Here is a 42252-nt window from a genome sequence, read left to right on the forward strand (position 1 = left end):
ATCGGCAATTCGGGCTGGACCGGGTCCTCGCCGACGTCGGAGCCGCCTCGGCGAGAATCTCGATCCCCAACGCCTGGATCGAAGATCAGAGTGGGGTCGAGGCGGGCATGATGGGTGCCGATGACGATGACGCGCGGATTGCGTTCGTGGACGCGGGCGCGCACGGCTTCGACTGTGCTGTCGCGGTCGGCCGCCGGCACCTGGTCGAGCTTGTTGACCAGCACCAACGTCGTCGCGGCAAACCGCAGAGGCGGCAGACTCGAGGTATCGACGGTGTCGAAGTACATGGTGGCGTCGGCGACGTCGATGACCCCGCCGAGGTGGAATCGGTGGTGGCCCATGCGGGTGATCATGCGAGCCAAGGTCAGGGGTTCGGCGAATCCGCTGGCTTCGACGATGATCGCGTCGAGGCGCAGCTGGGGATTCGTCATCGCCACAAGCGCGTCCTCGAGCTCGGAGTCATCGGTCAGGCAGCACACGCAGCCGCCCGAGATCGACAGCGGTTCGTCGACCTGGCCGACGACGAGTCCGGCGTCGATGTTGAGGTCGCCGAAATCGTTGACGATGACGCCGATGCGGGCGTCGGGGTGGCGCAGGAGGTGGTTGAGCAGGCTCGTCTTTCCGGCGCCGAGGTAGCCCGTGAGGAGAATGACCGGGATCGCCGGTCTGCGTTGGGGTCCGCTCATAGCGCCTCCTCGGTGTTCGTGCCCGGTGTTCGTGCCCGACGGTCCGACTGTGCAGGTCCCGCTGTGAGTGCGGGCCCGTTCTCAGCTCGGGGTCCATCGTCGGTGTGGTTGAACCGCCCGTTAATGGTAACGTGTTTCATTATTTCTCTCGCATATGCACGTTCACGCATATGCCCCTGTGGCGTCGACGATGAGTTCGACAGAGACGATAAGGGAGGACCCACCATGGCAGCTCCGCAGAAGAAGACGCGCAGCACCGCGCAGAAGGCGCTCATCGGCTCTGCTCTGGAATCCGAGACCCGCTTCGTCTCCGCCAAGCAGCTCCACCGCCGCCTCGAGGACGACGGGGCCAGCGTGGGCCTGGCCACCGTCTACAGGCAGCTCAATGCGCTTGCGCGCAGCGGCGACGCCGATACGATCACCATCGCCGAGACCCAGCTCTTCCGCGCCTGCGCGCAGACCGAGCATCACCACCATCTCGTCTGCGAACGCTGCGGCACCGCCGTCGAGATCGATCCGCCGAGTGAGGACTGGATGCGCCAGATCGCGGCATCGAACGGCTTCGAGATCACGCATCACGTCTTCGAGATCTTCGGCCTGTGCGCCGACTGCCGGGCGGGCGACTGAGCGCAGCCGGAGCACCGCCTCGGCTGTCAGCCTGGTGAACCCGCATCAGCTTGGCGCAGGGGCCGAGCTGCGGCTGGTTCACCAAGCCGGCATTCGCGCCGAGCTGTTGAGGCCTCAGCCTCGACGCGCGGAGTCCCACGCGGGGAACTCGTCGTGAAACTCCAGCCAGGCCATCGGACCTGCCAGCAGCTCGGCATCGGTGAGGACGGCCCGGTCGAGCGCCTCGCACAGCCCCGCCTCGTCGAGGTCGAAGCCGATGAATGCGAGATCCTGACCGAGCGCCAGCAGCTCCGCACCCCCGCCGGGAAGCGGATCGACGGACAGCGGTGAGAGCATGAGCAGAGTGCCCGTCTGGTCCCAGTGCGCGGTCACATAGGGCCGGGAGGCGAGCTTCGCGAAACCGGCAGAGCGGACGATGCGACCCCAGCAGCCTTCGCCGAGCGCCGCACTCAGCACCGCCTGCAGGCGCTGCGGGTGAAAGGGCCGCACCTGTTCGAAGCGGCAGGCGCGGACACCTCCCGATCGGGCCGGGGGCCGAAACTCCGAGTTGAGTATCGCCGTCCACCCCGCGGCAGGAGGCCGGTGCCCGAACTGCCAGCACACGGGCTCGTGCACCGCGCCGTCGCGCAGCAGGAAGCGTCTGGCCTCGGGCGCCAGATGCGCGATCAGCCCGCTCGCTGCCTCGACCACATCCGAATCGGAAGGCTCGGGCGCCAGCAGCGCCAGAGTCGAGGCGAACTCGATATGCGCAACGAGGGCTCCTGCGCGAACTTCCGAATCGAGATCGCTGTGCAGGCAGGCAAGGTCGAGCACGCAGACGAGGTCGGTGAGCACGGCTCGCGTTTCGGGGGCGCTCAGGGCTCCGATGATCTCCGCGCAGTCCGCATCGTCCCCATATTCGAGGACGAACCCGTGCACCCCGGAGGTCATGCCGACCAGTTCGACGAGGCGGTCGATCGCCTCGATGCCCTGCTCCGACTGCTCCGCAGGCACGAAGACATAGCCGCGATCCCTGGCCAGAGTCATCGCATAGTGCCTGCGCTCGGCCGCGCAGAGTCCGACGACGGCGATCGCTTCGATTCCGTCGACAATAGGCCTCCGATCGCCTTCGGCTGATCCCCGCATTCGCTTCCCTTCGATCGAGAACATAGTATTGAGTCTAATGATACTCATTCTCACTAAGGAGTCACGCTCATGAAGGTTCGCCGTTCTCTGCGATCACTGAAGTCCCAGCCCGGCTCGCAGGTGGTCCGCCGCCGCGGCCGCGTCTACGTCATCAACAAAAAGAATCCTCGGTTCAAGGCCCGCCAGGGCTGAGTCGGGCGCGAATCGCTTCGAGCTCGGCTGCCGTATCGAAATCACGCACCGCCTCAGGGTCGACGACGACCACAGCCGGTTCGAGTCCCCTGAACAGCAGCTTCACCGCACCATCGGTGGGGTCACCGAGTTCGGCCAGACGAGTACGCAGCAGCCGAGTCGGCCAGGCCGCGCAGAGGAACTGCGTCTTCCCCCGATCATCGGTGCCCGTGGCCGGACGTCCGGTGGCCCGGCACGTGGAGATGAGCTCACCGAGGTGGCCCGCCGTGACCATCGGCATGTCCCCGGCCAGGACGAGGGTGACATCGGCCGTCTCGGCCGGGAAATCCGTCTCAGGCGGCATCGCCTCCGCTGCGGCCGCGATCCCGGCCAATGGGCCCGCGAACTCGGGTTCTTCCCGAACCACGCGGACGCCTTTCTGCTCCGCCTCCGAGAGTCCGTCTGCGGGTCCGGCCACCCACACCTCGGCGTCGGCTGCCGCACCGCGGATGCTCTCCAGGATTCGGGAAATCGTCGACCGTCCTGCCACCTCGACGCCGGGTTTGTGCTCACCTCCGAAACGTCGCGAACGACCGCCGGTGAGAATGATCGCGTTGACCGTCATACCTCGATCGTACCCACCGCGAACTCCACGTTCAGCACCCCGCGGACGACGAAATCCGCAGCCCATCAGTCTCGAATCGGCGCTACTCTGGGCAGGAACACACCCACATCGCGCACGCACCGTCGAGTGCCCGGAGGAAGATCATGTCGAAGTTCGATGTCGTCGAAGCGTCCATCGCCGATCTGCGAGCCGCCCTCGCCGGCGGCCGCACCACCTCGGTGGAGCTCGTCGAGGCCTATCAGGACCGGATCGCCGCATTCGACGGCCTCGACACCGACACGAAGCTCAACTCCGTGATCGTCAAGAACCCGCAAGCCCTCGCCGAGGCGGCCGCCTCCGACGAACGGCGCGCAGCCGGTCAGACGCTCGGTCCCCTCGACGGGATTCCGTACACCGCGAAGGACAGCTATATGGTCGCGGGCCTCACCGTGGCCTCCGGGTCACCGGCCTTCGCCGACCTCGTGGCGCAGAAAGATGCGTTCACGATCGAACGGCTGCGCGCCGGCGGTGCCATCTGCCATGGCCTGACGAACATGCCGCCGATGGCCAACGGCGGCATGCAGCGCGGACTCTACGGCCGTGCCGAAAGCCCGTACAACGCCGACTGGCTGACCAGTGCCTTCGCCTCGGGGTCCTCGAACGGCTCCGGAACGGCCACGACGGCGAGCTTCGCAGCGTTCGGCCTCGGCGAGGAGACCTGGTCCTCGGGTCGTGCACCGGCGTCGCACAATGCGCTCGTCGCCTACACACCCTCGCGCGGGGTCATCAGCGTGCGCGGAAACTGGCCGCTCGTGCCGACCATGGACGTCGTCGTCCCCCACACGCGCACGATGGCCGACCTCGCGGAGGTTCTCGACGTCATCGTCGCCGACGACGAGCAGACTCGCGGGGACTTCTGGCGCGTCCAGCCCTGGGTGGACATCCCGAAGGCGAGCGCGGTGCGCCCTGACTCCTATGCTGCGCTGCTGCCGGAATCGCTCGCGGCGGCACAGACGGTGTTGGCCGGCAAACGCCTCGGCGTTCCGCGGATGTACATCAACGCCGATGACGAGGCCGGAACGAACCCGGACGGCGGTATCGGCGGGCCCACGGGAGACCGAGTCGAGACTCGCGCCTCGGTGATGGAGGCCTGGCAGGCTGCGCGAGCCGATCTCGAATCCGCAGGCGCCGAGGTGGTCGAAACCGACTTCCCGGTCGTGAGCAATTACGAGGGTGACCGGCCCGGTGCCCCGACGATCGCGACGCGCGGGTTCGTCACCACCGACTACCTCGATCGGGAGATCAACGACCTCTCGTCGTGGGGGTGGGACGATTTCCTCGCCGCGAACGGCGACCCGAACCTTTCCACCCTCGCCGAGGTGGACGGAGCCATGATCTTCCCCCACCCACCCGGTGCGCTTCCCGATCGATACGTCGGCTTCGACGATGACATCGCTACCTACCCGAAGCAGGTGCGCACGAATCGTTATGCCTCGGTCACGGAGATCCCCGAGCTCGCATCCGGTGTGCGCGGGCTCGAGGAGACCCGCCGGGTCGACCTCGAGGAGTGGATGGATGAGCATGGCTTCGATGCGGTGGTCTTCCCGGCGATGGCCGATGTGGGACCGGCGGACATGGACGTCAACGAAGCGTCCGCGGACCTGGGATGGCGCAACGGCACCTGGGTGGCCAACGGCAACCTCGTGCCCCGCCACCTCGGTATCCCGTCGGTGACGGTGCCGATGGGAGCAATGGCCGACACCGGTATCCCCGTGGGACTGACGATCGCCGGTCGCGGCTGGGACGATTCCGCACTCATCGAGATCGCCGCTGCGTTCGAGGCGACAGGTGAGCGCCGGCAGGCGCCGCCGCGGACTCCGCGGCTGTAGACACGCGGCAGCTGCGCCGGCTCACTCGCTCGCCGACTTCACGGTCCGGAGGCCAGCTCGCGTTTTCGCCTGGAGGCGTCGCGCAGCTGCATCCATCCGGCGAGGATGAACCAGATGAGCAACGGGTAGGACGCGGCTCGCTCGACGATGCCGTCGGGCAGGTCCCAGCTGTCCGGAGCAGCCAAGAACAAGGTACCGGTGAGTCCGAATACGCCCAGTCCGAGTGTGAGCCCGCCGAAGTCGACGGGACCGATCCGGCGTTTCTCGGGCCATCGGACCATGGCGATGCCGGCGGCAAGCAAGCCGAGGTTCTGGATCACGGATCCGCCGATTCCGAAGACGGCGTGCAGTCTCGGATCGATGTCTGCCGGGACCATCCCGGTTCCGGCCAGCAGCATTCCGCCGGCGGCGAGCATAAAGGACCCGCACCGGCCCCAGCGAGTCGGGGCGATCCAGTCGTGCCAGATGAAGGCGATGATCGCGAGCATCGATCCGGCGATGATGGAGACGCCGTTGACGAAGGGATGGGCCGGTGAGCAGACCTCGATCGGGGTTTCCGCGTCTCCCCATTCGCCGCATCCGGTCATCCCCAGATGGCTGATGGGCTGCCGTGCGAATGAGTAGCCGCCTTCGGACATCAGTGCCGCGGGAATCTCGATGAGGATCGTGGCCATGCCGACAAGCACGGCGAGAAGCGCCCACACCCGCTCGGGTTTGGGCGAAACGCGGATGGTGCCCGAACCGGCCACCTCTGCTCCTCCGTACGGCGACATCGGATGGTGGTCACGCTATCACCGCGCCTGCCTGAAACCTTCTGGTGAACCGGTCCGACCCCTGGCGTGTCGAGGCACAACAGTGGAAAAGTATTGACCATGGTCGATTACACGGTTCTCGCCGAACGCGCTTTCACCCTGTTGCAGGGACATCACCAGGACGAACCCCTCGTGCTGCCGACCGTCTGGGATGCCTGGTCGGCTCGTGCGATGGTCGACGTCGGTTTCAACGCACTGAGCATCGGATCCCATCCGCTCGCCGATTCGCTCGGCCACGGCGACGGTGAGCAGATGACGCTTGAGCAGGCGCTCGAGGGGATCTCCAGGATCACCTCGGCGGTGGATGTTCCTGTCACCGCGGATCTCGAATCCGGGTACGACACCCCCGCTCCCGAGCTCATCGCCGGTCTCCTCGATGCCGGAGCGGTCGGTGTGAATATCGAGGACACGGTCCACAGCCGGGGCAGCATGCGCAGCCCCGAGGAGCACGCCGAATACATCTGGAGCCTGCGCCAAGCCGCCGAAGCGCAGCGGGTCCACGTCGTCATCAACGCCCGCACCGATGTGTTCAAGTATCCGGGCGATTTCGACGATCCGACCGCCGAGGTGGTCCGACGTCTGCGTCTGTGCACCGAAGCCGGAGCGGACTCCGTCTACCCCGTCCGTCTGCCCGATGTGGGCACACTCAAATCGATCCTCGCGCAGATCACGCTGCCGCTCAATGTCACCGCGCACCCGATCAAGGGCGCGGTGCCCGACGAACTCGACCTCTCTCAGCTCGCTGAACTCGGGGTCGGGCGCGTGACCTTCGGTCCACTTCTGCAGGCGGCGCTGACCGACTGCTTCGCGGATTTCACGCGCGCTTGGCAGTAGGGTCATCCCCCTGCCGTCGGCATCATCCACGGCAACTCACCTCCACCCCACCACAAGAGGAGACGCAATGCCTGCCAATCCCCGCGAAGGCCAGCCGATCTGGATCGACTATGTCTGCCAGGACTGCGAGGCCGCCCAGAACTTCTACACTCAGCTCTTCGGCTGGGAGTTCGCCGACCTGGGTGAGGACTTCGGCCATTACAACATGATCACGAAGGACGGAGGCAACGTCGGCGGCGCCATGCGAGCCATGAACATGGACGGCACCCCGAGCCCGGAAATGCCCACAGCCTGGTCGACCTACCTGCACACTGGCGACATCGCCGGAACCTATCAGGCTGCGCTGGGCGCCGGAGCCGCCGAAGTCGTCGGCCCCATGCCCGTCGGCCCGCTCGGTCAGATGGCCGTCGTCGTCGACCCGACGGGATCACCCATCGGCATGTGGCAGCCCGGTGGGTCTTCTCATTCGACATCACCCCGATGGAGGGGTTCCCGTACTCGACGCACGGCGACGGTGACGAGGCTGTGGCCGGAATCTGTGATGCCAGTCAGTGGGCACAGAACTCCTACTGGCGCACCTACATCAACGTCGAAGACGCCGATGCCGCGGCAGCAAAGGTGACAGAGCTCGGCGGCACAGTGCTCGCCGGTCCGGAAGACTCCCCGTACGGTCGCATCGTCACGGTCACCGACCCGGAGGGAGCGACGTTCCAGCTGCAGCAGAATCTGTGACCGTCACGGAGGCGCCCAGACACTGGTTCGGTCGGCTGCTCTGTGGCAGTCACTGATCCGGCCGTGACTGACACCGATCGATTTGAACCGCTGCGGCGGCGATTCCTCAGCCTTGGGCTCGGAGAGATCGTCGCCGCAGCGGTCTTCGCACTCGTCCCGACACAACTCCCCTTCATCGCCGCCGACGGCGCCGAGGCCGCTCTGTGGTCAGCGCTGTTGCCGCTGCTCTTCATCCTCGTCCAGGCTGGGATCTACTGGCTGCTCGCGCGGCATCATCTGCCTGGCCCGATCCCTCGCACGACCGCCGGCGTTTATCGGAGCTTGCGAATCATCAACCCACTCGTCCTTCTCGCATCCGGTATCGGCATCGTCGTCACGTGGCCCGGAACTTCACTCAGCGCGGTTCTCATCATCGCCGTGTGGTTGTTCGCGGTCGCCGAGTGCGTCAACTACTTCCATTTTCGGCTCTCCTACCCCTGGTCGATGTGGGCCGGGCAGGTCGGACGCTGGTCAACGCCGAGGTTGGTCCGCGACCTCCGCAGAGCGTGAGAACTGCTCAGGCCCGCAGCGCAAGCGCGAACGGCAGCACCGAGGTGGCTCCTGCCCTGCGCAGCAATCGTGCACAGACCGTCATCGTCCACCGCGAGACGACCTCGTCGTCGACGAGCAGCACTGATTTCCCGGCCACCGCCTCCTCGACGTCGGGAGGAACAACGAAGGCTTCATAGAGGTCCTTGACGCGGAAGGCACTGTTGACATCAGGTGTGCCGTGGTCGCCGACCTGCAGCAGCTCACCACCGTCGACGAGACGACCGGCAGAAGCGAGATTCGCGGCCAGGGACCGCACCGTCACGGGACGGCGATTGCTCGGGATCGATACGACCAACTCGGGCCGTGTTTTCCAATCCCATTGCGCCAGCACGTCGAGGCACCATTTGCCGATCCGACCGGGCACCTCCGCATCGGGAGCATCGGGGGCGAGGAACGACCGGAGGGTCTGCCCCTGCCCGAGGTCGGACAGACGCGCGATCGCACGCCCCTCCTCGGCGAGCTCTTCGGCCGGGATCCGGCCCTTGAGCGGGACACCGATATTGGCCAGCCCGCTGGGCCAGGTGCTGCGCGGCTCGATGGGCAGACCGATCTTGTGCAGGTTCCCCGCCGCGGCCTGGCGCTGTTCGTCGGAGATCTCGGCAGAGAACCACACTCCGGCGCAGTTGTCGCAGCGACCGCACGGGTGCGGGTCGGGATCGTCGAGCTGACGGATGAGGAACTCCATCCGGCACTGCCCGGTCGCCTCATAATCGAGCATAGCCTTGGCCTCTTCGGCTCGGACGGCTGCGACCTTCTCATAGCGATCCCGGTCATAGGTCCACCCCAGCCCGGTCGAGGCGTACCCACCTTTGACCTTCGTCACGGCGTCTTCGACCTCGAGGGTCTTGAGCAGCAGATTCAGGCGGGAGCGCTTGGTTCCGACCAAGGTCTCCAAGCGGGCCACGGACAGGGGGCCGTCCGCCTCGGCGAGGGCCGCGAGCACAGCATTCGCGTCGCCCTGGTTCGGCATCGACGCGGTCGCGAAGTACTCCCAGATCTGTTCGTCCTCTGCACCGGGCAGCAGGAGGACGTCGGCGGAGTCCGTGGCGCGGCCGGCGCGGCCGACCTGCTGGTAGTAGGCCACGGCCGAGGAGGGCGCGCCGATGTGGATGACGAATCCGAGGTCGGGTTTGTCGAATCCCATGCCCAGCGCCGAGGTGGCCACCAGCGCCTTCAGCCGGTTGTCCTTGAGCTGCTGTTCGAGTTCGGCGCGTTCTTCGGCATCGGTCCGGCCCGTATAGGCGCTGACCTCGTGGCCCTGTTCGCGCAGCATTCGGGTGATGTCCTCGGCGGCGGAGACGGTGAGCGTGTAGACGATTCCGGACCCGGTGAAGTCGTTCAAGTGCGAGGCCAGCCAGGCGATGCGGGCACTGGCGTCGAGCCCGCCGAGGACTCCGAGACGCAGGGAATCGCGGGCGAGTTCGCCGCGGACGACGGTGGTGTCATCGCCGAGCTGTTCGGCGACATCGGCGACGACGCGGGAGTTCGCGGTTGCCGTCGTCGCGAGCACCGGAGTGTCGCGCGGCAGTTCGGACAGTATCCGGCCGATGCGGCGGTAGTCGGGGCGGAAATCGTGGCCCCAGTCGGAGATGCAGTGGGCTTCGTCGACGACGATGAGGCCGAGGAAGGCCAGCAGCTGCGGCAGCACTTCGTCGCGGAACTGCGGATTGTTCAGCCGCTCCGGGGAGACGAGGAGGACGTCGAGGCTGCCGGCCCTGAGGTCCTCGAGCACGGAGTCCCATTCGGTGACGTTCGAGGAGTTGAGGCTGGCGGCGCGGACTCCGGCGCGTTCGGCTGCGGCGATCTGGTCGCGCATGAGCGCCAGCAGCGGGGAGATGATGAGGCTCGGCCCGGTGCCCGAGGCCCGGAGCATACGGGTGGCGACGAAGTACACGGCCGACTTGCCCCACCCGGTGCGCTGGACGACGAGGACGCGCTTCTTGCCCTGCACGAGGTCGCGGATGGACTCGAGCTGGCCGTCGCGGAACTGCGCGGTCGGGTTCGCGGTGAGCTCGGCGAGGATGCGCTGCGCCTCGATCGCGAAGTCGTCAGGCGTGCCGGGTGAGTCGGCAGCGGGTGGGGATGTCGGGGTGGATTCCGTCATGGGGCCAGTCTAGGTGGAGGCACTGACACCGCGGGCCGCTCCCTGCGCCGCATCACAATGTGGTCAGCACATCGATACGAGGCTCGGTCAGAGCCACCTCGGCTCAGCGCAGGGCGTACTCGACGCCCAGGGTGGCGAGCACACCGAAGAGGATGCCCCAGAGGATGATCGAGATGATCTGCCAGACAGCCACGACATTGCGATTCGCACCGAATCCGACCATTGCCGATGAGGTGATCTGCGAGGGCAGCAGTGTCTGGCCCAGCAACGAGACTCCCGGCACGCCGAATCTGTCGAACATGCGCTTGAGCCGCTGCCGCTTCGGTTTCTCCTCGACCTCTTTGTTCTTCGTCGCTTTGTCCCTGATCGCGCCGGCTCCGTAGACGAAGGCGAGCATCGAGACGACGTTGCCGATGACGGCCACCAGTATTGCGACAACGGGATGCAAGCCGATTGCCACGCCGATCACGGAGCCGAAGTACGACTCGACGAAGGGGATAGCGGAGACGAGCAGAACGCCCGCCCACTGCAGCCAGTCGGGGAAACTTCCGGCGAATTCCTGCAGACTGTCGATCATGAGGGCTCTCTCTTCTTCCGTTGGGGTCCTCTGGTCGGGTCAGCACACTGTTCCTGCCGCGTCGCTTCAACGCTTTAGTACACCGTACTAGTACAATGTACTATACACTGAAGCAATGCACCGATGTCAATGACGCAAGGAGCTCGGTTGTCGAAGCGAGACGACATCATCACCGCGGCCATCCGGCTGGCGGAACGGTCGGGACCCGGCGAGGCCAATCTCAGCGTGCGCGCCGTGGCCAAGGAAGCAGGGGTCGGACCGTCGACGCTGCGCCACTACTTCCCCACCCAGGCAGACCTCCACGAGGCGGTCGCGCTGCGTTCCATCGACACCGTCGTCAAGGATTTCTCCATCGCCGATGCGGCCCTCGCCCCGGCCGACCGGCTCTATGAGTGCTGTGCCCAGTTTCTGCCGACCCATGAGCATCGGGATGTGCAGCTCGAAACCTGGTTCTCCATGCACCTGCACGCTCTCGGCGCCGAGAAGCGGGCAGTGTCCCGGCGTCTCCTCGAACACGGCCACCGAGTCACCTATGACAGTCTGCATCGCTGGCTGAATCTGCTCGCCGAGGAGGGGCACATCGACCCCACCGAGGTGGCTCCGACCGCCACAGCGCTCTTCACCACCGTCGACGGCATCGCCCTGCACTCGATCATCTCGCCCGAGACCATGACCGTCGACGCCGCACATAAACAGGTCAAGTGGACGATCGACAAGCTCCTCAGCTCCTGATCTGCCCAGTATAGAATCACCGCAATCCGGCCTCGCCCGCTCACCGCATGAAGGCGGCAACGCGGCGCAGCGCGCCGGTCAGGCGAGAGAGCTTGTCCGAGGCCAGAGTCCAGTGGTGCCAGTACAACGGGACGTCGATATGCGGCTCGGGACCGATCTCAACGAGGTCGGATTCGAAACCGTCGAGCTGCATGACCGGCACCATCCCCCAACCGAGGCCCGCCCCCACTGCGGCCGCGAACTCCGCCGACCCCGGCACGACCGACATCGGCGGCCGCCCGTCGACTCCGCAGCGGCGGAGGAACTCGAACTGCAGGTCGTCATCCTGGCCGAAGTTCACCATCGGCAACCTGGTCAGATCCGCCTCGGTGCCGGTGGAATGCCGATCGATCAGGGAGCGTTCGGCCACGGCGGTGTAGCGCATCGCCCCGAGCTCGGCGACCGTCGTCCCGTACCCGCCGGTCGCCGTCGAGGTGATCGTGCCGAGCACCTCACCCGATGCCAAGAGCGGCAGCGCTTTGTCCTGGTCGACCATCTCGATGCGGAGGACGACATCGTCCCAGGCGGCCGCCTCGGCGAAGATCGGGCGGAACCACGTCGCCATCGAATCGGCATTCACCCCCACCCGAAGCACGGTGGGCTCACGACCCCGGTCGCCGGATCCGCCCTCCCCGAGGGAGTCGGCGTCGATGCCGTGCAGCCGAGCGAGCGCCTCGGACTCCAGCAGCTCGACCTGCCGGGCGTAGCGGAGGATGGCCCGCCCCGCCTCGGTGACGGTGATCGGATTCGTTCGTCGGATGAGCACCTGCCCGAGGCGGTGATGCCGAGGACGAAGGCCGCCCCTTCGACGGTGCCTTCGTCGACAGCGGCAGCGAGCGCTTTGACGTGATCGATGTTCATGAAGCAATTGTGCATCAGATGCACATTCTGTTGTTTTTCTTCTTCTCAGCCGGTCTCTACTGTTGAGTCCGTGCTCACTCATCTCGTCACCGGACTCCTCACCGGCTGGTCGCTCATCATCGCCGTCGGCCCGCAGAACGCGCTCCTGCTGCGGCAGGGGATCCGGCGCGAGCACCTCGGCGTCGTCGTCACCATCTGCATCGTCGCCGACGTCCTGCTCATCGCGGCGGGCACGGTGGGGATCGGGGCGATCGTGCTGCTGGCACCATGGGTGCTCGAAGTCCTGCGCTGGCTGGGTGTGGCGTACCTGCTGTGGTTCGCGTGGACGAGCCTGAAATCGGCGCGCGAAGCCACCGGGCTGAAGGCCGATACCCACCAGCGGACCCTCAAGTCCATCATCCTCACCACTTTGGCGCTGACATTCCTCAATCCCGGCGTCTACATCGACACCGTCGTCATGCTCGGCAACCTCGCCAACCAGCAGGGCCCCGACGGGGTGTGGCCGTTCACTCTCGGGGCGATGCTCGGCTCGATCAGCTGGTTCCTCACCATCGGCTACGGGGCCCGCGGGCTCTCCCGTTACTTGGGACGGCCGCGGGTCTGGCAGGTCCTCGACGTCGTCATCGCCGTCGTGCTCGTGGCGCTGGCCGTGCGGCTGGCACTCGGGTAAGCGCTGCGCCGAGGCGACCGACTCCGTGTTCGATGTCAGTGCCCGTTGGTACCGTCGCAGACATGGATACCCGAGTCGATCTGCCGCTGCGTTCAGTGGCCGAGCACGCCCATGCACCACCGAGGCTGAGCCCTTGGCTGCGTGATCTGCCCGCCGTCCGTGACGCTCTGGCCGGCTTCGAATTCGATCGCACGACCGTCTTCGTCGGCGAGAACGGCTCCGGCAAGTCGACCATCATCGAGGCCATCGCCACGGCTCTCGACCTCCCGCACGGCGGCGGCTCCGGTTGGGAGGTGCGCGATCACGCCGAGGCTCCTCCTGAACTGAGTGAACACCTGCAGATCGTGCGCGGAGCGACGACGAACCGCAGCGGGTTCTTCCTCCGCGCTGAAACGATGCACGAGAACATGGCTTATCTCATGGACGTCGGTTCGATGCGTGGCCATCACTATGCGCAGCGATCGCACGGTGAGATGTTCGTCGACATGCTCACGGGCCGTTTCATGGAGCTGGGCTTGTGGATCCTCGACGAGCCGGAGAGCGCGCTGTCGTTCACTGCCTCGCTGACTCTTCTTCAGCTCATCCGCGAACGCCAGCGGAAGGGCCTGCAGACCATCATGGCCACCCACTCCCCCATCCTCGCTCGGGCCGACAATGCGAAGATCGTCGAGGTCGGCGACTGGGGACTGCGCGAATCCCGATGGGCAGACCTCGACATGGTCGATCACTGGCGCCGCTTCCTCCACGACCCGCAGCGGTACCTGCGCTACCTCGACGACTGAGCCGCCGCCTGCGGCCACAACGCCAGAGGCGACCCACGCCTTGCGCCCGCCCCCGGCCTACAGCTGCAGGCTCGGGTGGAGCTGAGTGAGCGTGACCATGCGCTTGCGGCTGCAGACCACGGTTGTGGCGACCAGGCAGATTGCAGTCATCAGCAGCAGGACCACTGCCGCCTGCGCGGCGATGAACATGTCGCCGCCAGCGACCAGGGTCCGCAGGCCCTTGACCGCGTGCGTCATCGGCAGGAACGGCGAGATGATCTGGAATATCTTCGGCGCCGTCTCCACCGGATAGGTTCCGCCTGCCGATGCGATCTGCAGCATCAGCAGAACCAGGGCAATCAGCCTGCCGACACCGCCCAAGGCCGCGACACACAACTGGTGCACGGAGTGGAAACAGGCCGCCGCGAGCATCGAGAACAGCAGCGTCCACAGCCACGCTCCGGCCGAGAAGTCCAAGGTGAAGGCGAGGATCGCGTAGAGGACTGCGACTTGAGCGATACCGAAGAGGAGCCCGGGAACGTAGCCGGCCCAGGCGATGCGCGACGAAGTCGCCGATGAGAACAGCGCCCGATATGGAATGGCGTTGATGACCATATAGGTGATCATTCCGCCGATCCACAGAGCCAAGGAGACGAAGAACGCGGACAGTCCTTCGCCGTAGGTGTCGACCGCGTTGTCCTTGACCTTGTCGGCGTCGACGGGAACCGCCACGACATCCGAACGGTTCTCCCGGTCCTTCTTGTCATAGGTCGGGATCTGCTCGAGTCCCTTCTGCAGCCCGTCAGCGAGTTCGCCGGAGCCGTCATCGAGTTTATCCGCGCCCTTGTCGAGTTCGGTCGACCCGTCGACGAGCTGTTCCGATCCGTCCTTGAGATCACCGGCTCCGTCCTTAGCCTTCGCCGTGCCGTCCTTGAGCTGGACGGCCCCGTCATGGAGGTCACCGGCTCCCTTGGCGAGCTTGCCCGCTCCGGCGTCGAGCTTGATCAGCCCGGAGTGGAGGTCGTCGGCACCGGTCGCGACCTTCTGCGCTCCGTCGTCGAGCTGACCGATCTTCTTATCCGCCGTACGGATCTTGTCCATCACCCCGTCGACAGCGTCGGTCAGCTTGTCCTCGAGGCTCTTGGCTTCATCCTTGGCATCCGAGGCGCGCTTGTGCGCGGAATCGAGGTCCTCGCCGAGGCTGTCGGCATCCTCGGCGAGTTTCTGCACGTTCGGGTCGTCCGGATAGTCCTCCTGCAGCTGCTTGATCCGCTCGTCCATGTCCCCGCGCACGGTGGTTCGGGCATCGTCGAAGTCCCCTTCGGCGCGCTCGAGCTTGGGGCGGGCACCATCGACGACGTCATCGGCCTTGCGTTTGACGTCCTCGGCCTTCCTCGTGGCCTCGTCGGCGGTATCACGCAGCTCCGAGGTGCCGTCGGCGACCTGCCCTGCGCCGTCGGCGAGTTTCTTCGAACCGTTCTTCGCCTCGGTGGTGGATTTGGCCAGGGTATCGGCACCGTCGGCAAGGTCGCCGCTGCCTTTCTTCAGTTCACCTGCACCCTTATCGAGGTCGATGAGCCCGGTCTGCAGGGTTCCGATGCCCTTGTCGAGCTTCGTCGTCCCACCGACGAGTTCGCCGGTACCGTCGTGGAGTTGGCCTGCTCCGTCGTGCAGTTCGGCCGCACCGTCTGCAGCCTTCTCCGTCTCGGAGTGGATATCGTTGAATCCGAGATACACCTGTTTGACGTACTCGGCGGTCGTCGTCTGACTCAGTCCGTCCTTGATCTCGGAGAGGATGGTCCCGGCCATCTGCCCGACGATGAAGTTGTGGGCGTCGTCGGTGCGCAGCCGCAGCCCTGCCTGCTCCGGATCGTCACCGCCGGTCGACACGAGCTTCTCGGAGAAGTCCGAGGGGATCTCGAGGACCGCGAAGTACTTCCCTTCGGCCAGCCCCTCGTCGGCTTCTTCCTGGCTGGTCTCCTCCCAGTCGAATCCGCCTTCGCCCTTCGGCGTGATCTCGTCGACGAGTTCCTGACCGGCGTCGAGCTTCTCTCCGTCCGAGTCGGGCTTCTCGGCGCCGGTATCCTCGTTCACGACCGCTGCCTGCAGCTTGTCGAGGTGCCCGGTCGGGTCCCAGTTCGAGGCCAGGTACAGCCCGCCGTAGATCGACGGGATGACGATGATGACGATCATCGCCAAGCGCGTGATCGTGTGACGTTTGAATCGTGAGAGTTCTAACCAGGGCAGGAAGAACATTCGGCAATCTCCTCGGATTCGTGTACGTGGGGCAGGAAGTTCAGTGTTTGGACCCGCGATGAGCGGGAGGGTGGGGCGGCAGTTCGAGTTCGACAATCGTCGGCTCCGCGCGGGAGCCGAGCGACCTGGTGGCGATGTCGAGTTCGCTCGAGTCCTCGCAGGAGACGATGACCGTGAGCAGGTCCTCGGGATCCCGTGATCTGCGCAGCTGCTGGTAGATGAGGATCCCGGCCCAAGCACGGGCTCGGTCGGCGGATTCGCGCAGGTAGTCGATGTTGTCGATGACGACGACAGGTGGGCGGCTGAGGCTTGCCAGCCCGAATTCGAGGAAGAATTTCTGCAGCTCGCTCAGCTCGGAGACGAATACCTCTCCGTCATCGTCGATGAGGAAGTCCGCGCGCTGGGCGTCCTGCTTCGAGAACGTCCCCGGCGGGAGTTCGTCGATCATCTCACCGGCCGTGGTGAAAGTGTCCCGGATGAGGCCGATGACCTCGCGCAATGTCGATTTCGACGCCCACGGCTTATACCAGGGCTGCAGCATGATCTGTCGTTCGGCGACGTGCTGAGCGACCGTGAAATCGTCCTCAAGGTCCGTCAGCCCAGCGATATGTCCGACCGCGACCTGCCCGCGCACGGCGCGGGCCTGCTTGCGGATATCGATATCGCCGAGGCGGCCCTCCCCGTCCGAGACCCGCATCCTCGCAGCCAAGGACAGCAGGAAGGAGGTCTTCCCGCTGCCGGCGGGACCGCGGACGACGGCGATGGCGCCGGTCGGCACCTCGAGGTCGATATCGGTGAACACATCGCCTTGTTTTCCGGACAGGGACCAACCGCGCAGCGAGACCGCTGGCGCGTCGATGTCGGCGTCCTCGGCGAGAGTGTCCGTTGTGCTCTCCATAGCCATCGCTCCCAATCGTCTGTGCCCTTGTCGATCCGGTCAGTGCCGGAGATCTCTGCACCGCGCAGGTGACTGCAGAATACGCCACTACCGGCACGTGGGGTTGTGAAGCGGGCGACTCCACATGAAGTTACCGGTTGGTAACGCAAGTGAATTCTCTCATGGAAATGATGGGAGAGTGACTTGGGAAGACCCAGATGTCACGAATTGCACATCGATTCTCTGTACAGAGGCTATCGGGCGGTCTTTCGATGGGACCGCGGCACCCTCTAGACAGCCGGGGCTGCAACGCGGTTTCAGGGGTCGGGTTGCCTCGGCGAGGGGATTGCAGTCGCGCATCGGGCACCGCCGAGTTCCATTCCCACCACACGTCGCACCTCGCCCCGGTCCTCGCAATGCGCCCTCCCGGCAGCACAACGCCCCGCCGGCGGCATCGTGCACCGTTGCAAAGGTGCGAGATGACACTGACGGGGCATGATGGTTGCGCAGCTGTGTTACGTGTCAGCAACTAGACGTGATGCTCCGTCCGAGCACAGGCGCCGCAGTCAGACCTCGAAATCAGACGTCGAAGCGCTGACCCTCGGGCTTAGGCGGCATGATCTCCATGACGAGCACAACGATTCCGCCGATAGAGGTCAGGTTGAGCAGGTAGAAGAGGCCGGAGAAGCCTGCATCATGGAGGCGGCGCCAGGAGACAGCGATCGACGGCACGATCGTGGCCAGGACAAACACGCCGAGAAGGACTCCGCCGATGCCCATCAGTGCAACGCCGCCGCCCGAGGGCGCCCCGCCCCCGTAGGGATCGGCGGAAGCAGACGCCGCCATCATCACGGCTCCGATGACGACAAGAATGTAGGGCACCAGCGCAACGAGAACGCAGAACAGCGTCGCCCACCAGAACTCACTGCGCGAGGCCCGCCCGCTGAACTTCGCGTAGTTCTTGAAGAAGCGCTTGACGGCCTGGCCGAAGGATGCGCCGTAGAGCGGCAGTGAGAGGTCATCGGGGCTGGCGGCACCGCGGGGTGCGCCACCGTAGCCCTGACCTCCGAAGCCCTGACCTCCGTAGCCCTGGCCGGCCGGCATTCCGGCTCCTGGCGCCCCTTGACCGGGTGCGTCTGAGTTGTATGCTGCATTCGCGTCGTAGGACATGATGACCTTCATCTGTAGGTGACGTTTCTGGTCGCATTCCGTCGTCGATCAGCAGAGTTCTCTCAGTCGATCTTCAGATTGCGCGAAATCTATTCTGCCCTAGGCTCTTCGTCATCATTTATCGAACCGGTTTCAGATCTGCAACACAGCTCTTGATTCACTCACTTGTCATGATCCGGACACGGAAACGGCGCCCGCACAGATCAACTGTCTGCGCGGGCGCCGCACTCCACATCGGGTTCAGTCCCGGGTGCCCAGCCTCGAAACGGACGTGAGACTCAGGCGTCGCCTCCGGTAAGGGCATAAGCCTCGTCGACCGGCGACTCATCGAGGTGCCCGTCGACGCGGCGCAGCGCCTTCCACCCTAGTGAGATGACGACGACCGACAGCAGCACGGCCCCCGCACCGAAGAGGTACGGAGATCCTGCACTGATCGATTCCGACACCGCACCGGCAACGATCGGCGCCACCGCACCGCCGATGAAGCGCACACCCGAATACGTGCCAGATGCGACCGGGCGAGGCAGGTCGCTGACCTCCATCGCCGATTCCGTGAACACCGTGTTGAGCACGCCCAGAAGCATGCCCGCCACGATGATGCAGACGATGATCCCGGCCAGCGACTCGACGAGGAAGGACATCACGCCAAGCAGCACGGCCAGTGCGACCAGGGTGACGATGAGGCTGCGACGACGCCCGATCCGCTTGGTCAGCACGGGAGCGCCGAACACCGAGGTGATCGCCACGCAGATGCCCCAACCGAAGAAGACGTAGCCGAGGCCCATGGCGCCGAAGTCCTCCATGCCCAGCTTCGCGGCGGCAGCCTCGACGGGGAATGGGCTGTAGGCCAGCAGGATGAAGAAGCCGAAGTTGTACAGCAGAGCGGAGACGCCGAGGATGGCCACACCCGGGCGAGCCAGCGCACGGAAGGTGGCGCTGAGCCTGATCGGCTCCGCCGACGCTCCGTTCGAGCTCGTGCCGCTGGGCAGCAGCACGATGATCGCGATGAAGCCGATGGCCATGAGGACGGCGGTGCCGAAGAACGGCCCCCGCCAGGAGATTCCGCCGAGGAGCCCGCCGAGCAGCGGGCCGGTGGCGATGCCGACGCCGAGCGCCGCCTCGTAGAGGATGATCGCCTTGTCCGCACCCCCGGAAGCAGCACCGACGATCGTCGACAGAGCGGTGGAGATGAACAGCGCGTTGCCGAGACCCCAACCTGCACGGAAGCCGATGATCTGGTCCACGGAACCGGAGAATCCAGCCAGAGCCGCGAACGCGACGATGAGCACGAGACCGATGAGCAGCGTGGTCTTCGCACCGATGCGGGATGACAGGAAGCTGGTGAAGAACATCATTCCGCCGGTGATGAACAGATAGCTGGTGAACAGCAGCATCGATTGGGCGGGGGTGGCGTCGAGCTCGGCCGAGATGGCCGGCAGGATCGGATCGACCAAACCGATGCCCATGAAGGCGATGACCGCAGCGAACGCGACCGCCCAGACGGCACGCGGCTGGCGAAGGATCGACGCTCCCGCCCCGGAATCGCCGGGTGTTTCGTCCCCTGGTGTTTCGTTGTCTGCTGACGCTCTCATCTGCTGGTCGCGTTCCCTTTCCTATGGTGCGTTCCGCTTGCGAGATCCGCTTCGGAAACGTGGTTGAAAAACTGAGATGTGCTCGGCGGCTAGCCCGCAGTAGGTTCCGGATCCGATTCGTTGTCGGGTTCGTCGACGCCGTCGACCGGGTGACGGTCCTTGAGGAAGTCCGAGACCAGTCCGAGCGCACGATCGACGCTCTGCCGCTCCTCGACGCTCAGCGACTCGAAGTAGGGCTGCATCTGCTCGATCATGATCGAGCGGTTCTCCGCCAACCTCTCCCGCCCGGCTTCGGTGAGTGAGAACTGCGAGGCGCGCCCGTCTGTCGGACTGGGCTCACGCACGACGAGCCCGGCTTCCTCGAGCTTGGCGAGAAGCTTTGTCGCCGCGGGCTGAGAACTCAAATATCCCTGCGCGAAATGACCGACACGAACGGGTTGATACTGCTCGACTACGGCGAGCGCACGCAGCGCCGCCAAAGAGTTCTCGTTGCCGATCACTCGTCGAAACGCCCTGGTCAGACGCGACGAGACGACAACGAGCCGCGCGACCAGTTCGGCCGAATCCACATCATCCATAACTTCTTTATATACCTAGGTTATGCATTTTGGCAAATCACGGTGACGCGAGCGCAGCCCCGCCCTGCTGTCACTATGTGACAGACCTCACGGCCGCCTCGGTGATGGTCATGCTACTCTGGCCTCACATGTTCCGGGGACGGTGAAATTCCGTACCGGCGGTCACAGTCCGCGACCCGCTCGCATTCGTGCAGGCGGTTGATTCGGTGAAATTCCGAAACCGACAGTCAGAGTCTGGATGGGAGGAGCATGGTGGCCTCGGCCGCTGTGTTTCGGTGCATTCGACCGCACCGTCGCACCCGACTGAGACGCCCTGATGGTTGCACCCGCAATATCCTCCCTCCCGGCGAAGGCTCGGGAGGTTTTTCATGGGCGCGCAGCCAGGCGAAGCAGCGGAATTCACGGACCTCGAATCCGCGGCGATGATCGCCGCTCTCAATGCGGCCCGCGAAGGTGTTCGCGGAGCGAATCCGCTGGTAGGAGCCGCAATCCTGACAGCCGATCGGCAGATCGTGACCGGTCACCACGGAGGTGCGGGAACGCCCCACGCCGAGGTGGACGCGATCACCACCGCCCACGACCTCGACATCGATCTGACCACCTCGACGCTGTTCGTCACGCTCGAGCCCTGCGCCCACCACGGCCGGACCGGCCCCTGCACCGAGGCGATCACCAACGCTGCGATCCCCTCCGTCGTCTTCGCCTCCCCCGACCCGAATCCCTTGGCCGCCGGCGGTGGGACCACGCTCGCCGAGGCAGGGCTGACGGTCCGTTCGGGACTGCACGAAGACGACTCCCGCACTCTCAATTACCGCTGGGTCCGGTCGACGGCCGAGGCGCGCCCGTTCGTCACAGCCAAGATCGCGCAGAGCCTCGACGGTGTCGTCGCCGCCGCCGACGGAACCAGTCAGTGGATCACCTCGGCGGAGTCTCGCGCACACGCTCACGAGGTCCGGGCCCGAGTCGACGCCATCCTCGTCGGCACCGGCACCGCCGTGGCCGACGATCCGCGTCTCAATGTCCGCGGTCCGGACGGAATCGCGCTCGACGCCCAGCCACGGCCCGTCGTGCTCGGCACCTCGGAGCTGCCTGTCACATCGTTTCTCGCTCTCAATCCGCACGCTCTGCATCTGCGCACCCACGATGTCCGTGAGGCCCTGGACGAGCTGTACGCCGCCGGAGTGCGCCACCTCCTCGTCGAAGGCGGGCCGACGGTGCTGGGCGCGTTCTTCTCCGCGGGGGTCGTCGACGAGGTCTTCTGCTATCAGGCTCCGATGCTCATCGGACCCGGCCGCAGCAGCGTCGACGGCTTGGACATCGACACCCTGTCCGATGCGCTGCAGCTGATCCCCGACGACACGGAGACACCGGCGGTGTCGCGGCTCGGCCCGGACTTCCTGCTGCACTTCGCAACTGCGGGTCCGGAGCCTGTCGAAACCGGCTCCCCCGAACCAGGCACATAGCCGCCCTCCTCCGGTCACCACCGACCACCGCTTGAGAATCTGGAGTCACATGTTCACCGGAATCATCGAAGGACTCGGCACCGTCGAGTCCATCGAGCACACGAACGATTCGGCCGCGATCACCATCGACGCCGGCGCCCTCGTCGCCGACCTCGAACTCGGCGGCTCGCTGGCCGTCAACGGCGTCTGCCTGACCTCGACGAGGAGGCCCACCGAGCAGCGCCCCGGCCTCTTCACCGCCGAGGTCATGGGCGAGACCCTCCGCCTGACCGGACTCGGCACTCTGGGCACGGGCGACCGAGCCAATCTGGAGCGCTGCACGCCCGCCTCAGGGCGCTTCGACGGCCATGTCGTCCAAGGACACGTCGACGGCCGGGGCGAACACCTGAACCGGATCGACCGTCCCGACTGGTCGACCCTGCGCGTCGGGATCCCGAACGACCTCGCACCGCTGACCGCGGTCAAAGGCTCGATCGCCCTCAACGGGGTCTCCCTGACGCTGACGGCCGTGTCCGAGCCGAGCGCATCCTCCGCGTGGGTGGAGGTCGGCCTCATTCCGGCCACTCTGGCGCACACGACGTTCGGACAGATGCCGGTCGGCGCGGCCGTGAACGTCGAGGTCGATGTCCTCGCGAAGTACACCGCGCGCCTTTTGTCCTTCCGCACCGCCGCCGGTAACGACACCGCCGCCGGCACGGTCCCCACTCACTCGAGCCCCGCCTCGGTGGGCTCGCCACTGTCGAACAGCACCCAGCAAGGAGTCGATCATGACTGATCCCGTCGCTCACGCCAGCCGCCTCGATCCCATCGATGCGGCCATCGCGGCCATCGCGGTCGGTCGGCCGGTCCTCGTCGTCGACGATGAGGACCGGGAGAATGAGGGCGACCTCATCATGGCCGCCGAGTTCGCCGACGCCACGACGATGGGCTTCTTCGTCCGCCACACCTCGGGGGTCATCTGTGCACCGATGACCGCCGCCAGGGCCGACGCCCTGCGACTGCCGCCGATGGTCAGCGACAACGAGGACCCGAAGGGTACGGCCTACACGGTCAGCTGCGATGGGGTGGGGGTGACCACGGGAATCAGCGCCGCCGAACGCGCCGAGACCGGTCGGGTGCTCGCCGCCGCCCGCCCTGATCCGGCGGCGATCTCCCGGCCCGGCCATGTCTTCCCACTCATCGCGAAGGACGGCGGTGTCCGGGAGCGCCCCGGCCACACCGAGGCCGGGGTGGAGTTCGCGCTTTTGGCCGGTGCTCAGCCAGTGGCAATGATCGCCGAGGTGGTCCACGACGACGGGTCGATGATGCGCTTCGACGCCGTCCGCACCTTCGCCGACGCCCACGACCTCGTCATGGTCTCGATCGAACAGCTCATCGCCTACCTCGAGCTGCGTGACGCGAATGCGTCGAACGACTCCCCGGCGGCCCTATCGTCGGCGGCGGACGATTCCCGCCCTGAGGCGAGCGCCTCGGTGACGGCTGCCGGTGCGCTTGGCGGTCACGAGTCGGTTGAGGCGACCGCGGAGGTGGCTCTGCCGTCGGAGCACGGCAGCCTGCGGGCCCGCGCGTTCACGATCAACGGGCATGACCACCTCGGCGTGTTTGCGGGGCCCCCGGATTCCGGCACGGAGGGTCCGGCGCCTCTCGTGCGGCTGCATTCGGAGTGCCTGACCGGGGACGTCTTCGGTTCGCACCGGTGCGACTGCGGTGAGCAGCTCGACCTGGCGCTCGACCTCATCGCCGAACACGGCGGGGCGGTGCTCTACCTGACCGGACACGAGGGGCGCGGAATCGGGCTGCGCAACAAGCTGCGCGCCTACGCTCTGCAGGATCAGGGGCGGGACACCGTAGATGCGAACCGGGACCTCGGGTTCACCGACGACGCCCGCGACTACCGTGCCGCAGCGACCATCCTGCGCTCGGTCGGGCTGACTCGCATCCGCCTGCTCACGAACAACCCGGCGAAGACCTCGGCTCTCGAAGAGCTGGGCATCACGGTCGCAGCTGTGGTCCCACTCGAGGTCGCGGCGCGGCCGGAGAACACGCACTACCTGGCCACGAAGCGCGAACGCATGCACCATGTGCTCTCACTGCCGGAGGTCGCGGGCACATCCGGTACTTGCGCGGGCACAGCCGGGGCCGTCGCCAGCTGAACCGCGCTCTCACACAGACACGAACCAGGCTCTGCGGAGCTTTCGAACAAAGGACACACTCATGGCTCATTCCGGAGCACCAGACCTCACCGTCGACGCCGCTGACCTGCGCGTCGCTATTGTCGCCGCCTCCTGGCACACCCAGATCATGGACGGGCTCGTCGACGGGGCCCAGCGCGCCGCCGCCGAGGCCGGAGCCGAAGCCACGCTCATCCGTGTGCCCGGCAGCTTCGAACTGCCCGTCGCCGCGGCCCGCCTGGCACCGCACTTCGACGCGGTCGTCGCCCTCGGAGTCGTCATCCGCGGCGGCACCCCGCACTTTGACTACGTCTGCCAAGCCGCCACCGACGGCCTCAACCGGGTCGCCATCGACTCCGGCAAGCCCGTAGGATTCGGCGTCCTGACCTGCGACACCGAACAGCAGGGGCTCGACCGTGCCGGACTCGAGGGGTCGGTCGAGGACAAGGGGCATGAGGCGATGACCGCCGCCCTCGTCACCGCTCAGGCACTGGTGCCTTACTCGCTGGGTTGAGTGGCAGGGCCTCCACGAGTGAGTGGGTCGGCCGCCCCTGGCTTCCTCAGACCGATCGGACCGCAGAGCCTGCTTCCACAAGGATAAGTGTGCGCAGATTGCCCATTTGGGTGTCCCAAGTGGCAATCTGCGCACACTTATCGTGCTCTGCGCCAGTTTGCGCAGGCGGCGCAGGACCTGCGACCTTACTCAGCTCAGAAGAGCTGGCGGATGTTCGTCCGGGCGAGATCGATGAGTTCGTCGCCCTTGCCCGAGAGCACCGTGCGGATCGCGTAGAGCGCGAAGCCCTTGGCTTGCTCGACGGTGATCGACGGCGGCATCGATAGCTCCTGGCGTTCGGTGACGACATCGAGGACAGCCGGCCCCGGGTAGGCGAGGAATTCCTTGACGACCTTCGGCAGGTCCTTGGACTTCTCGACACGGAAGCCCTTGATCCCGACCGCCTCGGCGATGGTGGAGAAGTCGGGATCGTCGAGGTCGGTGCCGAACGTGACAAAACCGGCCGCCTTCATCTCGAGCTCGACGAAGTTGAGCGAGGAGTTGTTGTACACGACCGTCTTCACCGGCAGCTTGTTCTGCGTGAGCGTGATGAGCTCACCGAGCAGCATGGACAGGCCGCCGTCGCCGGCGAGCGCAATGGTCTGCCGGCCGTCGAACGCCGACTGGACGCCGACGCTCTGCGACAGTGCGTTGGCCATCGAGCCGTGGCTGAAGGAGCCGATGAGGCGGCGCTTGCCGTTCATCGTCAGGTAGCGGGCCGCCCACACCACCGGCGATCCGACGTCGGGAACGAACACCGCATCGTCATCGGCCATCTCGTCGATGAGCCGGGTGAGGTACTGCGGGTGGATGCTCCGCTTCGACGGGGTCGCGAGCTCGTCGAGATCCTTGCGGGTCTTCGCATAGTGCTTGGTCATCGCCTTGAGATGTGTGCTGCTCCGGTTGGGCTTGATCTGCGGCAGCAGGGCCTCGACGGTGTCGGCAACCGTTCCGACGAGCGGGATGTCGACTTTCGTGCGCCGCCCGATCTGCGAACCGCGCACATCGACCTGGATAACAGTCGCGTCCTCGGGGTAGAACTGCTGGTAGGGCAGGTCGGTGCCGAGCATGAGCAGCGTGTCGCAGTCCTTGAGCGCAGCGTAACCGGAGGAGAATCCGAGCAGTCCGGTCATGCCCACGTCGTAGGGGTTGTCGTATTCGACGAATTCCTTACCACGCAGCGAATGGACGATCGGAGCCTGGAGCTTCTCGGCGATCGCGAGCAGCTCATCGTGGGCACCGTCGGTGCCGGCACCGGCGAGGATCGTCGTCTTCTTGCCCTTGTTGAGCGCCTTGACAGCGGCCTCGATTTGGGATTCGGCCGGGATCATGTGCGATTGGCAGCCTTTGACCACCTCGGCGGCGGCGTCGATTTCGGACAGACCGATGTCACCGGGGATGACGAGGACAGCGACACCGCGCTTCTCGATCGCTTCGCGCATGGCGATGCGCAGCAGTCGGGGCATCTGCTCGGCCGAGGAGACGTTCTCGACGTAGACGCTGCAGTCACGGAACAGCTCGGTCGGGTGGGTCTCCTGAAAGTAGTTCGAGCCGATCTCGTCGCTGGGGATCTGGGCGGCGATGGCCAGCACGGGAACCCGCGAACGCTGGGCATCGAAGAGCCCGTTGATGAGATGGAGATTGCCGGGTCCGCAGCTGCCGGCGCAGACAGCGAGTTCACCGGTCAGGGCGGCCTCGCCGCTGGCGGCGAAGGAAGCGGCCTCCTCGTGGCGGACGTGAACCCATTCGAGCTGCGGGTTCACGCGGAGGGCGTCCGTGAATCCGTTGAGCGAATCTCCCGGGATGCCGTAGACGCGCTTGACTCCGCTGGCGACGAGCGTATCGACGATGTTGCTGGCGACGGTGGGCATTGATTTCCTTCCGTTGAACCATGGCACCGGGGGTGCATTCACAGCCCCGGCAGGGGCGGCCCCGTGATCGAGGCCTTGACACCACTTTCAGTCTAGCCCCGAAGTCCAGCAGGGCGGCTGTCCGATTCCTCACCCACGAATGCGGGAATATCTCCCGTATCGGTCTGGGAACGGCCTCGCCGAGGCGGCCCTCACTTGGCCGGTATTCGCTCACTATTGATGTGTAAAGCAGCTTTCCACGTTCGTGAAACGTGTAAAAAATAGGGCGATTTTTTTACACTTTTCACGAACGTAGCAATAGACTTGCCATATGTGGACGCCGACAGAGCCATACAACGAACTGAGCACGCCGCCAATCGCCCAGCTGGAGTCACGAGAGGTGCTCAAGGCAACGACTGAGGCGCGAGCCGAACTCGCCGCTCTGGATCAGGCTGTGCATCGCCTGCCCAATCCGTCGATTCTGCTCAATGCAGTCACACTGTTGGAAGCACAAGCGAGCTCGGAGATCGAGAATATCGTGACGACCACAGATGAACTCTTCCAGCTCGCGTCGGTCGAGGGCACCCATGCCAACCCCGCGACGAGGGAAACGCTCCGCTACAGAACCGCTCTCTATACAGGGATCGAGGCGCTGAATTCCCGCCCGCTGTCCACCATCATTACCAGGCTGGTCTGTTCGAGCGTCAATGGCCAAGACATGCGGATCCGCGATCTTCCGGGAACATTCATCGGGGACCCCATTACTCATACTGTTCGGTACACCCCACCGGAGGGTCCCGAAGTCATTGCCGACAAACTCGACGCTTGGGAACGTTTTGTCCACGGGGAGCACGCACTCGATCCTTTAGTGGTCATGGCAGCGGCTCACTATCACTTCGAGGCAATTCACCCGTTTCCCGACGGGAATGGACGCACCGGACGAATACTCAATATCCTCATGCTGATCGAATCCGGATTACTACGCGAGCCCGTGCTGTACCTCTCCCGCTACATCATTGAAAACAAGAACATGTATTACCGACTGCTGCTCGAAGTCACAAAGAAGTCAGCGTGGGAGGAATGGATTCTCTTCATGCTCGAAGGAGTAAGACAGACAGCCGCACTCACACTTGCTCTCATCGACGAAATCCAAGCACTCCAAGAGAACTTCCGCGCTGAAATGAGAGCGAAGACAGCTGTCGGCCCCAACTCCGACGTGCTCGACCTTTTGTTCGAACGTCCCTACTGCCGCATCGTGGACGTCATAGAACGCGGAGGGGTCTCCCGACCAACGGCTTCAAAGTGGTTGAACGACCTTGTTTCCCAGTCGATGCTTGATACCGTCAAGGTCGGAAGAGACCGTCTCTTCATCAATTCGCGACTGCTGAAAGTGCTCTCACGCCCCGCCTGACGTTTGCTTCAGAATCTCGCATTCACGTCCGCGCCGACAGCAGGGTCGCCAGCGTGAGCAATCCGGCCATCGCCACCGCCATCATCGGATAGCCGCCGAGCACTCCGGCCAAGGCCGGACCGGCCACCGGCGCGAGCGCCGTGCCCGCGGTGATCGGGGCGACGAAGACGCCGTTGATGGCCCCGAAATTCTTCGTTCCCCACCGGTCGGAGACCGCCGTGGCCTGCAGCAATGTCATGCAGCCGCGCACTCCGCCGCCGAGCATGGCGATGCCGATGAGCAGCCAGATCGGGCCGGGGACCGTAGCGAGCAGCCACAGGCCGACCGCACCGGAGGCGAAGAGGATGACCGTCCGCGACCGCGTCGACGAATGCCGTTCCAGACTCGGGTAGCCGAACCGTCCGGCCACCTGGCCGAAGCCGACGAGCCCGAGGGCGATGGCCGCCAGACTGTAGTCGACACCGCGTTCGATGATGAGCAGGATGATGTTGATCGTCACCGCGAAGAGGGTGGATGTGGCGATCGCAACGGCGATCTGCAGGTTGATGAAGCGCGGGTGTCGAGTGACTTGGCGCAGTTCGGCCCGGCTCGACTTCACCGTCGATGCGGCCGCCTCGTCGGTCCAGGTGCGGTTGAGGAAGAACAGGTGCATCGGCAGTGCCAGGATAGCGAGCAGTCCGGCGAGCACACCGTAGGTTCCCCGCCAGCCGAGGCTGTCGATGAGCCAGGCGATGATCGGCGCGAAGACCGTCGTGCGAGCCCGCCGACGAGCGTGGTCGTCGTCAGCGGCTTCGTCCGCTCCGCCCCGTACCAGCGGGTGATGACGGCGAAAGCCGGTGGGTAGAGCGTCGCTGCCTGGGCGAATCCGGCGAGGATCCAAGCGGCGAAGAACACGAGGAGGTTCGGCGCGATCGCGACGAGCCCGAGTGCGAGTACCCCGATGGCCGTGCCCGCGCCCATGATCAGCTGCGGGCCGTGCCGGTCGAGGAGGCACCCGACGCTGGGTCCCATGAGCGCTGAGACGATGAGCCCGACGGTCAGCGCCGCCGTCACCGTCGTGTGGCTCAACCCCATATCGTCAGAGATCGGGGTGACCGCCACCGGCAGGGAGTAGTAGAGCAGACCCCAGCACACCAGTTCGGCGACGCAGAGAGCGGCCAGTCCCCCCGCGCGGTTTATCGGTCGTCATCGGGGCCCTCGCCGAGGCGGCGCTCCGTTCCCGTGCCACGACCCGCTCCTTCGCCGAGGCAGCCCGCCGTCTCCGCGCCGACCGCAGTCCGCAGTCGGTTCAGTGCCGTATCCCACGGGATGCGTTCCTGTTCGAGTCGAACGTGGCCTTCGGCGCGGAGCCGTTCAAGGGCCCGTTCCTCAGTGCCGGTGAGATGTGCGAAAGTGCCGGTGCTCGGCTTCGGTTCCGGTACCCAGAGATCCTGGTGTGCGAGCAGAGTCGCTTCGTCCATGAGTACCGACTCAACATCCGGCAAGTACGACCGCAAAATCGAAAGGATCGCGATGCCGTGCGAGTCGAGATCGCCCCAGTAGATCACACGGACCTTTCGAAGCCAGTCGAAACTTTGGACAGCATCCACGAAGTATCCATTTCCGTGAACAGCGACAGCACCCGGCCACTCGGGCATCGCCAGCACCGTTTCCAAATTCTCGAATACAAAGGCCAGCTTAGGTGTGATTGGCAATTGTGAGAGATGACTTATAGGGGCCTCGACGTAACTCAGTCCCCACGGTTGAAATGCCGGGTCGAGCATGCGCATCTTCACCCGCGGCTCCGCGTCAAGAATGGTCACCGCTTCCTCGTGCCCGATACTTCTGAGCAGGATGATGACTAGTGACCGATGGTTGGAGAACCATTTCGAATCGACTCCGCGGATCGGCAACTGCCGGGGACGCATAGGTTGTTGATGATGGTCTCTGAGCCATTCGACAACTCTAACTACGTTCTCGAACTCCGCAGAATCAAATTTTACGAGCTGGCTCAACTTTGATCTTAAAGTCCTACGAACTGTCGGGGTATCGCCAAGACGTACTCGGACGACCGAGCTTCGAGCTTTGTAGATTCGCCATTCGCGTTCAGCTTCGTCGCCAACAAACTTTGCAATCTCATCCGGCGAATGAAGGTGAATCTTCGTCGGCAACGTCTGTCGCCCAACTCGCGACCAGCTCCGAGAAACCCACTCGACTGACAGCCCGTACGATTCTTCGGCGTTTCGCCATTCTCTTGTCCATTCGGCCGCAGCATTTTGGTTCGCTAGAGCCTTTTGTTCGTTCAACTCACCGATTTTGCACTTGAAGTCGCCCTCGGTAATTCCAGATGCCCACTCCGCCATCGATTTCTGAAGCTTATTGCGCGCCTTGTCTCGAGCCTCGGCGACGGAGAGCATCGTCATTGGGCGTCCGAATCCTCGAACTCAAGCTCGACTTCACCGGCCACACGGATGCTGTCGGAGCCGTTCGCCTTCTCAGACTCATCTACCCCACCGGCACCGTCCGATCCCTCAGCTTCCGTGGCCGCTCCGGCACTGCTCGACTCTTCGCCAGCGCCAGCGCCAGCGACTGACTCCGACTCCGATTCTGGCTCCGAGACCGACTCAGCTCCAGCCCCGTCCCGCTCCGTCTCGTCCCACACCATCGTCGAGGTCAGGGTCTTCTGCCGGCTCGGATTCTCGATCGACGTGGCCGCACCCACATAGGGTTCGATCGTCTGCAGCAGCTTCTGCGGAGTCGCCAGCACCATGTGGAAGCCGAACTCGATGAAGATGTCCAAGGCCATCCGCGTATACCGCGTATCCGCTTTGTCGAAGGCCTCGTCGAGGATGATCGTGCCGTACTTCGAGATCGCCTCATCCGGGTCCGCCAACTGATAGCGCAACGCTGCCGCCAGGCAGAAGATCACGAGCTTCTGCTGCTGACCGCCGGACATCGCCGCACCCGAATCGTAGGTGGCATGTGCACGACCATGATCGTCGATCTCCTCGGCGAGGAAGCTCACGTGCAGGCGTGTGTCCAGACATTGGTTCTTCCAGACCTTGTCGACGTGTTCGCTGGATGAGAATCGGCGCATCACCTCGGCGAGGGTGTCGTACTTCCTCTCCGCAGTCTCCATATCGTCCTCACCCCAGCTGCCGCTCGCCACGAGGCGGAGATCGGCGATGAAGGCATTGACGGTCTCGGACCGACGGGTCTTGACCTTCAGCCGCAGGTACCGGTCCTCGTCGAACTGCGAGCGCAGCAAGGAGGAGTTGATCGGCGCGACCCGGTCCTCGATCTCCCGCGGAGCCGCATGGATCTCGTTGAGGAGTTCGCCGATGAGATCCCGGGACCGCTGCTGCAGCAGATCTCGGAACCGGTTCTCATGATCGGGCAAGCCGTGCGCTTCGATCTCATCGAGCATCGCCAGGTAGGCCCGACGATCATCGACTTCCGCGGTGAGCTGGGACGATACCGACGGCCATGCGGCCTTGAACTCGGCAGCCAACCGAGTCACGGACTGCCCCGACCGACTTGCATCGGCTTGCGCCCGGTCCTTCTCCTCCTGCAGCACCTGCGAGACCTGCTGGCCCACCTCGGCGAGGTTCTCCCGCTTGATGCTGCGTTGGATCTTCCGGAACCGTTCGTCCAATTGTTCGCCGAGGTGGCCCTCGACTTCCGCCACCCGACCGGAGTTGACGTCGTCCTCGATCCGGGTCATGTTCGAGTGCAGACGCGTCGATTCCTCGTTCGCTCGGCGAAGAGCATAGTCGGCATCGTTCTTCGCTGTCTCGGCCGCGTCCTTGACCGCCTTGGCTTCGCGTTCGGCGCCGATCGCCTGCTGCAGGTCGCCGTCGGCATCTTCGAGTTCGGCCAGCTGACGCTCAAGAGTCGCAACCTTCTCGGCCGCTCCGTCTCGGTCGACGTCGCGCCAGGACTGTTCGCGAATACCGGCGAGGATGCCGCGGCGACGGTGGGCCTGTGCGGTTTCGGCATCAGCAGCCGCGACCACCTGTTCGGCCGCGGCCAGTTCCGACTGAGCCTCCTTGAGGGATTCGACGAGGGCTTCGAGTTTCGCTTCGCGGTCGCCGAGGACCCAGTGGCTGCGATCGTCGATGGCCCGCCGGTCGTCCTTCTCGTACCGGGTGCGTGAGGTCTTGACCTGGCCCTTGACGGTGACGGCGCGCGGATGGTCGTCGAGTTCGTCCGGGTGGTCGACACAGGCGAAGTCGAAGCGTTCGGACAAGGTGGTCCGGACCCAGTCGCCGAAGCCGGTGTCGCTGACATTCACCTTGTTGACCAGCGACTTCTCACTGCCCACGGGGCGTGGACTCGGCACTGAGCGCGGGATCTCTTCGAAGACGAGGCGACCGCGGATGCGGTGGGAATCCACCCACGTGCGCACGGCCGAGAGGTTCTCAGAACGGACGAGGACGGTCAGTGCCATGGGCCGCAGCACCCTCTCGATGGCACCCGTCCACCGGGCCTCGTCGGGGTCGACTTCGATGAGTTCGGCCGCGAACGGCAGCGCCTTCTCGCTCAGTCCGGTGCCGGCGGCGAGCTCGGACCTGATCGTCATGAGGTTGTTCGGCACGGTCGATCCGGACCGCCGCAGGGATTCGATCTCCCCTTCGAGTTCGCGGACCTTCGCCCTCGCCTGGGAGAACCGGTCGTGATCGGCGTGGCTGGGTCCGGCGACCTGCGTGTCGTCGTCGAGGCTGGAAGCGATCTGAGCCTGCAGTTCGGCGAATTCGGCGGCAGTGGTCGGGGCGTGCTCGATGCCGGCCTGCTCAAGCTGGCGAGCCAGCCCAGACCAGCGTTCGGCGATGGCGCGGCGTTCGGTTTCGGCGGTGTCGATGCGCTGCTGAAGGTGTTCGGCCTCGGAACCACCGAGTTCCAAAGTGGCCCGTCGGGCCAAGTCGTACTCGTCGACTGCGGCGTCGAAGTCACGTTTGGCGCGGTCAGCGGTGACTTCGAGTTCGACGATCTGCCTGGTCAGCGCCGAAAGGTCGGCGCGAAGGATATCGAGCTCGCGCCGCTTCTGGTACGGCAGCAGAGCTTCGCTGAGCGCGATCGACTTCGCTGCGATGTCGTTGGCGGTCTCGAAACGGGAGGCGGCTTCGCGCAGCTGCAGCAGATGATCGCGCTGTTTGCGCAGTTCGACGACATGGTCATGAGCGTCCTTGAGGTCACCGAACTGGGCGACGGCGGTCTCAGCGAGGTCGAAGGTCACCGGACTTTCGAGCATATGGTCTCGGAAGAGCCGGTCGAGGCTGTCCAGGCTCTTCGCCGACTGTGTCTTGTGCAGCAGCTGGAGTGCGGACTCGTCCGCCATTCCGAAGGTCTTGCGCATCCGTGCATAGAACTTTCCGTGGTGGCCGTTCGACGTGACCACCGCATCAGGATGGTCGGCCTTGAGTTTGCGGGTCTCGAGTCCGGAGCGCGCATAGTGCTGCAGGTCGGAGAGGTCGAGGTCCGCGCGCTCGAGGACACAGGCGTCGGAGAGGTCCGTCGTTTTCGTGCCCGAACCCTTGATGAAGAAGAGTCGGGCCAACGACAGGGGCTTGTCGCTGCCGTTGTCGTAGCGGAGGATGATTCCGCTCCAGGTGGCGCGCGGACGCAGATATTTGCTGACGACCCGGTCCTCTTCGGAATCCGCGGTGCGAGTCCAGGCCCCGCGGACGTAGCTGACGAGGCTGCGCTGATCGAGGCGCGCGCCCGCGGTCTGAGCGGCAACGTTGAAGCGCAGCCACTTGTCCGGGGTGAGTACTGCGGCGATTCCGTCGAGGAGGGAGGACTTGCCCGAGCCCGAGGGCCCGGTGATGAGGTGGCCCTTGTGGGAGACGGGGATGCGGTGGATGTCGGCGTCGAAGGTGCCCCAGTTCGCGATCTGGATCTCGCTCAGGCGCCACTGACTGCCGACGTCGGGCCGGTTCGCTCCGCGAGCACGCGCCTGGTCGGCGACGAAGGCGGCATCGAGCGGGAAGAGTGCTTCGGTCACGCGTCGTCCCCCTCGGTGTCGGCGTCGATGTCGGTATCGGCATCGGCATCGGATGCGTCGGTGGCGGTCTTGTCGACGACCGCCTCGGCGATGGAGTCCCCGCCGTCATCAGACTTGCCGTCATCGATCTCGTCAGCGTCGATTTCTCCAGCATCGGTCTCACCAGCGGCGATGCGTTCGTAGACGGCGATGAGCTCGCGCACGCGGTCCTCGTCGATGAGGAACTTCACCATGGGAGAGATCTCGAAGCGGTCTTCACCGGCTTTGTGGAGCACACGCAGTCGGTTGCTCATCCGCGACCACGCGCCGTTGAGATTGCGGTGGAAGGTCGATTCGTCCCCTGTGCGGTAGATCGCGAGGCGTTCATAGACCTCTTCGCGATCGACGATCACGCGCTTCTCCCCCGGCGCGGCCAACAGCAGCTGCCGGAGCACCAGCAGCATTGCCGTGTCGAGGAAGGTGAGTCGTTCGCTGCGCACCGCGGCGGGCGCGTCGATCTCTTCGGTGACGATCTTGCGGGTGAATGCGAATTCGTCGACCCGGTCGATGACGAGGTCGAGGAACAGATCGTGCAGGCGCGAACGGACGAGACCTTCGTCCGCGACGAGGGCGGCCCACAGCTGCGGGGCCTGCGTCCCGGACACATACGGCCCTTTGAGCAGTTCGAGCAGCACTCGGCGGGTGCGCTCTCCCAATGTTCCGGTGTCACCGGACCACAGACCGCTGGGGTTGTGGCTGAGGTCGTCCGCAGAATCGGTGGATTCCATCGCCGAGGCGGCCCCCACCTCGGCGGGGGCTGTGTCGTTGTCGTGGTGGGTGGGGCTCATAGGGTGATGCCTTCGGTGAAGTAGTGGCGGCGGATCGCGGCGGTGCGGACGATGCCGTCGATGCCGGCCCAGGTGAGGATTTCACGGTTGCCGACATCGACGTGGCCATAGGTGCTGGCCAGGGACAACAGGCCGACGACGCTGGCCAGGCCCTGTGTGGCGGGGAAGGTTTCGAGCACCTCCGCGACGGAGGCCTCGTGGGTGGAGGTGACGACGGAGTTGATGTTCTCGGTGAGTTCGGCGAAGTCGATTTCGGATTCGCGGGCGACAGCGATGAGTTCGGCGAAGTCGATCTCGGAGTCCGTGGCCTCGCAGAGTTCCGCTCCGGCGTCGAACTCCTCGGGGTCGTGGAGGATGACCTCGCCGACGCTGCCGAGTGAGACGCTGGAGAGTTCGAGGTCGATGCCGATCTCGTCGTAGGGTTTGAGCTCCTGCGACACGGGCGCGGCCGCGGCGAGGCCCTCTTGGAGGAGGGTGCGCATGACGCGGTCACGTTGGAATTCGTGGGAGTGGACGTAGCGGCGCAGGCCACGGGCGAACTCGGTGAGGATGTCCGAAACCTCGTGAGACCCGTCCTTCATCTGGCGCATCAGGGTGCGCAGGGAACGGCGGGTGGCCAGGGAGAGGGTGGCGGAGAAGTCCCGGTCGAGGATGACGGCGATGTCGTCGTCGAAGGCCGCGGACTGTTCGGGGTCGCGGACGAGGGCGGAGAACGCCGAGAACGTCCGACCTTCGTCCGAGGACTCGATGAGATCGACGCCGCGGAACACTTCGTCGAGGACTTGGGACTGGGAGTCCTCGGCGGCCAGTATCGAGACCCGCAGTTCCTGATTGAGTTCTTCGAAGCGGGCACGCACGCGGGCGAAGTCGGCGGGCAGTCCCTGCGCCTGCTGGAGGATGTCGGAGACGCGTTCGTTCGCGCGGCGTCTGTCGAGGACGACGGAGCGCGGATCGCCGCGGCGCACACGGGCGATCTCGGCGTCGATGCGGTCGCGTTCGGCGCGCAGGGAGGCGAGGCGGCGAGAGCTGTCCGGGTCGGTGTCGATGGCCAGCTGTCGCACGGATTGGGCGAGGCTGATCAGCCGGGATTCGGTGGCGGTATGTGGTGGGGTGCGCAGCTGTTCGAGCATGCGGATGGCATCGAAGCCGGCGGCGGAGAGTTCGTAGGTTTCGCCTCTGGCGGCGGTGGCGGGCCGGCGGACGAGGATTTCGGCGCGACGCCAGTCATCGCAGTAGGCCTTCGCTGTCCGCAGCGAGAGGTCGAAGTGGTCGCGGAGCTCCTCGAGGTCGGCATCGATGCTTTCGTGCAGATCCTCGGTGTTCATCCTCGTGCCGGGCTTGCCGAGATGCGCGTCGAGGGTTCCGGCCATGACCGCGAGGTTGTCGGCCCGGAGCATGCGCAGGGTGGCATTCGATTCGAGCAGTCGCCGGTAGGCGAGCGCGGATGACAGGGCGGACATAGGAACTATTCTCTGCGCCTAGGCGGGTGCACGCCAATTCGCGAGTCGAGTGAGGTCAACGGCTGTCGCTCCTCCCTCCGAAGGTGTCAGGGTCAACAGGTCGGTCCTTCTTGGACATCTTGGCCACGACAAGACAGTAAGACTCGAGGACGAGGTCGTGGAGAAGATCGGGATCGAGACGATCGCCGGCAGTTGCGGCGCCGGGTTCGCCGCCGTCATCGCTTCCCTCCCCTGCGACGGTGATCCAGTGCTTCTTGTTCATGTGATGGCCGGGTGAGATCTCCGCATAGGCGTCGCGCAGCACCTCACCGTCGAGGGGATCGATCTTGAGGTTGAGACTCGGAACTCCCCGCAGCTCGTATGCCATCATGAACATCTTTCCGCGCACTTTGTACACGGCATTGTCCGGCCCGAATGGGTGGTCGAGCTCGACCGAGGGGTACTGCATGGCTTGGTCGTTGGCCAAGCGGAGCACGGTGGCGGGGTCCATGCGTGGAGGCTAGCAAAGGCCACTGACGTTAGACTCGAATCATGCCTGAGACCACACCCCGCACCGCCCCTCACCTGCTCTTGGCCGCTCTCGGCGGCACCATTGCATCGACCGCCGATGCATCAGGCGGGGTTGCCCCAGCACTCAGCGGAGCCGAGATCGCTGCGGCCGCGGGCCTCGACCAGGTCTGGCCGGATCTGCAGGCCGATTTCACTCAGGTCGCTCAGGTCTCGAGCGCGAATGTCACCCTCGAGATGCTCTTCGACGTCGTCGATCTCGCCCGCACGTCCACGGCCGATGGCATCGTCCTCACCCAAGGCACCGACACTCTTGAAGAGTCCGCGTTCGGGCTCTGGCTGCTCAATGACTCGAGCACTCATATCGCTGTCACCGGGGCCATGCGCAATCCGACTCTGCCCGGAGCCGACGGGCCGGCGAATGTCCGGGCCGCCGCGCTCACTGCCCTGTCCGACCAGGTCAGACACCTGCCTGCGTCCCTTGTGTTCAACGACGAGATCCACGATCCGAGGTTCGTGACGAAGGCGCACACCACCTCGACGGCGGCGTTCTCCTCCGGGCCCATCCTCGGCGCGATCGGATGGCTGAGCGAAGACGATCTCCATCTCCCGCACGCGCCCCAGCCTCCGAAATCACCCTTCGCCGGACTTCCCCGTCCGTCTCAGCTGAGCAAGGTCGCCCTCGCCGAGGTGGGGATGGGCGAACCGGAAGAGACCCTTGATCTCATCGCCGGTTCCGGTTTCGACGGCGCCGTGGTCTCCGGGGTCGGCGGGGGCCACGTCCCCGAGGAGTTGCTGCCCGCTGTGGCTCGACTAGCCGAGAGGATGCCCGTGGTGCTGGCCTCACGTACTGGTTCGGGTGCGAGCCTGCACCGCACCTACGGCTATCCGGGCGGCGAGATCGGCCTGCTCGAAGCGGGACTCGTGCCCGCTGGCATCCTCGATGCCCGCAAGGCCCGCATCGTGCTCAACCTGGCGCTGAGCTTCGGCCTCGACCCCGCCGAGGTGTTCGGTCACTTCGCGTGAGCTCGCCGAGGCACATGCCCGTCTGAACAGCAATACCGACTTCACCAACCAAGAAAGGCGGCGTCGACCAGAACTGGCCGACGCCGCCTTCTCGTTTCCGATTCAGGGATGAACCGACAGCCTCAGCTGTCGGCGCCCACGGCGACGACCATCTTGCCGAAGTTTCCGCCGGTGAGCAGATCGTTGAAGTATTCGGGAGCCTTCTCGAGACCGGGACGGATGTCCTCGCGGAAGCGAACCTTGCCCTCCTTGAGCCAGCCGCTCATGTCCTCAAGGAACTGCGGGGTCAGACGCTCGGCGAACTCGGTCTGGATGAATCCGCGCACGAGCAGCGACTTCGACAGGATGTTGCCCATGAGCGCTCCCGAACGGTCCGGCCCCTCGGGCAGCGAGGTGAGGTTGTAGTTGGCGACAAGACCGCACACGGGCACGCGAGCGAACGTATTGAGCCGCGGCAGCACAGCATCGAAAACCTCCCCGCCGACGTTCTCAAAGTAGACGTCGATGCCCTGCGGCACCGCCTCCTTCAGCTCCTGCCGCAGGTTCCCAGTGCGGTGGTCAAGTGCCACGTCGAAGCCGAGCTCCTCGAGGTGAGCGACCTTGTCCGGACCGCCGGCGATGCCGACTGCGGTCGCACCCTTGATCTTAGCGATCTGACCGACGACGGACCCGACGGGCCCGGTCGCGGCGGCCACGGCCACGGTCTCGCCTTCCTTCGGCTGACCGATCTCGAGCAGACCTGCATACGCGGTGAACCCGGGCATGCCGAGCACCCCGAGGTGGGTGGAGATCGGTGCGAGCTCCGGATCGATCTTGCGCAGATGCCCGGTCGACTCCACCGAATACTCCTGCCACCCGCCGTAGCCGAGCACGATCTCACCGGCGGCGAAGCCCTCGGCATTGGATTCGACGACCTCGGACACGGTGGCACCGACCATGACATCGCCGACCTCGACGGGCTTGGCGTAGGACTTCGCGTCCGACATCCGGCCGCGCATGTACGGGTCGAGCGAGAGGTAGAGCGTGCGCAGCAGCACCTGGCCCTCGCCCGGGGTCGGCACAGGCACCTCGTCGAGCAGGTAGTTCTCCGCAGTGGGAGCGCCCACGGGGCGCGAATTCAGGCGAATCCGATGGTTGGTCGTCATGGAGACGGTTCCTTTCAGCAGCAGATCATTCTTCGCTTGTGTGCTTCATTGCGGCGACAGGTGCATCCGCGACGATCACCGATGCTGTCGGTCATAACAACCATTCTGAGGTCGCCGATGTTCCTGATCGAACGATTTTTCTGGCATCGAGGCGGGCCCCAATCGGGCCTTCCCCACCAGGTCGCGGGCCACGGTCTCCCACTCGGGGTCGAGGGCCCAATCGAAATCGCCGAGGTGGTCGAGCAGATGGCTGCCATTGTCCCGGATGACTTCCGACCACTCCCTCGGCCACGCCCCGAAGTTCGCCGCCGCGGCGAGTTCGTCGACGTCCTTGAACACGGCGCCGGTCGGGTCGAGCCGGCCGTCCTCTGCGTGCAGAGGAATAGACGCGATCGGGAAGGTGATATCGAGGATGTGATCGCTGGTGAACAGCGCATCATCGTTGCGTCGGTGCGTGGACTCAAGATTGATGTACCACTCGACCCGCACGCCGCCGGACTCTGGACGATCGACATCATCCCCAGCATCTTTGAGCAGCACCCACACGGAGAACGGAACCTCGGGAGGGACGATCTTGAGCACCCCGCGACCCCGCCATGTGCCCTCGACATTGATCCTCGTCGGCGCCTCGGACAGCGGTCGGAACCGTGCCTTCAACGGCACATCGTGGGCGTTCGTGTCCTCCCACCCGACGATGCGGGTCTCCTGCGTCGGCGTACCCCCGGCCAACCACAGGACAGAACCGGACGGCCCGTCGGCGATGACACGCATCGGGCGGGCCACCTCGGCGAGGTCGCGGTCGAAGTCGAAACGACGGAACGTCCAGGTCACGGTCTGTCCCGGAGTCCAGTACGGCGCCTTCCCCACGGGTCTGACCTGGGACGCAGTGGGGATCGTGAACGGATCGCGCAGGCTCATGCGGGCAGTCTATGCGTCGGGCATGGGCGAGCGCTGAAGACCTGGGCGGCGAGGCCATAGAGTGGGGCCATGAACGACTCCGATGACGCAGCCACTCAGACCCTCTCGGCCGCCCAGACCGCACCCATTCCCCCGACCGCGGATCCCGCCCCGGAGACGACGATCGGTCGCACCTTCGAGGTCCCGGACACGATGACTGCTCCCCCGCGCAGCGATGCCGAAGTCCCCGACTACGTCCGTGCCCTCGGCCTGCCGGGGCTCGCCGACATCCACGTCCATTTCCTTCCGCAGAACGTGCTCGACAAGGTGTGGGAGTACTTCGACAATGCCGCGGACAACTACGGCCGCGACTGGCCGATCAACTACCGGTACGACACGGACACCCGCCTGAATATCGTCCGCGAGCTCGGCCTGCGCGCGATCCCGGCCCTGACTTACCCGCACAAACCCGGAATGGCCGCGTGGCTCAACGAATGGAACGCCGAGTTCGCCGCCGCCCACGACGACGTCATCCACTGCGGCACCCTCTATGCCGAGCCCGAATCAGCCGACTACGTCCCGGCCGCGCTTGCCGCCGGGGCGAAGCTGTTCAAGGTCCACGTTCAGGTCGGTGTGTTCTCGCCCGACGACGAGGTCCTCGACCCTGCGTGGAGGGCACTCGAAGAGGCCCGAGTGCCGATCGTCATCCACGCCGGTTCTGCTCCCCTGCCGGGCACGTACACCGGGCCGCAGGCGGTGGCGAACGTTCTGGCCAAGTTCCCGCAGCTGAAGTTCGTCATCGCCCATATGGGCATGCCCGAGTACGACGAGTTCGCCGATCTCGCCGAACGTTTCGACAATGTCTGTCTCGACACGACGATGTTCGCCTCCGGGTATTTCTCCGACCCTGCCGAGGTGACCCCCGCCTACCGCGAACGCCTGGCCAGACTGGAGGACAAGGTCATCCTCGGCTCGGATTTCCCCAATATCCCCTACCCGTACGTCGACCAGATCGCAGGCCTGGCCGCCCTGGGCCTCGGCGACGATTGGATGCGTTCGGTGCTGTGGACCAACGGCGCGAAGGTGCTCGGGCTCGACCGATCACACGAGCCCGACTGAATCTCACCCCTCACAGGGCACGCGGTGAGCTCCGATGGCGTCGGCAAGCATCTCCTCGTCGATGGGAGCACCGCGGCGGATGACGCTGATCTGACCGGTCGATTCGAGGATCACGCAGGCGACCTCGCCGAAATTGCGGATCCCGGCCGAGCGCAGCTTCGCGACCAGTTCGTCGTGATCGACGTGGGTCCTCGCGAGGTTGTCGGTGAGGATCTCGGATCCGGCCATGAGCACGACGGCCGGTGAGTAGACGACTTTGGCGAGCATTCCGAATCGGCGGCTGTACCCGCTCAGCGCCTGCAGGGCGAGCATGGTGGCAAGCGCAAGTACGCCCGCGACGAGGGTCGGAGTGTCACCGAGGATGGCCCGGCCGATGATCGCCCCGATGGCGATGACCGGGGCCAGGTCGAAGCTGGAGAGATTCGACAGCGTGCGCTGGCCGAAGATGCGCAGCAGCAGAATGATCCCGACGTAGAAGACGACGCACGAGACGACGACCCTGACCGCGTCGACCCCGTCGAGCCCGAATTCCATCCAATCCATGAGAACCTCCGGACAGGATGATACCGCCACCGAGGCGGCCCGCCCCGGATCTCAGACCGAGCGCAGCCATTCGTCGACGGTCTTATCGGACATCCTCGGCGTCGGTGGGATGAGTCCGTCACGGGCCATCGGCCCGGCCTTGATCGTCATCGTGTCGACGAGTTCGAACCATTGGGCGGATCGGAACATCAGCAGCTGTTCCTCCGGGATGAGCCGGCGAAAGATGCGCTCCTGCATCGCCTTGCCCTGGTAGTAGCCCATCATCCGCGACTCGGCGGTCTCCGGACGAAACGCGATCGACAGGACGGCCACGGAGGTGCCGGGCTGCTCGGCCGCCGCCTCGGCGACTCTGTGACCGCGTTCCCGCAGCTGGGGCACCAACTGCGCGCCGAAGGTTCCGGTGGCTCCATAGGCGGTGATCTGCATGATCGTCGAACCCTCAGACGCCGCACGGGCGGGCCCGAATTCGAGCCCGCCCGTGCGCCGGTCGTTTCTCAGTTCTGGTTGACTGTGACGGTGCCAGTATCAGCTGTGGCCGAGATCGGAACGAGGATCCTGCCCTTGGCTTCCTCCGGGTCATCCGCCACATCGAACTTCTTCAGATCGGAGGCGAGGTCGACGGTGCCATCATTGGACTTCGCGTTGATGCGGTAGAAGAAGTCCTCATCCAGCTCTTCCGAGGTGAGCTTGAGATTCGGCACCCGCAGCTCGATCGAGCCCTCTTCCGTCTTCGCGATGATTCCGCCGGCGGGCATCGCCTGATTGGTGAAGTCAAGGTCGACGGTTCCCGTCGAACTGACCACGTCGATGCGGTCGCTGACGGTGAGGTTCTCACCTTCGATGGCACCGACTCCGGTCTTGGCCGACACCGTCCCGAAGTCTCCGTCCAGGTAGGTGGCACCCCAATCGCTCGTGGTCCGCACCTTCTGTGCCGAACCGGTCACACTCGCGGTCCCACCGCCGGTGTCGGCGTTGATCTCGGCGAAGTCACCGGTGACATCGAACCGGC

General features: G+C 65.2%; 41 protein-coding genes, 1 pseudogene and 1 riboswitch. Of the genes and pseudogenes, 17 read left to right on the forward strand and 25 right to left on the reverse strand.

The annotated features are described in order from the left end of the window. The coding region (locus ACTIIH_RS08710; protein WP_441451457.1) for a GTP-binding protein at positions 1-686 on the reverse strand (686 nt) is incomplete at its 3' end. Between the two features lie 225 nt (positions 687-911). On the opposite strand from ACTIIH_RS08710, the gene ACTIIH_RS08715 reads away from it, so the two are divergent. After that, the gene (locus ACTIIH_RS08715; RefSeq protein ID WP_127365014.1) at positions 912-1313 is read left to right on the forward strand and encodes a Fur family transcriptional regulator; all 402 of its coding nucleotides are present in this window, start codon (positions 912-914) and stop codon (positions 1311-1313) included. A 114-nt stretch (positions 1314-1427) separates the two neighbouring features. Here ACTIIH_RS08715 and ACTIIH_RS08720 read toward each other — a convergent pair whose 3' ends face one another. Further along, positions 1428-2462: a GTP-binding protein gene (locus tag ACTIIH_RS08720; RefSeq protein WP_441451458.1), complete on the reverse strand. Its 1035-nt coding sequence runs from the start codon at positions 2460-2462 to the stop codon at positions 1428-1430. Positions 2463-2507: 45 nt separating this feature from the next. On the opposite strand from ACTIIH_RS08720, the gene ykgO reads away from it, so the two are divergent. Further along, the gene (ykgO, locus tag ACTIIH_RS08725) at positions 2508-2630 is read left to right on the forward strand and encodes a type B 50S ribosomal protein L36 (protein WP_039212194.1); all 123 of its coding nucleotides are present in this window, start codon (positions 2508-2510) and stop codon (positions 2628-2630) included. Here ykgO and mobA read toward each other — a convergent pair. Further along, positions 2611-3234, reverse strand: a complete 624-nt coding sequence (mobA, locus tag ACTIIH_RS08730; RefSeq protein WP_441091286.1) for a molybdenum cofactor guanylyltransferase — start codon at positions 3232-3234, stop codon at positions 2611-2613. The genes ykgO and mobA overlap by 20 nt on opposite strands. A gap of 143 nt (positions 3235-3377) precedes the next feature. Between mobA and ACTIIH_RS08735 the strand changes: the two genes are divergently transcribed. Next, positions 3378-5102, forward strand: a complete 1725-nt coding sequence (locus ACTIIH_RS08735) for an amidase (protein ID WP_441451459.1) — start codon at positions 3378-3380, stop codon at positions 5100-5102. A gap of 38 nt (positions 5103-5140) precedes the next feature. Here the strand turns inward: ACTIIH_RS08735 and ACTIIH_RS08740 are convergent, their stop codons facing one another. After that, positions 5141-5875 carry a DUF998 domain-containing protein gene (locus tag ACTIIH_RS08740; RefSeq protein WP_441451460.1) on the reverse strand — a complete coding sequence of 245 codons (735 nt, stop codon included), beginning with the start codon at positions 5873-5875 and terminating at the stop codon, positions 5141-5143. Between the two features lie 99 nt (positions 5876-5974). Here ACTIIH_RS08740 and ACTIIH_RS08745 point away from each other — a divergent pair, with 99 nt between their 5' ends. From ACTIIH_RS08745 to ACTIIH_RS08760, 4 genes are all read left to right on the forward strand, one after another. Then, positions 5975-6748: an isocitrate lyase/PEP mutase family protein gene (locus ACTIIH_RS08745; protein WP_441451461.1), complete on the forward strand. Its 774-nt coding sequence runs from the start codon at positions 5975-5977 to the stop codon at positions 6746-6748. Between the two features lie 67 nt (positions 6749-6815). Beyond that, positions 6816-7370 (forward strand): VOC family protein, encoded by a 555-nt coding sequence (locus tag ACTIIH_RS08750; protein ID WP_441451462.1) that lies wholly within the window; start codon positions 6816-6818, stop codon positions 7368-7370. Then, on the forward strand, positions 7367-7480 hold the full coding sequence (locus ACTIIH_RS08755; protein WP_441091291.1) for a VOC family protein: 114 nt from the start codon (positions 7367-7369) through the stop codon (positions 7478-7480). Before ACTIIH_RS08750 ends, ACTIIH_RS08755 begins: the two co-directional genes overlap by 4 nt. A 63-nt stretch (positions 7481-7543) precedes the next feature. Further along, complete coding sequence (locus ACTIIH_RS08760) at positions 7544-8029, forward strand: hypothetical protein (protein WP_441451463.1); 486 nt, start codon at positions 7544-7546, stop codon at positions 8027-8029. A 7-nt stretch (positions 8030-8036) separates the two neighbouring features. On the opposite strand, the gene ACTIIH_RS08765 is transcribed toward ACTIIH_RS08760, so the two are convergent. Further along, positions 8037-10175: a RecQ family ATP-dependent DNA helicase gene (locus ACTIIH_RS08765; RefSeq protein WP_441451464.1), complete on the reverse strand. Its 2139-nt coding sequence runs from the start codon at positions 10173-10175 to the stop codon at positions 8037-8039. 103 nt (positions 10176-10278) lie between these two features. Continuing rightward, on the reverse strand, positions 10279-10752 hold the full coding sequence (locus ACTIIH_RS08770) for a hypothetical protein (protein WP_169253380.1): 474 nt from the start codon (positions 10750-10752) through the stop codon (positions 10279-10281). A 147-nt stretch (positions 10753-10899) separates the two neighbouring features. Here ACTIIH_RS08770 and ACTIIH_RS08775 point away from each other — a divergent pair, with 147 nt between their 5' ends. After that, complete coding sequence (locus ACTIIH_RS08775; RefSeq protein WP_441451465.1) at positions 10900-11484, forward strand: TetR/AcrR family transcriptional regulator; 585 nt, start codon at positions 10900-10902, stop codon at positions 11482-11484. A 40-nt stretch (positions 11485-11524) separates the two neighbouring features. On the opposite strand, the gene ACTIIH_RS08780 is transcribed toward ACTIIH_RS08775, so the two are convergent. Continuing rightward, complete coding sequence (locus ACTIIH_RS08780; RefSeq protein ID WP_441451466.1) at positions 11525-12289, reverse strand: ArgP/LysG family DNA-binding transcriptional regulator; 765 nt, start codon at positions 12287-12289, stop codon at positions 11525-11527. 165 nt (positions 12290-12454) lie between these two features. Here ACTIIH_RS08780 and ACTIIH_RS08785 point away from each other — a divergent pair, with 165 nt between their 5' ends. Together ACTIIH_RS08785 and ACTIIH_RS08790 are read left to right on the forward strand one after the other, a co-directional pair. After that, positions 12455-13054, forward strand: a complete 600-nt coding sequence (locus ACTIIH_RS08785; protein ID WP_441451467.1) for a LysE/ArgO family amino acid transporter — start codon at positions 12455-12457, stop codon at positions 13052-13054. A gap of 62 nt (positions 13055-13116) precedes the next feature. Beyond that, on the forward strand, positions 13117-13836 hold the full coding sequence (locus ACTIIH_RS08790) for an AAA family ATPase (RefSeq protein ID WP_441451468.1): 720 nt from the start codon (positions 13117-13119) through the stop codon (positions 13834-13836). Between the two features lie 57 nt (positions 13837-13893). Here the strand turns inward: ACTIIH_RS08790 and ACTIIH_RS08795 are convergent, their stop codons facing one another. From ACTIIH_RS08795 to ACTIIH_RS08815, 5 genes are all read right to left on the reverse strand, one after another. Next, positions 13894-16071 carry a YhgE/Pip family protein gene (locus ACTIIH_RS08795; protein WP_441451469.1) on the reverse strand — a complete coding sequence of 726 codons (2178 nt, stop codon included), beginning with the start codon at positions 16069-16071 and terminating at the stop codon, positions 13894-13896. A gap of 40 nt (positions 16072-16111) precedes the next feature. After that, complete coding sequence (locus ACTIIH_RS08800) at positions 16112-16969, reverse strand: ATP-binding cassette domain-containing protein (protein WP_441451470.1); 858 nt, start codon at positions 16967-16969, stop codon at positions 16112-16114. 558 nt (positions 16970-17527) lie between these two features. Then, a complete protein-coding gene (locus ACTIIH_RS08805; RefSeq protein ID WP_441451471.1) occupies positions 17528-18052 on the reverse strand; it encodes a DUF805 domain-containing protein in 525 nt (174 codons plus the stop codon). Positions 18053-18396: 344 nt separating this feature from the next. Then, entirely contained in the window at positions 18397-19710 is a 1314-nt protein-coding gene (locus ACTIIH_RS08810) for an MFS transporter (RefSeq protein ID WP_441091298.1), read from the reverse strand. An 89-nt stretch (positions 19711-19799) separates the two neighbouring features. Then, positions 19800-20288: a MarR family winged helix-turn-helix transcriptional regulator gene (locus ACTIIH_RS08815; protein WP_441091299.1), complete on the reverse strand. Its 489-nt coding sequence runs from the start codon at positions 20286-20288 to the stop codon at positions 19800-19802. 125 nt (positions 20289-20413) lie between these two features. Continuing rightward, positions 20414-20542: riboswitch (FMN riboswitch) on the forward strand. Positions 20543-20656: 114 nt separating this feature from the next. Here ACTIIH_RS08815 and ribD point away from each other — a divergent pair. The 4 genes from ribD (at position 20657) to ribH (ending at position 24436) form a co-directional block, all read left to right on the forward strand. Next, entirely contained in the window at positions 20657-21751 is a 1095-nt protein-coding gene (ribD, locus tag ACTIIH_RS08820) for a bifunctional diaminohydroxyphosphoribosylaminopyrimidine deaminase/5-amino-6-(5-phosphoribosylamino)uracil reductase RibD (RefSeq protein WP_441091300.1), read from the forward strand. Between the two features lie 49 nt (positions 21752-21800). Further along, a complete protein-coding gene (locus tag ACTIIH_RS08825) occupies positions 21801-22526 on the forward strand; it encodes a riboflavin synthase (RefSeq protein ID WP_441451472.1) in 726 nt (241 codons plus the stop codon). After that, entirely contained in the window at positions 22519-23904 is a 1386-nt protein-coding gene (ribA, locus tag ACTIIH_RS08830; protein ID WP_441451473.1) for a GTP cyclohydrolase II, read from the forward strand. The genes ACTIIH_RS08825 and ribA overlap by 8 nt, the downstream gene beginning before the upstream one ends. A gap of 61 nt (positions 23905-23965) precedes the next feature. Further along, positions 23966-24436, forward strand: a complete 471-nt coding sequence (gene ribH / locus ACTIIH_RS08835; RefSeq protein WP_101543960.1) for a 6,7-dimethyl-8-ribityllumazine synthase — start codon at positions 23966-23968, stop codon at positions 24434-24436. A gap of 194 nt (positions 24437-24630) precedes the next feature. Here the strand turns inward: ribH and poxB are convergent, their stop codons facing one another. Next, positions 24631-26346: a ubiquinone-dependent pyruvate dehydrogenase gene (gene poxB, locus ACTIIH_RS08840; protein WP_441091303.1), complete on the reverse strand. Its 1716-nt coding sequence runs from the start codon at positions 26344-26346 to the stop codon at positions 24631-24633. Positions 26347-26656: 310 nt separating this feature from the next. Here poxB and ACTIIH_RS08845 point away from each other — a divergent pair, with 310 nt between their 5' ends. Continuing rightward, positions 26657-27736 (forward strand): Fic family protein, encoded by a 1080-nt coding sequence (locus tag ACTIIH_RS08845; RefSeq protein ID WP_441091304.1) that lies wholly within the window; start codon positions 26657-26659, stop codon positions 27734-27736. Between the two features lie 22 nt (positions 27737-27758). On the opposite strand, the gene ACTIIH_RS08850 is transcribed toward ACTIIH_RS08845, so the two are convergent. The 7 genes from ACTIIH_RS08850 to ACTIIH_RS08880 all read right to left on the reverse strand — a co-directional run bounded on the left by ACTIIH_RS08850 (position 27759) and on the right by ACTIIH_RS08880 (position 36496). Then, on the reverse strand, positions 27759-28424 hold the full coding sequence (locus ACTIIH_RS08850; RefSeq protein ID WP_441091305.1) for an MFS transporter: 666 nt from the start codon (positions 28422-28424) through the stop codon (positions 27759-27761). Beyond that, positions 28331-28810 (reverse strand): MFS transporter, encoded by a 480-nt coding sequence (locus ACTIIH_RS08855; RefSeq protein ID WP_441091353.1) that lies wholly within the window; start codon positions 28808-28810, stop codon positions 28331-28333. The genes ACTIIH_RS08850 and ACTIIH_RS08855 overlap by 94 nt, the downstream gene beginning before the upstream one ends. Positions 28811-28911: 101 nt before the next feature. Beyond that, on the reverse strand, positions 28912-30138 hold the full coding sequence (locus ACTIIH_RS08860) for a Wadjet anti-phage system protein JetD domain-containing protein (protein WP_441091306.1): 1227 nt from the start codon (positions 30136-30138) through the stop codon (positions 28912-28914). After that, positions 30135-33719 (reverse strand): ATP-binding protein, encoded by a 3585-nt coding sequence (locus ACTIIH_RS08865; RefSeq protein WP_441451474.1) that lies wholly within the window; start codon positions 33717-33719, stop codon positions 30135-30137. Before ACTIIH_RS08865 ends, ACTIIH_RS08860 begins: the two co-directional genes overlap by 4 nt. Further along, positions 33716-34546: a DUF4194 domain-containing protein gene (locus ACTIIH_RS08870; RefSeq protein WP_441451475.1), complete on the reverse strand. Its 831-nt coding sequence runs from the start codon at positions 34544-34546 to the stop codon at positions 33716-33718. The genes ACTIIH_RS08865 and ACTIIH_RS08870 overlap by 4 nt, the downstream gene beginning before the upstream one ends. Beyond that, positions 34543-36006 carry a DUF3375 domain-containing protein gene (locus ACTIIH_RS08875; protein ID WP_441451476.1) on the reverse strand — a complete coding sequence of 488 codons (1464 nt, stop codon included), beginning with the start codon at positions 36004-36006 and terminating at the stop codon, positions 34543-34545. Before ACTIIH_RS08875 ends, ACTIIH_RS08870 begins: the two co-directional genes overlap by 4 nt. Positions 36007-36061: 55 nt before the next feature. Then, complete coding sequence (locus tag ACTIIH_RS08880) at positions 36062-36496, reverse strand: MmcQ/YjbR family DNA-binding protein (RefSeq protein ID WP_441451477.1); 435 nt, start codon at positions 36494-36496, stop codon at positions 36062-36064. Between the two features lie 41 nt (positions 36497-36537). Here ACTIIH_RS08880 and ACTIIH_RS08885 point away from each other — a divergent pair, with 41 nt between their 5' ends. Further along, positions 36538-37539 carry an asparaginase gene (locus tag ACTIIH_RS08885; RefSeq protein WP_441451478.1) on the forward strand — a complete coding sequence of 334 codons (1002 nt, stop codon included), beginning with the start codon at positions 36538-36540 and terminating at the stop codon, positions 37537-37539. 122 nt (positions 37540-37661) lie between these two features. Here ACTIIH_RS08885 and ACTIIH_RS08890 read toward each other — a convergent pair whose 3' ends face one another. Then, the gene (locus ACTIIH_RS08890; RefSeq protein ID WP_441451479.1) at positions 37662-38684 is read right to left on the reverse strand and encodes an NADP-dependent oxidoreductase; all 1023 of its coding nucleotides are present in this window, start codon (positions 38682-38684) and stop codon (positions 37662-37664) included. A 75-nt stretch (positions 38685-38759) separates the two neighbouring features. Beyond that, positions 38760-39602 carry a DUF402 domain-containing protein gene (locus tag ACTIIH_RS08895; RefSeq protein WP_441451480.1) on the reverse strand — a complete coding sequence of 281 codons (843 nt, stop codon included), beginning with the start codon at positions 39600-39602 and terminating at the stop codon, positions 38760-38762. 69 nt (positions 39603-39671) lie between these two features. Here ACTIIH_RS08895 and ACTIIH_RS08900 point away from each other — a divergent pair, with 69 nt between their 5' ends. After that, positions 39672-40700, forward strand: a complete 1029-nt coding sequence (locus tag ACTIIH_RS08900; protein ID WP_441451481.1) for an amidohydrolase family protein — start codon at positions 39672-39674, stop codon at positions 40698-40700. A gap of 3 nt (positions 40701-40703) precedes the next feature. On the opposite strand, the gene ACTIIH_RS08905 is transcribed toward ACTIIH_RS08900, so the two are convergent. The 3 genes and pseudogenes from ACTIIH_RS08905 to ACTIIH_RS08915 all read right to left on the reverse strand — a co-directional run. Beyond that, on the reverse strand, positions 40704-41243 hold the full coding sequence (locus ACTIIH_RS08905) for a DUF421 domain-containing protein (RefSeq protein ID WP_441091323.1): 540 nt from the start codon (positions 41241-41243) through the stop codon (positions 40704-40706). A 51-nt stretch (positions 41244-41294) separates the two neighbouring features. After that, on the reverse strand, positions 41295-41669 hold the full coding sequence (locus ACTIIH_RS08910) for a hypothetical protein (RefSeq protein WP_441091324.1): 375 nt from the start codon (positions 41667-41669) through the stop codon (positions 41295-41297). 68 nt (positions 41670-41737) lie between these two features. Beyond that, positions 41738-42252 (reverse strand): annotated as a pseudogene (locus tag ACTIIH_RS08915) (hypothetical protein); the annotation flags it as partial.

The organism is Brevibacterium sp. (assembly GCF_052105255.1).
Taxonomy (GTDB): domain Bacteria; phylum Actinomycetota; class Actinomycetes; order Actinomycetales; family Brevibacteriaceae; genus Brevibacterium; species Brevibacterium linens_B.

Bases quoted from the DNA above. Each gene is read 5' to 3' on its own strand.
- ACTIIH_RS08750 (WP_441451462.1), top strand. From the start codon at position 6,816: ATGCCTGCCAATCCCCGCGAAGGCCAGCCGATCTGGATCGACTATGTC.
- ACTIIH_RS08770 (WP_169253380.1), bottom strand. From the start codon at position 10,752: ATGATCGACAGTCTGCAGGAATTCGCCGGAAGTTTCCCCGACTGGCTG.
- ACTIIH_RS08890 (WP_441451479.1), bottom strand. From the start codon at position 38,684: ATGACGACCAACCATCGGATTCGCCTGAATTCGCGCCCCGTGGGCGCT.
- ACTIIH_RS08795 (WP_441451469.1), bottom strand. From the start codon at position 16,071: ATGTTCTTCCTGCCCTGGTTAGAACTCTCACGATTCAAACGTCACACG.
- ribA (WP_441451473.1), top strand. From the start codon at position 22,519: ATGACTGATCCCGTCGCTCACGCCAGCCGCCTCGATCCCATCGATGCG.
- ACTIIH_RS08895 (WP_441451480.1), bottom strand. From the start codon at position 39,602: ATGAGCCTGCGCGATCCGTTCACGATCCCCACTGCGTCCCAGGTCAGA.
- ACTIIH_RS08800 (WP_441451470.1), bottom strand. From the start codon at position 16,969: ATGGAGAGCACAACGGACACTCTCGCCGAGGACGCCGACATCGACGCG.
- ACTIIH_RS08870 (WP_441451475.1), bottom strand. From the start codon at position 34,546: ATGAGCCCCACCCACCACGACAACGACACAGCCCCCGCCGAGGTGGGG.
- ACTIIH_RS08825 (WP_441451472.1), top strand. From the start codon at position 21,801: ATGTTCACCGGAATCATCGAAGGACTCGGCACCGTCGAGTCCATCGAG.
- ribH (WP_101543960.1), top strand. From the start codon at position 23,966: ATGGCTCATTCCGGAGCACCAGACCTCACCGTCGACGCCGCTGACCTG.
- ACTIIH_RS08720 (WP_441451458.1), bottom strand. From the start codon at position 2,462: ATGTTCTCGATCGAAGGGAAGCGAATGCGGGGATCAGCCGAAGGCGAT.
- ribD (WP_441091300.1), top strand. From the start codon at position 20,657: ATGGGCGCGCAGCCAGGCGAAGCAGCGGAATTCACGGACCTCGAATCC.
- ACTIIH_RS08910 (WP_441091324.1), bottom strand. From the start codon at position 41,669: ATGCAGATCACCGCCTATGGAGCCACCGGAACCTTCGGCGCGCAGTTG.
- ACTIIH_RS08740 (WP_441451460.1), bottom strand. From the start codon at position 5,875: ATGTCGCCGTACGGAGGAGCAGAGGTGGCCGGTTCGGGCACCATCCGC.
- ACTIIH_RS08790 (WP_441451468.1), top strand. From the start codon at position 13,117: ATGGATACCCGAGTCGATCTGCCGCTGCGTTCAGTGGCCGAGCACGCC.
- ACTIIH_RS08745 (WP_441451461.1), top strand. From the start codon at position 5,975: ATGGTCGATTACACGGTTCTCGCCGAACGCGCTTTCACCCTGTTGCAG.
- mobA (WP_441091286.1), bottom strand. From the start codon at position 3,234: ATGACGGTCAACGCGATCATTCTCACCGGCGGTCGTTCGCGACGTTTC.
- ACTIIH_RS08900 (WP_441451481.1), top strand. From the start codon at position 39,672: ATGAACGACTCCGATGACGCAGCCACTCAGACCCTCTCGGCCGCCCAG.
- ACTIIH_RS08905 (WP_441091323.1), bottom strand. From the start codon at position 41,243: ATGGATTGGATGGAATTCGGGCTCGACGGGGTCGACGCGGTCAGGGTC.
- ACTIIH_RS08875 (WP_441451476.1), bottom strand. From the start codon at position 36,006: ATGTCCGCCCTGTCATCCGCGCTCGCCTACCGGCGACTGCTCGAATCG.
- ACTIIH_RS08810 (WP_441091298.1), bottom strand. From the start codon at position 19,710: ATGAGAGCGTCAGCAGACAACGAAACACCAGGGGACGAAACACCCGGC.
- ACTIIH_RS08765 (WP_441451464.1), bottom strand. From the start codon at position 10,175: ATGACGGAATCCACCCCGACATCCCCACCCGCTGCCGACTCACCCGGC.
- ACTIIH_RS08880 (WP_441451477.1), bottom strand. From the start codon at position 36,496: ATGGACCCCGCCACCGTGCTCCGCTTGGCCAACGACCAAGCCATGCAG.
- ACTIIH_RS08860 (WP_441091306.1), bottom strand. From the start codon at position 30,138: ATGACGATGCTCTCCGTCGCCGAGGCTCGAGACAAGGCGCGCAATAAG.
- ykgO (WP_039212194.1), top strand. From the start codon at position 2,508: ATGAAGGTTCGCCGTTCTCTGCGATCACTGAAGTCCCAGCCCGGCTCG.
- ACTIIH_RS08845 (WP_441091304.1), top strand. From the start codon at position 26,657: ATGTGGACGCCGACAGAGCCATACAACGAACTGAGCACGCCGCCAATC.
- ACTIIH_RS08885 (WP_441451478.1), top strand. From the start codon at position 36,538: ATGCCTGAGACCACACCCCGCACCGCCCCTCACCTGCTCTTGGCCGCT.
- ACTIIH_RS08805 (WP_441451471.1), bottom strand. From the start codon at position 18,052: ATGCCGGCCGGCCAGGGCTACGGAGGTCAGGGCTTCGGAGGTCAGGGC.
- ACTIIH_RS08815 (WP_441091299.1), bottom strand. From the start codon at position 20,288: ATGGATGATGTGGATTCGGCCGAACTGGTCGCGCGGCTCGTTGTCGTC.
- poxB (WP_441091303.1), bottom strand. From the start codon at position 26,346: ATGCCCACCGTCGCCAGCAACATCGTCGATACGCTCGTCGCCAGCGGA.
- ACTIIH_RS08855 (WP_441091353.1), bottom strand. From the start codon at position 28,810: ATGGGGTTGAGCCACACGACGGTGACGGCGGCGCTGACCGTCGGGCTC.
- ACTIIH_RS08735 (WP_441451459.1), top strand. From the start codon at position 3,378: ATGTCGAAGTTCGATGTCGTCGAAGCGTCCATCGCCGATCTGCGAGCC.
- ACTIIH_RS08715 (WP_127365014.1), top strand. From the start codon at position 912: ATGGCAGCTCCGCAGAAGAAGACGCGCAGCACCGCGCAGAAGGCGCTC.